Here is a 55459-nt window from a genome sequence, read left to right as displayed (position 1 = left end):
GGTGAGACGGCTGATGGTCGAACGTAGTGGGAGGGTCGGCGAGGGGGCAAGCCGTGTTGTACGCCTGGGTCGGGACGCCTACGCCTGGACGGCGGGTCCCGCGACCTTGCAGGAGGGCGGGTGACCGGTGTTGTGTGCCGGGTGGCGGCGGGGATGGCGAGAGTTCGCCGCTGCCCGAGGAGCGGCGACACTTGCCGCCACAGACAACTAAAGCGGACATAGGGGAGTTGGCCCCGAATGCGCTCAGTACGGGAGCAGCGGCCGGAACCGGTGAACGGCCCGATAGGTTGAGCGGATGTCTACGCCGTCTTCGATCCTGCTGCTGTCCGGAAGCCTGCGCACCGGTTCCTCCAACGAGGCCGTGCTCCGCACCGCGCACGCCCTGGCCTCGCCTCAGGTGCGCACGGTCATGTACGACGGGCTGGCTGCGCTTCCGCATTTCAACCCCGACGATGACGCCGATCCGTTGCCGGTCCCCGTGGTCGCGTTGCGCGCGGCGATCGCGGAGGCGACCGCGATCCTGATCTGTACGCCGGAGTACGCGGGCTCCGTGCCGGGTTCGTTCAAGAACCTGCTGGACTGGACGGTCGGCGGCACCGAGATCTGCGACAAGCCCGTGGCCTTCGTGAACGCCGCTGCCCCGGGCCGGGGCGAGGGCGCCGCGGCGACCCTGCGCACCGTACTCGGCTACACGGGCGCCGACATCGTGGAGTCTGCCTGCACGAGGATTCCGGTGGAGCGCCGGATGATCGGTACGGACGGAGTGATCACCGATCCGACGGCGCGGGAGCAGCTCGGCAAGGTCCTTGGCCTGCTTGCCGAGTTCCCCGCATCGGCCGTGAAACCCGACGAAGCGTAGTCCCGGCCACCGGCCTCCCACGTGGTCGGTCGCCTACTCCGGCTTCGTCGCGATCTGGATCAGGTTGCCGCACGTGTCGTCGAAGACGGCGGTGGTGACGGGGCCCATCTCCACGGGTTCCTGGGTGAAGACCACGCCGAGGGCGCGCAGGCGCTCGTACTCCGCCTTGACGTCGTCGACGGCGAACTGGGCGAGAGGGATGCCGTCCGCGACGAGAGTGTCGCGGTAGGGCTTGACGGCCGGGTGACCTGCCGGCTCCAGGAGGAGTTCGGTGCCGCCCGGCTCGTCGGGCGAGACGACGGTCAGCCAGCGGTTCTTCTCGCCGATCGGGACGTCGTGCTTCTTCACGAAGCCGAGGATCTCGGTGTAGAAGCGCTCGGCCTTGGCCTGGTCGTCGACGAAGACGCTGGTCAGGTGGATCTTCATGAGGTGCTCTCCTCCGGTCCGGATGTGTCGGGCACGGGCCATCGCTCGGCGATGCGGCGCAACGGCGCCGTGTTGAGGTCGTGGAATTTGTAGCGGCCCTCCCGCCTGGTCTCGACGAGCCCGGCGGCCTCCAGTACGGCGAGGTGCTGGGAGACGCCCTGGCGTGAGATACCGAGCTGATGCTTCATGCTCAGTCGCTTGCAGATCTCGAACAGTGTCTGTCCGGACTTCTCCGAGAGCTCGTCGAGGATGGTGCGGCGGGTGGGGTCGGCCAAGGCTTTGAAAAGATCGTCGGCCATGGCCAGATGATAGGCAACTCTTCACTTGCCTATCAAGTCGAGCCGCTCCGTGTGTCCTGAGTCGGCCCGCCGGGCGGCGGCGGCCCTGAGTCCCCTGGAGGCCGTCCGGATCGGAGGCGTGACCGGGGTGGCTTCTGAGGTCGTGCATGCCATGGGGGCATCAGTACGGTCGGCCAGTTCGGCCAGTTCGGCCAGTTCGGCCAGTTCGGCCAGTTCGGCCAGTTCGGCCAGTTCGGCCAGTTCGGCCAGTTCGGCCGGTTCGGCCAGCTCGGCTGGGAAGCAGACGCGTAGGTCCATTTATCGCAGCGCTGTTATATTAGCGCTGTGACATCTACTGATCCCACCGTGGTGCCCGATCCCTGGCAGTCGCTGCACCAGCTGCTGGCCGCCATGGACGCCGAGATCGAGCAGGTCTACGTCGAGCGTGGCATCAAAGGGGTGCGGCCGCGGTTCGCGTACCCGCTGATCCGGCTCGCCCACACCGGACCCCTGACCATCCGTGAACTCGCGGAGTCCCTGAACCGCTCGCACTCCGCGATCAGCCAGACCATCGCCGCCATGCGCAAGGAGGATCTGGTCACCTCCGAACCAGGGCCCGACGCCCGCACCCGGCGGATCAACCTCACCGAACGCGGCCGCTCGCTGGTGCCGTTCCTGGAGGCCGAGTGGCGCGCCACGCACGCGACGGTCGCCGAGCTGGACGGCGAGATCCCGTATGCGATGACGGCTGTCGCCGAGGAGGTGCGGCGGGCACTGGAGCACCGGTCGATGCGGGAGCGGATCCTCCGCCACCTCACGGAGCCACCCCAGTGAACAGACGTGTCCGGTTCCTCGACACCCGCCCGCTGCGTCGCAGCCGGCCGTTCCGTGACCTGTGGATCGGCACCTCGGCCTCCCAACTCGGCGGCCAGATAGCGACGGTGGCAGTGCTCGCCCAGGTCTGGGATCTGACCGGCAGCACGGTGGGCACCGGCGCCATCGGGCTCGCCACCGGCCTGTCGATGGTGCTGTTCGGGCTGCTCGGCGGCACGTTGGCCGACAGTGTCGACCGCCGGGCGCTGGTGCGGGCCACTACGGCAGGCCAACTGCTGGTCGCCGCAGGGCTGTCCGCTCAAGCCGTGGCGGGCAACCGGAACGTGGTCCTGCTCCTCGCCCTGGTCGCTGCCGGGACCGCTTGCGGCGCGCTGGGTGCCCCTGCCCGGCGAACCTTCCCCGTCCGGCTGCTTCCGGCCGACCAAGTCGCGGCCGGTCTCGCGCTGACCAACGTCTCGTTCCAGGCGGCGATGCTGGCCGGACCCGCGCTGGCCGGGCTGATCATCGCCCGCTGGGACCTCCCTGCAGCATACGGCGCCCAGGCCGTGACGACGGTGGTCTCGGTGCTCGCGGTGATCCGTCTCCCGGCCATGAAGCCTGAGGGCACCGACGCGAATCTCACCAGGCGCCGCCTGGAGCGCGGAGGTTGGCGGATCGTGCTGCGCCGCCCGACGCTGTGGGGCTCGATGGCCACCGACCTGTCCGCGACGCTGCTCGCCATGCCGATCGCGCTCTTCCCGCTGGTCAACGAGATCCGCTTCGGTGGCAACCCGCAGACCCTCGGTCTGTTCCTCTCGGCCGTCGCGGTCGGCGGGATCACGGCCGGACTTCTCTCCGGCACGGTGACGCGCTGGCGCCGCGGGGGCCTGGTCCAGCTGTGCGCGGCCGCCGTCTGGGGCGTCGCGCTGGCGGGCTTCGGCCTGTCCGGGCCGCTGTGGCCGGCGCTCGGATGCCTGGCCGTGGCCGGCGCCGCAGACACCGTCTCCGTCGTCACGCGCAGTGCGCTGGTCCAGCTGGAGACCCCGGACGCGTACCGGGGGAGGGTTTCCTCGCTGGAGCACGTCATCGGCGTCGCGGGCCCCGAACTCGGCAATTTCCGCGGCGGTTTGATGGCATCGGCCACCTCCGCTCCCTTCGCCCTGGTCACCGGCGGCCTCTCCGCCACGCTGGCAGTCGCCGCGGTGGCAGCGACGAACGCCTCCCTCCGTGCGTACCGCACGCCGCCCACCCCCGACAATCACCAGAACGAGGAGTCTCACGGAGACCGTCGTCCGAAACTGCAGACGATCGCGCTGAACAACGACGGCTCAGGAACGCCATGAGGCCAATGAGTGAACCCGAGTTGGACCGTTACCGAAGAAAGAATTGGCGCATTACCGATCCTCTTACTTGTAACCGCAGTTCATCGCCGTTTCCGTCACCATTGCCGAACCTGTGAGCCGTATTTCCCGCCAACTGGCGACGCAACCAAGCGAATACCGGGGGAGTCACCTCCAGTTGTTAGAGGCACATACTCCTCATGGAGGCAATGCAATGCACTCTCGTCCCTTAAGCCGCCGGACGCTGCGCGCCGCGTCGGCGGTGATGCTGGCTGTCGGTGCGGGGTTCACCGGGCCCGTCCTGCTCGCCGGTACGGCCGGTGCCGCGACGTCGTCGGCCACCGCCGCGCTCAACGGTCGTGCGGTCGCCTACACCGCCGCCCCGGGCCAGACCAACGACGTGACCGTCACAGCGTCGAAGAACGGAACGGACATCACGTACGTCATCGACGATGCGGTCACCATCGGCGCGGGCGACGGCTGTACGTACCCCAGCGGCACGGACCGGACAAAGGTCTCGTGCACGGTTGCCACGGTGGACAGTCAAGACCCCTACGCCACCCTTGAGTTGTCTCTCGGCGACGGCGACGACGCCCTGACCTACGACAACCGGACCGAGGAGACGTACTACTTCGCGTCGATCGACATGGGCGAAGGCAAGGACACCCTGACCGAAACAGGCGGCGTTCAGGGCAACGGCGTCGCCGGTGGCGCGGGCGACGACAACCTCTCCGTGGGGCCGGTCACTGTGGTGCTCGGCGGCGACGGCAACGACACGATCGATGCCGCCGAGGGCACCATCGCGCAGGGCGGCAACGGCAACGACACCATCCACTCCAGCGGCGAGGACAGCGCCGTCGACGGCGGTGCAGGCCGCGACATGATCTACGGCGGCGCGGAACGGCAGAGCCTGTCCGGCGGTGACGACAACGACACGATCCGCGGCGGCGACGGGAACGACTACCTGTACGGCGGCAAGGGCGACGACGTTCTGTACGGCGACGCCGGCGACGACACGATCTATGGGAACAGCGGCAACGACAAGCTGTACGGGGGAGCCGGCACGGACACTCTCTCCGGCGGACCCGGCACGAACGTCGTTCACCAGGACTGACATCCCGACCGCCGGTCCGGGTACCGCCGGTGCCCGGGCCGGCGTTGGCTGCCCTGATTGCCGGAGCAGCAGGCGGCGCGGCCGCGTGGTCGGGGGGAGCGGGGGTGGCTGTGCGTCTGTGATGCGATTCGCGGCTCTCACGCCGGCGGTGTCGGGGGCAGAATGGACAGGGTGAAGTACGTGCTGCTCATCTGCGACGACGAGAAGGTTTCGCCCAGCAACGAGGAACTCGAGGCGGACCCCGTACACCAGGCCTGGCTCGCCGACCTCGACCGGCGGGGTGGCATGCTCGTCGGTGCGCGGCTGCGTCCCGTGGTGGACGCGACCACGGTCCGGGTCCGGGACGGCGAAACCCTGGTGTCGGACGGCCCGTTCGCGGAGACCAAGGACTTCGTCGGCGGCTTCGTGATCGTCGAGTGCGCGGACCTGGACGAGGCGATCGCGATCGCCGAAGGCCATCCCTACGCGCGCTGGGGCGGCGTCGAGATCCGCCCGGTCTGGGAATGACCGCGCCGGACGACCAGGTCCGGACGGCCGTCGACGCGGCGTTCCGGGACGAGTGGGGTCAGGTGGTCGCGACCCTGATCGGGATGACGGGCGACTGGGACCTGGCGGAGGACTGCGCGCAGGACGCGTTCGCCGCCGCGCTGACGACCTGGGCGCGCGACGGCGTGCCGCGCCGCCCGGGCGCATGGCTCACCACCACTGCCCGCAAACGCGCGACCGACCGGCTGCGGCGCGACGCCGTCGGCGCGGCCAAGCTGCGCGGGCTCGCCGTGATCATCCGAGACCCGGATGAACCGCCGGTGGAGGACATCCCGGACGAGCGATTGCGGCTGATCTTCACCTGCTGCCATCCGGCGCTGCCCTTCCCGGCCCGGGTCGCGCTCACCCTGCGTACGCTGGCCGGGCTGAGCACCGCCGAGATCGCCCGGGCCTTCCTGACGGCCGAGCCGACGATGGCGCAGCGCCTGGTCCGCGCCAAGCGCAAGATCGCCGAGGCCGGCATCCCGTACCGCGTGCCGCCCGCCGACCTGCTCCCGCAGCGACTCGCCGCCGTCCTCACGGTGCTCTACCTGATCTTCAACGAGGGGTACGACGACGAGGGCGAGGACGCCCACCGGGCGCTGACCGCCGAAGCGATCCGGCTGGCCCGGGTCCTGATCCGGCTGATGCCCGGCGAACCCGAGCCGCGTGGACTGCTCGCCCTGATGCTGCTGCACGAGGCGCGCCGCACGACCCGCACATCCGACGGCGTGCTCGTCACGCTGGAGAAGCAGGACCGGCACAGGTGGGATCAGGGGCTGATCGCCGAGGGCGTGGACATCCTCGACAAGGCGCAGGCCGGAAGGCGAACCGGGCCGTACCAGGTCCAGGCCGCGATCGCCGCCTGCCACGCCACCGCGCCCGACGCGGCGAGCACGGACTGGCCGCAGATCGCGGTGCTGTACGCGGAGCTGGCCCGGTTGGCCCCGTCCCCGGTCGTCGAGCTGAACCGGGCGGTGGCGGTCGCGATGGCGGACGGCATCCCGGCCGGTCTGGCGCTGGTCGACGAGCTGACGGCATCCGGGCGCCTCGACGGCTACCACCTGCTGCCCGCGACCCGGGCCGACCTGCTCCGCCGCTCCGGCCGGAGGGCCGAGGCCAGGCAGTCGTACGAGGAAGCCCTGAAACTGGCGCCGACCGAGGCCGAGCGTCGCTACCTGTCCAGCCGGATCAGCGAGCTGACCTGTGGAAACGGCGAACTCTGACGAGCTTCGCACATTCCGCGAACTTTCTTCGCTGCCGATGTCGATCCGGCGGGGCCGCCTTCGTCGGTGGGGTGAAAGTCGCTCTGGAGATGAGCCGGAGATGAGCCGGAGAAAACCTCCGGACAGCCCCTCCGGACAGCACCCTCCAGACAGGACATGAAGGGATGAGTTCTCATGAGCACCGAAACGAGCGCTGCGGCACCCAAGGCCGTCGACCGAGCCGCCTACCAGGCAGAACTGGACGCGCTGCGGATCCGGGAGAAGGCGTACACCCGCGAAGGCGACGCGATCGCGGCGGCCCGCCGCCGGCTGCCCATGGTGGAAGTGGACGCCCGTACCCCGCTGACCGGCCCGTCCGGTCAGGTCACGCTGCTGGACGCATTCGAGGGCCGCACGCAGCTCATCGCGTACTTCCAGATGTGGCACGCCGACCACCCCGCCGCCGAGCAGTGCGAGGGCTGCACGTTCTTCAACAGTCAGGTCCGTGAGCTGTCCTACCTGCACTCCCGTGACGTCACCTACGCGACGCTGTGCCAGGGCCCGTACGAGGAGAGCGTCCGCTACCGCGACTTCATGGGCTGGGACGTGCCCTGGTACTCGGCCCGGGAGTCGATCGACACACTGATGGCGGGGCGTGGCCCGTTCATGCTGGCGTGCTATCTGCGCCAGGGAGACCGGGTGTTCGAGACGTACTGGACCACCGGCCGTGGCGTCGAGGCGATGGACCAGACGTACGGCCTGCTGGACCGGACGGCGTACGGGCGGCAGGAGCCGTGGGAGGACTCGCCCGCCGGCTGGCCGCAGATCAGCGGCAACTACATGAGCACCGACGGACGCCCCACCGCCCAGTGGCCCCGCGTCGAAGCCGGACGTTCCGACGACCTCGAAGCCCCCGGGCGCTAGTCGAGCGACCGGCTTGCGGGGTTTCATATCCACCCCCGGCGCGCCGCGATCACCCCCGCCTGGAAGCGGTTCGCGGCGCCCAGCTCCTCGTGCAGACGGCTGATCCGGCGCCGCATCGTCCGTACCGACCAGCCCAACTGGCGGGCTATCGCCTCGTCCTTGAGGCCGCTGACGAGGAGGGTCAGCATCTGGCGGTCCTCCTCGCCGAGAGGGTCGTCCTCGGCGGGGGCACCCAGCGGGGTCGCGGTGCGCCAGCACAGTTCCCAGTAGTCGATCAGGCCGTCGAGCAGGGTTGACGGGCGGATGACGGCGGCGCGCACCTCCGTCGTGAAGTCGAGGGTGAGTGGCATCAGGGCGAGGCGGCGGTCGGAGATCGCCAGTTTGATGCGCAGGCCCGGCAGTACGCGGGCCTGCTCGCCGTGCGCCACCAACTCCCGGATGTCGCCCAGGACTCCGGGCCACTCCAGCGCCTCGGGGGCGTAGACGGCGCGGTAGTGGACGCCCCGGGTGAGAGCCGTCGCCTCGACCGGGTTGGAGGTGGTCAGCGCGTACGGCGGGCGGTCCAGGGTGATGACCTCGTCGCGCGCCTCCTGCTGAAGCTGTACGAACCAGCGGCCCAACGCCTCGCCGCCGGTGATGACTTCGACCTGTTCGGAGCCGCCCTGCCGGGCCGCGGCGAACAGCCGTGAGAGCTCGCCGGCCGCCGCCCGGACGCCGTCGAGATCGGCGGTTCGGGAGCGGACCAGGGACTCCAGGGCCGCGCCCGGCTCAATGGCCGCGTACCGGCGGCGCGTTCCGGCCAGCCGCCCCACCAGGCCGTTTTCGCGCAGCCGGTCGAGGGCGCGGGCGACCCGCTCGGTGGAGCAGGACAAGTCATCCGCCAGCTCGGCGGGTGCGGCGGTGTGCCGGACGAGGATCGCGCGGTAGACGCTCTCGTCGAAGGCTTCGATTCCTGCGGCGCTCAGTTGGGACATGGCCGGATCTTGGCCCGTGTGTGCCAGCGGCAGCAATGGGCCAGGCCAAATCATTGTCTGGACCACTCGCTTCCGATTTATTCGTCTGGCATGACCCCTCGAAGAACATTCACCGCCGGGCTCACGGCCGCCGTCGTCGGCGGCCTGCTGTCCGCGGTGCCCCAGTCCGCCACAGCGGACCCACACCAGGACCCCGAGCAGCGTGTCATCGTCACGCTGGCCGGGGCCGCCGCCGCGACGGGAAAGGGCCGGCTGCGGTCCGCCGACGCCAAGGAGATCGGCGCCGACCGCGCCTCCCTCGCCGCACGGCAGAAGACGTTCCTCGGTGACGCGAAGGACGCCGGGCTGCGCACCGGCTCCCCGCGCCGCCTGAACCTGCTGCTCAACGCGGTAGCAGTGACTGTGAAGGCCTCCGAGGTCTCCGAGCTGAAGCAACTGCCCGAGGTGGCCTCCGTCGTCCCCGACACCAAGATGCACATCCTCACCGATGACAGCGTGCCGCTGATCAACGCGCCGCAGGTCTGGCAGCGCAAGGACCCGGCGGGCAACGGCGCCGACGGCAAGGGCGTCACCGTCGCCATCCTCGACAGCGGCGTCGACTACAGCCACCCGGACCTGGGCGGCGCCCTCGGCAAGGGCCACAAGGTCGTCGGCGGCTACGACTTCGTCAACGGCGACGCCGACCCGACGGACGACAACGGCCACGGCACCCACGTCGCCGGCATCATCGCGGGCAAGGCCGCCGAGAAGGGCGGCGTCACCGGTGTGGCCCCGGGCGCCAACCTCCTTGCGTACAAGGTCATGGACGATGCGGGCGAGGGTTACACCTCCGACATCGTCGCCGGTATCGAGGCCGCGATCGACCCGGCCAATCCGCACCGCGCCGATGTCATCAACATGAGCCTCGGCGGCTACGGAGACGGCCGCGATCCGCTCGGCCTGGCCGCAACCGCCGCCACCAAGGCCGGAGTTGTCGTGGTCGCCTCGGCCGGCAACGAGGGCCCGGGAAGCGGCACCGTCGGCACCCCGGCCGCAGCCGACGGCGTCGTCGCCGTCGGGGCCTCCGTCAGCGGCCTGCGCATACCGGGCGCCACCTACAAGGGCGGCAAGAAGATCCAGACGTACCGCGGCGTGATCTCCGCGAACCCGCCCGCGGCCCCCGTCACGACGGAGGTCGTCGACCTCGGCCAGGGCACCGCGGAGGACTGGGAGCGGGCCGGAGACGTCAAGGGCAAGGCCGTCCGCATCGACATGCTGGTCGCGGACACCCAGGAGCATCTGTCCGCCTGGGAGATCGAGATGGCTCGCGAGGCGGAGCGCCATGGGGTGCTCGCCGTCATCGGAGGGAAGAGCTCGGGCGGCGGTCCGGCGCTCGCCGGGCAGCCGCAGGACGCGGGCCGGCTGGACACCGCGGGTCAGCCGCCGGCGAAGGCGGACGGCACCGTGCCGCTCGCGCCGGCGACCTCGGTCATGGAGTCCGGCGACTCGATGCGCATGGACTCCATGGTCATGCTGGGCGTCGACTCGACCCAGTACGCCGAGCTCGGCCGCCGCCTGGCGGACGGCAAGGTCGAGGTGACGATCAGTGGCACGGACGTCACGGACAAGATCGCCTCGTTCTCCTCGCGGGGCCCCGACCTGAACTGGGACCTCAAGCCGGACCTGGTCGCCCCGGGTTACGACATCCGCTCGACCGTCCCCAAGTCCCTTTACGCGCCGGGCTATTACCGCATGTCGGGTACGTCGATGGCCGGACCGCACGTCGCCGGGTCCGCTGCCCTGCTGCGCCAGCTCCACCCCGCTGAGACCCCGGCAAAAGTCACCTCCGAACTCGTGGGCAGTGCGAGGCAGTTGAAGGACTACGGGGCGACGACCAAGGGTTCCGGCCGGCTCGACGTCGCCGCGGCCGCGGACCGGGCGGACACCGCCGTCACCACCACCCCGGCCACCCTCTCGTACGGGCTCGCCGACCTGGCGCGGCACACGGTGGGCGGCAGCAAGAAGCTCACCGTCAACAACTCCGGAACCCGGACCCGCTCCGTCCGCCTGAAGGTGAGCGGCGAGGCCCGGGTCAGCCCGAGCAACCTGCGTATCCCGGCGGGTGGCAGCGCCACCGCGACCGTCACCCTCAGCGCCGACCGCCCCGCGGGCGAGGCCGAGATCAGCGGCACGGTCACGGTCACGCCGGAGGGCGGCGCGGCCCTGCGCGTCCCGTATCTCCTGGTCGTACGGCAGCTGTTCGTGCAGGCTGGGCCCGACCCGAGCGACGGCGGGTCCACCGCGGTCGTCTTCACGCCGGCCCCGCTGGCGAAGCCGCCGGTCCTCACCGTGACCCCGCCGCACGGCAGGCGTTACTCGGTCACCACCAGACTCCGCTCCGGGTACGTCTACCAGGCGGAGATCACCGGCCGCGGCACCGGCGCCCATCTGGTCTCGGTGACCGGTCGGACCACCGACGGCAAGACCCTGACGAGCAACCGCGACGGCTTCGAGGTGACCCCCGAGGACAGCCGCGACTCCCGCTGGCAGCCGGTCGGACCCAACTCGGAGAGCGGCGACATCAGCACCGCGCAGAGCGACCCCGGGGCCGCCGTCCTCACCCAGTACAACAAGGCCGGCCCCTGGTCGACCGAGGACAAGGGCGCGACCTGGGAGCAGCACACCAGGCTGCCGCTCGGCAATGTGTCGGGCCAGGCCTTCACCGTCATTGACCCGACGAACGCCAAGCGCTGGTGGTACGCCGCGAACAGCGCCTCCGGCATCCCCCGCACCGGCTCGATCCTGCGCACGGAGGACGCCGGCCGCAGCTGGAAGACCCTGAACACCCCCGACACCCCCATCTACGACTTCCTCGCCGACGAGGCGACGAAGACCCTCGTCGCCCGCACCGCCACCGATCTGCTGATCAGCAGGAACGGTGGCGACACCTGGGCGTCCGAGCCGATAGGCCTTCCCGCCGACCACGTCTACGACCTGGCGATCGGCGGCGACAGCCTCTACCTCTCGGCGGGCACGTCGCTCTGGAAGCGCGACGGCCTCTCCACCGGCACGCTCGGCGCGGCCGTCAAGGTCCACGACTCGGTGGACGGCGGCGTCTCCGTCAATGTGGTCGCGGACAGCCAGGTCGTGGCGATCTACGAGATCGGCTCGGGCATTGTCGGTTCCTTCGACGGCGGCAGGACCTGGGCGCCGCTGGACGATCACGGATACGGCGCTTCCGGGATGACCCTCACCGGCGGTGACCTGTACGTCAGCTATGGCGGTGACACCCGGGTCGGCCGCAACCACGGCCGCGCCTGGAGCACCATTCCCGGCGTCAACCGTGCCTCGACCGTCTCCGACTTCGACCGCTGGGCCGATGGCTCGCTGACCGTCTCGGCGGACGCGGCCGGCGTGTACCGGGGCACGGCGGACGGCAAGGACTACCGGCGTCTGGGCGTCCAGGGCGGCACCGTCAACTCCCTGGCGGTGAGCGGCGACCAGCTGCTCGCGGCCGGCTGGCAGGGCACCCACCGCTCCCGGCTCCCGGTCTCCGGGGCCGAGTGGGGCACCACCGGTGGCGAGGGCAGGATAGGCGTCGAGACCCGGCTGCTGCAGACCTCTCCCAAGGACTCACGGATCGTCTGGCGGGTGCAGTACAACGCCTGGGGCGGCTTCCGCCTGGAGCGCAGCGGCGACTCGGGCGTCACCTGGAAGAAGAAGGGCGAGAGCGACGGCATGGTGTACGCGATGGCCGTGCACCCCGCCGACCCCGACCGTGTGTATGTCTCGTACGGCAACCTGCTGGGCGTGGGCCTGTTCTCCACCGAGGACGGGGGAGCCAACTGGAAGAACCTGCTCAACGACCGGACGTACTTCACCGCGGTCGCGGGTGACCCGAAGAATCCGGACCGGCTGTGGCTCGGCGCCCCCGACGGCCTGTACCGCTCGGACAACGGTGGCGACGACATCACGAAGGTCGCCGACGGCCGCGTCGACACCATCGAGTTCACCGGCTCGCGCATGCTGACCGGCGGCGACGCCATCAAGGTGTCGACGGACGGCGGAAAGACCTTCCGCACCGGCGACACCGGCAAGCTGCCGCTCCGGGTCAAGGACGTGTTGCAGGTGGGCAGCACGCTGTACGCGGCGACCAGCAGCTACTGGGAGTCGGCCCTGCCGCGCGGCGGGCGTGGTGTCCTGCGCTCCACGGACGGTGGCCGGAGCTGGCAGAACATCTCCACCGGCCTGCAGAACCTCAACGTGACCAGCCTCGCGGCCAACGGCGGCCGGCTGTACGTGGGTACGGTCCAGGGAGGTGTGCACCGCCTCAAGCTCTGACCCTCTCCCGAATACGTGCCGCACGTGGCCCTGGGGTGGGGTCGCGTGCGGTGCCTCGTGGTGGTCACGGTCGTTCGCCGGCCTCCGCAACAGCCCTTCCTTGTGGCGCCGGTTGACGCGGCGGGACGTTCCTGGCCGGGTGCCGAGGCAGCAGGCGGGCGGGAATCAGGCCGAGGAGAGCGAGGACCGCCAGGGGCAGCAGGCCGAGGCTCATCGTGGAAGCGGAGCCGGCGGTTGCGCCCGTCGCGCCGGCAGCGACGGCGATGCCGAGCGACGGGCCTATGTTCATAGCCGTCTGCTTGAGTCCTCCCACGACTCCGGCGCAGCCCGGCGGCGCATCGCCGACGACCGTCCCGGTGGCGGTGACCATCACGGTCGCGAACCCGGCACCGAGTGCGGCGAAGGCGACTGTCATGGACGGCCACGGGCTGGTCGGACCGAGCCGGGACAACTGCGCGATGCCGACCACGACGAGAGCCGTGCCCGCGCAGGCGGTGTGCCGTGGGCCGTACCGGCGCAGTGCTGCACCGGCAACCGGTGCGCCCAGGACCATCAGCGCCGTCAGCGGAAGGACGCGCAGACCCGTGGCGACCGGGGCGAGGTGAAGGGAGTCCTGAAGGTAGAACGTTGCCTTGAACAGGGCGCCGAACAGGCCCGCGCTGATGACCAGGAGGAGCGCCATGGCCGCGGTCACAGGGACGGACCGGGCCACGGCACGCGGCACGATCGGGTGTCCGGCGCGACGCTCGTGCAGGACCAGAGTCGTCAACAAGGCCAGGCCGCCCGTGAGTTCGAGCAGGGTTGACCCAGCGGTCCATCCGCGCCCCGGCACCTCGGTCAGGGCGTGGACCAGGACCGCGAGGGCTGCCGTGAGCATGGCCGTACCGGTGAGGTCCAACCGTTCGGAGCCGGTGCGTTCAGGGACCGGCGTACGGACGGCGAGGGTGAGTACGGCGATCACCAGCGCGACGGGCGCGTTGACCCAGAACACCGCACGCCATCCGAGATGTTGCACCAGAATCCCGCCGATGACCGGACCGATCCCGGCAGCCACCGCGATCGCGCTCGTGCGAAGGGCGATGGGCGTGCCGAGCCGGTCCGGCGGGTACGCCAGCCGCAGCAGCGCGAGTGTCGCGGGCTGGAGGAGCGCGCCGAAGACGCCTTGAACAGCGCGCAGCGCGATCACCCATCCGACGGTGGGCGCGAGCGCGATTCCGGTCGACGCGGCCCCGAATCCGAGTACTCCTACGAAGAGCAGCCGCGCGTGTCCGTACCGGTCGCCCAGGCGGCCGGCGACGACGAGAAGAGTGGCGACGGCGATCAAGTAGCTGGTGCTCGTCCATTGGACCTGGGCCACACTCGCGTCGAGATCACGCCGGAGGCTGGGCTGCGCCACCAGCAGGATGGTCCCGTCCAGTGCCACGATCATCGCCCCGGACACGGAGGCGAGGAGGGCGAAGGGCCGCCGTGCGGCAGTGCTCACGCCGTCACCGGACCGAGGTGAGCGTCCAGGACCGCTGTGACGAGCCGGTCGCGTTCCTCATCGCCCGGCGGGGGAGTGGCGAGGGCCAGCTGCAGGCTTCCCCAGGTCCACAGTTGGGCGATGCCGTGCAGCCCGGACCACAGGGCGGCGGCGGTCACCGCGGGCGATACGGCCGACCGGCCGGGCGGGCCGGTCCGGTGCGAGGCGCCCGGATCCTCCCCGCACCGGCCGACCAGCGTGGCCATCCGTTCGAACAGGGGAAGTGTGGAGGTGCGCAACTGAGGCCGGTCGTCGTGCTGTTGCGCACCGTCGAGCAGGTCGTGGCGGAACATCAGCTCGAACATGCCGCGGCACTCCAGCGCGTACCCGACGTAGGTCTTGGCAAGCCGCTCCAGTTGGGCGCGTGGTGGCGCCTCGGGGTCGACGGCGCTCTCGAAGCGGGCCGCGAGGTCCTCGAAGCCCCGCCGCGCGACGGCCGAGAGCAGGGCGTGGTGCGTGGCGAAGTACCGGCGTGGGGCCCCGTGCGACACCCCGGCCCGCCGGGCGATCTCCCGCAGCCCCACGGACGCGGAGCCTTCGGTGAGGACCAGGTCCACACCGACGTCGATCAGCCGCTCGCGCAGAGAGTTCTCATCAGGCATAGACACTGTCTACCAGCGATTCGTAGACAGTGTCTATATGCGAGGGGAGGGAGGCGGGTCTCGGGCGTCAACGGATCTGGGGCACCCGGAATCTGCGGCGGTACTCCGTCGGTGTCGTGTTCAGGCGTCGTCGGAACGCCCGCACCAGGGTGTCCGCCGTGCCGAACCCGCAGCTGGACGCGATGCGTTCGAGGGTGGCGTCGGAGGATTCGAGGTCGTGGCGCGCCTTCTCGACCCGGACGGATTCGATGTAGGCGTGAGGAGTCATGCCCAGTTCGGTCTTGAAGAGCCGGGTGAGGTGCCGGTCGCTGACATGCGCGTACTCGGCCAGGTCCACGACGGTCAGCGGCCGGCTGATGTTGCGCATGATGTGGTGGCGCAGATCCTCGATGCGCCGCGTCGTGGAGAGCTGTTCCAGGGGAACGCTGAACTGGCTCTGTCCGCTCGGCCGTTTGAGATACATGACGAGCTGCCGTGCGACACGCAGGGCGATGGCCTCACCCAGGTCATCGGCGATCAGCGCGAGGGACAGATCGAGACAGGCGCTGATCCCGGCGCCGGTCCAGACGTTGCCTTCGCGGATGAAGATCGGATCGGCGTCGACCTTCACCGCCGGGTGGTCCGCGGCCAGTTGGGGCGCGGTCGACCAATGCGTGGTCGCCCGCTTGCCGTCGAGGAGGCCGGCCGCGGCGAGGAGGTGTGCTCCGACGCATACGGACGTGACCCGGTGCGTCCGGTCGGCGAGGGTCTTCACCCAGCTGACCAGGTCGGGGTCGACGAGGGCGCGTACGCGGCGCTCGCTGTCGACCTCCACCGAGCCGGGCACGATGAGGGTGTCGATGCTTCCCTCGGCGGCCTCCCGGAAGGTGATGTCAGGGAGGATGCGGACTCCGGCGGAGGTGGTGACCGGGTCCATGCTCTCGGCGGCGAGCGCGACGTGATAGCCCGCCGCGTCCTCGGTCTCGCGCCGGGCCAGGGAGAACACTTCCGGTGGCCCGGTGACGTCGAGCAGGTCGACGCCTTCGAAGAGGACGATGACGATGAGTCGTCTGGCGATGTCCTGCATGAGTCCCCCCGGTTGGCGATTGGCCACTGGCGGTCGGCAGTTGGCGATCAGTGATGCGTGAGCGGCATGTCGGTATCTGCATGTTAGACGTCATTGTCGACACGCCTGCTGGGTCATAGCGTTCCAGTCGCAGCCCACCGCATCGCTCGGGCTGCCCACCTCACGCGAAGACCGAAGGCGGTACACCCATGTCCAGAACCACGCTGCGCGAGCTCAACGGCTTCGACGACACGCCCGCGAAGCTGGCCGACTCGACGCTGATCCTGATCGACTTCCAGAACACCTACACCCAGGGCGTGATGGAACTCGACGGGTGGGAGGCCTCGCTCGACGCCGCCGCGCAGCTGCTGGCACGGGCTCGCCAGGAGGGCACGAAGGTCGTGCACGTCATCAACGACGGCGGCGAGGGCACCCCGTACGACATCCGTGCCGAGATCGGTCGGATCCACCCCCGAGTCGCACCGGTCGAGGGTGAGGCCGTCGTCGTCAAGCAGGTCCCCAACGCGTTCGTCGACACCGACCTGGGCACGCACGTCCCGGACGGACAGGACGTCATCCTCGCCGGCTGGATGACGCACATGTGCGTGACGTTCACCGCGCAGGGCGCGTTCCTGCGCGGCAACCGTCCCACGGTCGTCGCCGATGCCACCGCCACCCGCTCGCTGCCGGTGGCCGGTACCGACCTCGACGCCTGCCAGGTGCACTACAGCGCCCTCGCCACCATCGCCGACCTGTACGGCGTCGTCGTACCGACCCAGAAGGAGATCGTCTGATGAGGCAGCTGCGTTCTGATTGTTGACTTGCTACGGCTGGGACCGGCCTTGATCGGTGAACGCCGGTCCCAGCCCGGCAGTCGGACGGTCAGTGGTCACAGCGCCCCGACGCGGTCCCCGTCCGCGGCCGTCTCCCTCGTCCTCCGCTCGTCCGCGGTCGACAGCCAGAAGAAGAGCGGGGGAAGGGCGAGTTCGAGGGCGCTGAGCGGCACTTGGAACCAGTGCGGCCAGCCGTGGACGGCGACGGACAGCACGCGCCCGATGCCTCCGAGCAGGAAGATGCCGGCGAGCCACCGCACTGCTGTGGAGGGGATCGGCGACTGGCGCGCGGCCCAGATCCACGCGAGCCCGAATCCGAAGAAGATCGCGTTGTAGAACCGCTCCCGGCTGTCGACCGTCGCTCCCGTCGAGCCCTCGCCGGGTACGGAGGCGATGCCGAGGACGAGGTGGTAGAGGCCGATCGCCGCGCAGGTGATGCCCATCGCCATCGCGAGCCACTTGAGAAGTCTGGCCATGAGGGAACCGCCTCCACTCACTAGTAGACCCATGTCTACTAGCGTGACGCTAGAACTGCTAGTAGACATGTGTCAAGTAAGGTGGGCGCATGACCGCGCGCCGAAGACTCGATCCCGCCGAGCGCCGCAGTGAACTGCTCGACGTCGGAGCGCGACTGTTCGCGGCGAAGCCGTACGACGAGGTGTTCATGGAGGACGTCGCCGAACGGGCGGGCGTCTCGCGCGCGTTGCTCTACCGCTACTTCCCTAGCAAGCACGCCCTGTTCGCCGCGGTCTACCAACAGGCCGCGGACCGACTGCTGGCCGCGACCAGGCTCGACCAGTCGGCGCCCCTCATGGAGCAGCTCTCGGCAGGGCTCGATGCGCACTTCGACTACTTCGCCGCCAACCGGCACACCGTGCTCGCCGCGAACCGGGTGCTCGCCGGCGACCCGGTCATCCAGGCGATCATCACGGGCGAACTGGCCGAGCTGCGGCGGCGGTTGCTGGAGGCGACGGTGCTCGGCGACGGGCCGACGCACCTCGTGTCGGCCGCGCTCACGAGCTGGCTGGTCTTCGTCCGCGTGCTCTGCGTGGACTGGCTGACCAATGAGTCGTTCACCCGCGCCGAACTGCACGGGATGTGCGTCGGTGCGCTGAAGGGGGCGTTGGGCGCTGTGCTCGATCTCGATGCGCTGACCGGAGTGGAGGGGAGCCGGTGACCTGGCACGGACCGCACGGTGTGGTCGGCCGTTGCGTACGATTCGGCGCGTCGAGGTAGGCGGATCCGAGTGTCGAAGTACGCGGGGGAGGCCCAATGGACGGTGGGCACCGGCACGCCGACAGGGGCGCCATGCTGGCCCAATTCGCGGCCCGCATCCTCGTGGTGTGCCCCCGTTGCTCCGGGCGCGCCGTGGTCGTACCTCGGCCCGGAGGGCCCGAACTCCGTTACTCCGTAGACCTGTTGTTCCTGCCCAGGCGGCTGGCCTGCGCGCACTGCGGGGCCACGGCCGAGTGGGAGCCGGAGCGGCGCGGCGGCGCCCGTATCGGCGCGACGCTCGGCGGTCCGGCCGAGCCGTTCTTCGACCGGCCGTTGTGGTTGCAGACGCGCTGCGCGGGCCGGCTGCTGTGGGCGTACGGCATCGAGCATGTGGACGCGCTCGCGGCGTACATCGGCGCGCGTCTGAGGGAGCGGGGGAGTCCGTCGTCGTCCCTGGCGATGATCCCGAGGCTGCCCGACTGGATGACCTCGGCCGCCAATCGCGGTGAGGTCGTCGCGGGGCTCGCCGCCCTGCGTGCGCAGGCCCAGCGCTCGGCGCCGGAGGACCGGCCCGGCACCGCCGACGGGAGCGCGGCCCGGCCGCAGCGGCGACGCGCGACGTACTAGCCCGGATCGCCACTCGACCCCAACTCCCCATTGGTCCATACCCATTGACGAAAGGTCTGGACCTCTCTACCGTGCGTCGTGCTCACGCCAACCCCCACTCGCCCGGCGATCCTGCGGAGGCCCCCCATGTCCCGTCGCAGCCGTACGTCCCGTCTCCTCGGCGCCGCCCTCGCGGCGGCCGCGTCCCTCTCCACCGTCCTCGTCGCGGCGCCCGTCGCCCCCGCAGCGGACACCTGCGCGACCAAACCGCGACCGGCCGGCAAGGTCCTTCAGGGCTACTGGGAGAACTGGGACGGTGCGTCCAACGGCGTGCACCCGCCGTTCGGCTGGACCCCCATCACCAACCCCGAGATGGCACAGCACGGCTACAACGTCATCAACGCGGCCTTCCCGGTGATCCGTTCCGACGGCACCGCGCTGTGGGAGGACGGCATGGACACGAACGTGAAGGTCGCGACCCCCGCCGAGATCTGTCAGGCCAAGGACTCGGGCCAGACCGTCCTGATGTCCATCGGCGGCGCGGCAGCGGGCATCGACCTCAACTCGGCCACCGTCGCGGACCACTTCGTCGAGACGATCGTCCCGATCCTGAAGAAGTACAACTTCGACGGCATCGACATCGACATCGAGACGGGCCTCACCGGCAGCGGCAACATCAGCCAACTCTCCACGTCCCAAGCCAACTTGATTCGCATCATCGACGGCATCCTTGCCCAGATGCCCGCCGGGTTCGGCCTGACGATGGCCCCCGAGACGGCGTACGTCACCGGCGGCAGCGTCACGTACGGTTCGATCTGGGGCGCGTACCTCCCCGTCATCAAGAAGTACGCCGACAACGGCCGCCTGTGGTGGCTCAACATGCAGTACTACAACGGCAGCATGTACGGCTGCTCAGGCGACTCCTACGAGGCCGGCACCGTCCAGGGCTTCACCGCCCAGACCGACTGCCTGAACAAGGGCCTCGTGGTCCAGGGCACCACCATCAAAGTCCCTTACGACAAGCAGGTACCCGGCCTGCCCGCCCAGTCCGGCGCGGGCGGAGGCTATATGTCGCCGAGCCTGGTTTCGCAGGCATGGAACACGTACGGCGACGGCCTCAAGGGGCTGATGACCTGGTCGATCAACTGGGACGGGTCGAAGGGGTGGACGTTCGGGGACAACGTGAAGGGCCTGGAACAGTAGCCGCACCGAGTCGCGGGCACGCCCCCTTCACTCCACTGGGGTGAGATCCGGCCCGGCCGGTCAGGATTGGAGAAGCGCGGTCCGCCGGGCCGCTACTAACGTGGTGCCATGGACATCACCATTCACACCACCTCGCTCCCGCACGATGATCCGGACGCTTCCCTGGCCTTCTATCGCGACGTCCTCGGTTTCGAGGTCCGCAGTGACGTGGGCCAGGGGAAGATGCGCTGGATCACGGTCGGCCCCGTCGGCCAGCCCGGCACGTCCATCCTCCTCGCGCCGCCGGCTGCGGACCCCAGCATCAGCGAGGACGAGCGCCGCACCATCGCCGAGATGATGGCCAAGGGCACCTACGGCTGGATCCTGCTGGCCACCCGGGACCTGGACGGCACGTTCGAGAAGGTGCAGGCAGCCGACGTGGACGTCGTCCAGGAGCCGACCGAGCAGCCGTACGGCGTCCGCGACTGCGCCTTCCGCGACCCCGCGGGCAACATGGTCCGCATCCAGGAGCTTCGCTGAGCCCTGCCGCGCCAGGTGGCCCCGGGGCCCCCTGGCGCGCGCGGATACCCATGAAGGTAGGTGTGTCGTATGTGCCATCCCGCCTGGGGGCGCGCGCTCGCCCAGGATCAGCGGCTGAAGGACCTGGTGCGACTGCGTCGTGTCCGTGACCGGATCGACCGGGCGTACGCGCAGCCGCTGAACATGGAGGCGCTCGCCCGCGGCGTGAACTGGCCGGCCGGGCATCTCAGCCGGCAGTTCCGTCTCGCGTACGGCCAGTCGCCGTACGCTTTTTTGATGACGCGTCGTGTCGAGCGGGCGAAGGCGTTGTTGTGCGGTGGTGACCTCACGGTCACCGAGGTCGGCTTCCTGGTCGGATACGCGTCGTACGGCGTCTTCCGTGCCCGCTTCACCGAGCTGGCCGGCATGACGCCCGGCGCATACCGGTGCGGGGTGGCGGCAGCCACGACAAGGACGCCGCCGATACCGGTCAGGAATGGAGAAGCATTCCTCACCGAGCCAGAACTAGCGTGATGTCCATGACCTCCATCGAGACCATCACCCTCGAGGTGGCCGACCCCACGGCCGCCCAGCGCTTCTACACCGCCGCGTTCGGCCTGGACACTCAGGTCGGACTGAGCGCCTCTCAGGCGCCGACGACCGGCTTCCGCGGTTTCTCGCTGTCGCTCACGGTGTCCCAGCCGGCCGACGTCAAGGCACTCATCGGCACGGCCCTCGACGCCGGCGCCACGCCTCTCAAGCCCGTCACGAAGTCCCTGTGGGGATACGGCGGCGTCGTACGGGCACCGGACGGGACGATCTGGAAGGTCGCCACGTCCGCGCGGAAGGACAAAGGTCCGGAGACCCGGCAGATCGACAGCATCGTGCTCCTGCTGGGCGTGGCGGACGTCGCCGCGAGCAGGCAGTTCTACGTCGACCGCGGTCTCACCGTGGCGAAGAGCTTCGGCCGCAAGTACGTCGAGTTCGCCACATCGTCGAGCCCGGTCAAGCTGGCTCTCTACGGGCGCCGCGCGCTGGCCAAGGATGTCGGCGTCCCTGTCGACGGGAGCGGATCGCACCGGCTCGTACTCGGCGGTGACGCCGGGACCTTCACCGACCCGGACGACTTCGCCTGGCAGGCCGCCACGGTCGCCTCCGCGGCCTGACCCGAAGCCACCCCCGTCCCGTTCGCCCCGCCCCTGCGCTGCCCGAGAGGAACCTGCCATGATGAACACGCAGAGGACCACGAAGAGCGCGAAGAGCACCACCGGTACCGTCACGGCCGACAAGACGTACGACGGGTTCACCGAGGAGGAGCGAGGCGCGATGAAGGAGCGCGCCAAGGAGCTCAAGGCATCCCCTCGACGCGGATCGCGCACGGCCAAGGCGGACGGCGACAGCGAGGTGCGCGCCAAGATCGCCGAGATGCCGGACGCGGACCGAGCCATCGCCGAGCGCATCCACGACATCGTCAGGACCAGCGCCCCGGACCTGGCCCCGAAGCTCTGGTACGGCATGCCCGCGTACGCCAGGGACGGCAAGGTCGTCTGCTTCTTCCAGAGCGCACAGAAGTTCAAGACGAGGTACGCCACGCTCGGCTTCAGCGATCTGGCGAAGCTCGACGACGGCACCATGTGGCCGTCCGCGTACGCCCTGACCGAGTTGAACGCCGACGACGAGACGCGGATGGCCGAGCTCGTCAAGCGGGCGGTCAGCTGAGACCGACCCACCTCAAGGGCGGCGCCCGCCCGATGCCCTTCATCTCGGCATCCCTCAATCTCCGTACACTGCACGGGAGTTGATGCCTTGGAGGCCGCTCCTGCCGTCGCCCAGAGTATCTGGTTGAGGGGCGAGATGCGCGCCCCACGAGCCCTACCCACGTGGGCAGTTGGTAGTTCATGGGCGGCCCGCGCGGGTCAGTGCTTCCTCCGTCTGAGCGGCCAGGGTGGGGACGAGGTCGGTGGCGGATGGGAGGTCGGTGATGAGGTCGACGGCTTCGCCGGCCCAGACCGGCAGCGGGGGCACCGCGCCGCGTGCCACGTCGTCCTGGTAGTTCTGACGGGCCTGGGGGTCGGCGGCGAGTTCCGTCTCGCGGCCGCGCCAGCGGTCGAGGTACCGGTGGCCGAGGGTCCGGGCGGAGTACTTCGCCGGCCATCGGGAGCCGCGGGCAATGTCCAGTACCGTGCTGCGCTCGGTGTCCCTGCCGCGTCCTTCGAGGATCGCCTTGGTGATCGAGGGGGCGACCAGGGCCTCCGTGGTGGCCTGGAAGCGGGTGCCGATGAGCGCCCCCGCAGCGCCCAGCACGAGTGCGGCCGCCACGCCACGGCCGTCGGCGATCCCGCCGGCTGCCAGTACGGGCACGGCGTCCACGAGATCCACGACCGCCGGCACGAACGGCAAGGTGGAGCGCCCGTTCCGGGCTCCGTGCCCACCGCTCTCGGTTCCCTGGGCCACGATCACGTCGGCGCCCAGGTCCACGGCCTGCTCGGCCTCCTCCAGATCCGTGACCTGAAGGATCAACAGCGCCCCCGCTCGGCGGACACGCTCCGCGTAGGGGCTCGGGTCGCCGAACGACAGCATCACGGCCCTCGGTCCGTACTCCAGAGCCCGCTCCACCACGGCGACGTCGATTCCCCAGGTCAGGAATCCGACGCCCCACGGACTGCCGGTGCCCGCGACGATCGGCACCTCGCGCGCCAGCCACTCCGGGTCCCCGAACGCGCCGCCCAGCAAGCCGAGACCGCCGCCGCGCGAGACGGCGGCGGCCAGCGCGCCGCCGGCCGATCCGCCCATCGGCGCCAGCGCGATCGGGTACCGCACGCCGAACATCTCAGTGAACGCCGTCGACAATGCCATGGCCAAATCATCGCTCCCCGCCCAGCTTCTTCCGAGCCTCAGGCCCGCGCGATTCCCGGTTCGCCGCTGGGAGGTCCATGCGGCCCGAGTGCCCGCACAACGACTGGTTGTGTTCTCATGGCGGGTCGGTTGTTTGATCTCGTCGTCTGCTCCTCGCTTTGATGTCGGTGGTCAGCGTGTGGTTGTTCGGGGCGGCGAGAGGTGCGGTGGGCGTGAAGGGCAGGCGGGCGCTGGGTCGGCGGTTCGGGTGGTTGTGGGCGGCGTTCGCGGTCAGCTCGTACGGCACGGGGTTCGGGTTCGGCGCATTCCCCTTGATCGCGATCCTCGTGCTGCACTCCGGGCCGACGCAGGTGGCGGCGCTGGCTGCCGCGGGGCGGGCCGTGGGGGCCGTGGTCGCGGTGCCGCTCGGGCCGTGGATGGAGTTCAGGCGTAAGCGGCCCGTCATGATCGCGATGGACCTGATCCGGTTCGCGGCGCTGACGAGCGTCCCCGCCGCGTTCGCGTTCGGCGGGCTCGGCTTCGCCCAGCTCCTCGCCGTCTCCGTCGTCGTCGCCGCGGCCGACATCGCCTTCAAGGCGGCCGGCGGCGCGTATCTGAAGTCGCTCGTGCCGCCGGAGGACCTGCTCGTCGCGAACGGCCGGTTCGAGTCCACGACGTGGACCTCGATCGTGGTCGGGCCGCCGCTCGGCGGGGCCGCGATCGGGATGTTCGGCCCCGTGACGACGGTGATCGCCGACGCGGTGAGCTACCTGCTCTCGGCGCTCGGCATCCGTGCCATCGGAGGGACGGAAGCGCGCCCCGCGCGGGCCGCCGCACCACGGATGCGCGCCGGTGATCTGCTCGAAGGGTGGCGCTACATCCTCAGCCACCGCACGCTGCGCCCGCTGTTCCTCAACTCGATCGTCGTCAACGGCCTCATCATGGCCTCCGAGCCGCTGATCGCCGTGCTCATGTTGAGCCGGCTCGGCTTCGCACCCTGGCAGTACGGTCTCGCGTTCGCGGCCCCCTGCATCGGTGGACTCATCGGCTCACGCATGGCGCACCCGCTCGTGGCACGGTTCGGACAGCGCAAAGTGATGCTCACCGTTGGAGCCCTGCGTGCGTGCTGGCCGATCGGACTGGCGTTCGTCCAGCCCGGAGTTCCCGGGATCGTGCTCGTCATCGCCGTCCAGCTCGGCCTGGTGACCTGCTGCGGTCTGTTCAACCCGGTGCTCGCCACCTACCGGCTCGAACACAGCGACCCCGACCGGGTCGCCCGCACACTGTCCGCGTGGTCGGTGAGCAGCAGCCTGTCCATCGCGGCCCTGACCGCGGTGTGGGGTGTGATCGCCGCCGTCACGGGCCCTCGCACCGCGATCGCGATCGCCGGAGTCGTCCTCCTGGTCACCCCGCTGCTGCTCCCGCGCCGCGAGAAGGCGACCCGGAACGCAGGGGAGCAGGCCGCCGCCGGCATCACCTGACAGGCTCGTCCGTGACGTCCGTGACGTCCGTGACATCCGTGACGTCCTCGGTCCTCAGCACGGTCGCGCGGAACGACGTGACGACCGGGCGCAGATCGATCTGGTGCCAGGCGGCCCAGAGGCGTACGGACCTTTGGAACCAGGGGAGTTCATGGACCGTGACCCCTGGGGTGTCGCCCCGCAGCATGCTCTCCTGGACCAGCGCCATGCCGAGGCCGGATGCGGCCAGGCCGAGCGCGGTCAGGGGTTCGGGGGCTTCGAGCCGGATGTCAGGGGTGAACCCGGCCGCCGAGCAGGCGGCGACGAAGTCGTCGCGCCAGGCCGGCTGTTGGCTGTTCTCGATGGCGATCCACGGCTGACCGTCGAGGTCTTCGGGCAGGATCTCCGCCCTCCCGGCAAGCGGGTGGCTGCTCGGCATGGTCAGGAGCAGGGGGTCTTCCAGGAGGAGGGCGCTGCGCAGGTCGGGGTCCGCCTCGGGGGGTGCTTCGGGCACGAGGGCGATGTCCAGGCTGCGCTGGCGCAGGCCCTCGAACTGCTGGGCCGCGGTCAGGTCGTAGAGGGCGACGTGGATGCCGGGCCGCTCGTCGTGCAGGGCGCGCAGGGCCTGCGGCAGGATCCCGGTGTGCATGGCATCGCCGACGTATCCCACGCACAGGCCGCCTTCCTCGCCGCGGCCGAGGCGCCGGCCGAGGTTCTCGAGCCGGTCCGCATGCCGCAGGAGGGCCGTGGCCTCGGTGAGGAAGACGCGGCCGTCGGAGGTGAGGCGCAGGCGCTGCTGGCTGCGCTCGAACAGGGTCAGGCCCAGGTTCTTCTCCAGCTGGGCGATCTGCCGGCTCAGCGGCGACTGGGAGATGTGCAGGCGATCGGCGGCCCGGCCGACGTGTTCCTCCTCGGCCACGGCCACGAAATAGCGAAGTTGTCGCAGGTCAAGCATGTAAGACCTCTAGGGACTCAAGTGTGTCCAAGCAAGTCTTGGACAGTCTGACCCATCGATCCTAACCTCGACAGAGCAAGAGCCGCGGAGCAGGAGAAATCATCCTGAGCTTCGCATCACGTGACAGACAGAAAGATTCCACTCATGGGTATCAAGTCCCTCCTGCCGGGATCCCTCGGTTTCGGTACCGCCCCGCTCGGCAACATGTTCCGCAGCATCCCGGACGAGGAGGCCACCGCCACCGTCGAGGCCGCCTGGGACCAGGGCATCCGCTACTTCGACACCGCACCCTTTTACGGTGCGGGCCTGTCCGAGCTGCGCCTCGGCGAAGTGCTGGCCGACCGGCCGCGTGACGAGTACGTACTCAGCACCAAGGTCGGCCGCGTCATCCTGGACGAGCTGGAGGACCCCGCCGACCGCGACCTGGGCGAGAAGGGCGGTCTCTTCGAGCACGGCCGCGCGAACAAGATGGTCGACCTCTACACCGCGGACGCCACCCTGCGCTCCATCGAGGACAGCCTCAAGCGCCTGCAGACGGACCGGCTCGACATCGTCTGGGTGCACGACGTCGCCCAGGACTTCCACGGTGACGACTGGCTCGCCGTCTACGAGACGGCGCGCACCGGCGCCTTCCGCGTCCTGCAGAACCTCCGCGACGAGGGCGTCATCAAGGCCTGGGGTCTCGGCGTCAACCGCGTGGAGCCGATCGAGCTCACCCTTGACCTGGACGAGCCCAAGCCCGACGCGTTCCTCCTGGCCGGCCGCTACACCCTGCTCGACCACAACCGGTCCCTGCAGCGCCTGCTGCCCGCCGCCACCGCGCAGGACGTCGACATGGTCGTCGGCGGTCCCTACAGCTCCGGCATCCTCGCCGGCGGTCAGCGCTTCGAGTACCAGAAGGCGCCGGCGGACGTCATCGCCAAGGTCGAGAGGATCAAGGCACTCGCCGCCGGGCACGGTGTCAGCATCAAGGCCGCCGCCCTGCAGTTCGCCCTGGCGCACCCGGCCACGGCCGCCGTCGTCCCCGGCGCCACCCGGCCCAGCCGCATCGCCGAAGACGTCGCCGCCCTCAAGGAGAACGTCCCGGCCGCCTTCTGGACCGCGCTCCGCGACGAACAGCTCATCGCCGCCGACGCACCCACGCCCACTGCCTGACCACCGGCTTCACGGCACGCGAAAGGAACAGCACATGGCCACCACCGCCACCGCCACCATCGACCTCCCCCGGTCCGCCGACGACGTCTGGCAGCTCATCGGCGGCTTCGACTCCCTGCCCGACTGGCTCCCGTACATCCCCGAGAGTGAGCTGAGCGAGGGCGGCCGCGTACGCCGCCTGACCAATCAGGACGGCGGCGTCATCGTCGAACGCCTCAAGGCCTTCGACCACGACCAGCGCACCTACTCCTACGCCATCGAGCAGGCACCGTTCCCCGTCACCGGCTACCTCTCCACGCTGACGGTGCGCGACATACCCGGCGCGCCCGGAACGTCGCGGGTGGAATGGACGGGCTCGTTCACACCCGTCGGCGTCAGCGAGGCCCACGCCGAGGAGCTCTTCCACGGCATCTACGCGGACGGCCTCGCGGCACTGCTCAAGACCCTCAACTCCTCAGCCTGACGCCGGTGTTGGACCGGTGAGGCGATGCGTCGGGTGCCGACTTGTGACGCTGTCGGCACCCCGGTTGCTCTACGGTCGGGGACTGATGGGTTCGTGGTGTGGAGCAGTCAGGGACTGCAGGCCTTTCCCGGGAGCGGAGACAGGTGAAGGACGACGAAGTACGTGCGCGCTTCGACGGCCGTGGCCGCGTCGATCTGATCCCCGAACGTGCCACAGCCGCGAGGCTGGGCCGGATCGAAGAGATCGCGCACGCCCTCGGCTACCAGCGGCACGCCATCGAGAACCTCGGCCGCGTGGGCACCAGGCTCGTCTACGGACGCGACGACGGCCCCCAGGCGCGCCGCCGCGCCGAGCTGACCATCGCCCGACTGCGTGAGGGCGGCCCACTGCTGCCGGCGATCGAGCCGCCTCCGCCCCCGCCGCCATCTGTGCCGCCCCCGGCCCCCGCGCAGGCCCCGCCCCGGCAGCGCAGTCGTCCTCTCGCGGCGCCCCCGCCACCTCCACCGCTGTTCCCGCCTCGACCATCCCAACCACCGGGCCCACCGTCCGCGCCCTCCAACGCTCCTACCTCGTAAGGGCGTCGCCCGCTGTCGCGACGCTCAACCCGGAAGTCCCCGGCAGTCCCGTCAGGTGCCGATGATTTTCCCGGGCGGGATCGGTCATGAAAGGTGGACCAGCCACCCGTTCGGAAGGAGGCGCGGCATGCGCACTCTGGCGATCACCTTGAACATCACCGTCGACGGCTGCGTCGAGATGCTCACCGATTGGTTCGAACCGCAGGCCCAGGGCAACGCGGACATGGCCGATGTACTGGAGGAGAGTCGTCGCCAGGACAGCCGGTCGGACGCGCTGCTCCTGGGCCGGCGCACCTTCGAGGACTTCCGCGGCTACTGGCCCGGGCTGACCGACGACACCACAGGCATCTCCGACTACCTCGACCAGGTGCGGAAGTACGTGGTGTCCAGTTCGATCGAGGACCCGCGGTGGGAGAACTCGACCGTGCTGTCCGGCGACCCGGTCAAGGAGGTCACCACGCTGAAGGCGCTGGAGGGCGGCAAGGACATCGTGCTCACCGGCAGCATCACCTTGGCCCACACGCTGATCGAGGCGGGCCTCGTCGACGAGTACCGCCTCTTCGTGTACCCGGTCGTCCAGGGCCGTGGCAGGCGACTCTTCCCCGATGGTTACGAGGTCCCCCGGTTGCGCCTCGTGGACTCGAAGGCGTTCCGGAGCGGGATCGTGCTGCTGCGCTACGTCCCGGCCTGAGGGCGGGGAAGGGCCTACCGGCTGGGAGCCGGCCGGCCGGTCGGTCGTTGACGGGGCTCGGTCGTTGACGGGTCAGCCGGCGACGCTGACCAGCGCGATCGTGACGTTGTCGGGACCGCCTGCGCTCATGGCCGCTTTCCACAGCTCGAAGACGGCCCGGCCCCCGTCGTGCGCCCGAAGGATGTCGTCGATCTCGTTGTCGAGTACGGGGTCGGTCAGGCCGTCGCTGCACACCAGCATGCGTGTACCCGGGGTGAGCGGTGACGTGCTGACGTGCGGCGTGATCGCGCTGAACGTCGGTGCTCCACCGAGCGCCTGCGTGACGATCGAAGTGGTGCGCCGGCCCCGTGGGAGGGCCGGGCTGTCGTCCACGCTCAGCTGGTGCAGCGTGTCGTCCGAGGCGGCCCGGCCGCCGTCGCCGTTACCGGCCGGGCCCACCTCGATCACCCTGCTGTCGCCGACGTTGAACACGAGCAGTTCCTGTTCGAGGATCACGACACCCGCGACGGTCGTCCCCATCGTGGACAGCTCCGGGGCGCGATCGGCCGCCGCGTACACGGCGTGATTGCACATCCCCAGCGCGTCACGCACCGCTTCCTCGCCGTCCAGCGCAGGCCCGAACAGGCCGAGCCGACGGACGACGAGGCTGCTGGCAACCTCACCGGCGGGCTGCCCGCCGATGCCGTCGGCGACAGCGACCACGAGTGGACGCCCGAGCGGGAACGCCATCGTCTGCGGATTCTCCGTCACCGTTCCGCACAGCGTCCACGGGCCGACGACCAGGCTGTCCTCGTTGTGCTCGCGCCTGAGTCCGGGGTGGCTCAGCGCAGTGACCGATATGTACGGCATAGCCGGTGCCGCCTCTCCGCGAAGGAGCGCATCATCCGCACCACCATTGTCGCGCCGAAGAGCGGCTCGCGTCCCGAGTTGCGCGGCGCCGCGAACTGGGTTAGCCCGGAGGTAAGGGCAGACGCCATGCCTGCCGTCACCTGCGAGAGGCTCCGAGAGGGGCGAGCGCTGTGCGGTTCACGGATCGTACTGATGCCGGGCGGCGGCTTGCCGCAGCGGTGCAGCATCTGCGTGATGAGGAGCCGGTCGTCCTCGGGCTGCCCCGTGGCGGTGTTCCGGTGGCCTTCGAGGTGGCGCGTGCGCTGGGCGCCCCGCTCGATGTGATCGTGGTCCGCAAACTCGGCGTCCCGTACCAGCCGGAACTGGCCTTCGGCGCGATCGGCGAGGGCGGCGTGCGGGTCCTCAACGACGACGTCGTGCGCCACTGCGGGATCGGCCCGGACCGCGTCGCGGCCGTCGAGCGCACGGAGCGACAGGAGCTGGAGCGACGGGCACGGCGGTACCGCGGCGGGCGGCCTGCGCCCACCGGCGAGCACGGAACGGTGGTGGGTGGTGAGGCTCCCACGGTGATCGGTGAGGCCCGTACGGTGATCGTGGTGGACGACGGGATCGCGACCGGCGCCACGGCGGCGGCCGCATGCCAGGTCGTACGGGCCCAGGGCGCTGCCCGCGTGGTCCTTGCCGTGCCGGTGGCGCCGCCCGACGCGATGCGCCGACTGAGCGCGGTGGCCGACGACGTGGTGTGCCTCTCCGTACCGCCCCTGTTCGGTTCCGTCGGTGAGTGGTACAGCGACTTCTCGCAGACCACGGACGAGGAAGTGGCCGCGTGTCTGGCGCGGGCCGTGGCGGATCCCGCACGTGTCCGGCCCGCGCCGGTCACGACCGACGTCGAGGTGGAGGCCGCCGGAGTCCGGCTCGCCGGAGACCTCGCACGGCCGGAAGGTGCCGCGGGCCTGGTGATGTTCGCCCACGGCTCCGGCAGCAGCCGGCACAGTCCACGCAATCGGGCGGTGGCGGAGGCGTTGCAGGAAGCGGGCCTCGGCACGCTGCTGTTCGACCTGCTCACGCCCGCCGAGGAGGCCGACCGGAACAACGTCTTCGACATCGGCACGCTCGCCGGCAGGCTGGCGGGAGCCACCCGTTGGCTGCGCGACCGCGAGTCGGCGCCGATCGGATACTTCGGTGCCAGCACCGGGGCCGCGGCGGCGCTCCGGGCGGCCGCCGACGACCCGGACATCGGCGCCGTGGTGTCCCGTGGCGGACGGCCCGACCTCGCCGGGCCGCGCCTCGACGACGTACGAGCGCCGACCCTGCTCATCGTCGGCGGGGCCGACGTGATGGTGCTCGACCTCAACCGTGCCGCCCAGGCTCAACTCCGTTGCGAGAACAGGCTGGAGATCGTGCCAGGAGCCACGCACCTCTTCGAGGAACCCGGAGCGCTCGACCGGGTCGCCGACCTCGCGAGGCAGTGGTTCACCACGCACCTGACGGCAGGCAGCGACCCTCCGACGTCGGCGCGCCGGGTGCCACATCACTGAGCGGTCCCTCATCGGAGGACAGAGAAGCGGAGCCGGGCACGTACACGACGCGCCCGGCTTCCTACTTGTTGATCCCCGTCTACCGGTTGCTCACGGCGAAACGCATCAGCGCCCGCTCGTCACCCTGCTTGATCTTCCCGGTCTCGTTCAGCACCTCGAGCTTCCAACTGCCGTCGACCCGGATCGCCTTGGCGACACGGCAGCCGTTGTCGTTGGTGAGCAGGCTCGGCCAGATGTCGGCGACCTGCTGAGAGGTGCCACCGGTCGCGTCGTACACCTTGAAGCTGATGTTCCGCGCCTTCTGGAAGGAGCTCGACTTCTTGTACGCGGCGGCCACGAACACGATCGACGTGATGTTCGTCGGGATGCGGCCGAACTCGACGGTCACGGTCTCGTCGTCCCCGTCACCGCGCCCCGTCTGGTTGTCGCCGCTGTGCACCAAGGAGCCGTTGCCCAGCGGGTCCAGGGAGTCGAGGCCTGCCAGCCGTACCGGGTCGGCGCCCTGCAGCGCGATGGCGATGAGGTCGAGGTCCGTGCCGACGTTGCGGCGGAGCTTGCCCATCAGCCCGCCGCTGCTGCCGGCGGTGGGGTCCCAGGACACCCCGATCGACAGGTGGGTCACACCGTCGAGATCGGCCGGTCCGTCTTCCTTGGTGAGCGTGATCATGTGAATTCCTCGTGATGGTGGAGTGCAATGCATGAAGTCTGCCGATATCACTCGTCGCTTGATACACCAGGTCCGAAATTGGCGGCGGCAAGGGCACTTCAACAGACGCGGCCCCCGCCCGACCGGGCAGGGGCCACATCGCGATTCCGGCGCCTGTGGGCCGGATCTCCACGTGTCAGAGGTACTTCTTCAGCTCGCGCCGGGCCAGCGAGCGCTGGTGGACCTCGTCGGGGCCGTCCGCGAGACGCAGGGTGCGCGCGGCGGCCCAGAGTTCGGCGAGCGGGAAGTCCTGGCTGACGCCGCCCGCTCCGTGCAGCTGCACGGCCTGGTCGATGATGTCGACGACCGTGCGCGGGGTGGCGATCTTGATGGACTGGATCTCCGTGTGGGCGCCCTTGTTGCCGACGGTGTCCATCAGCCAGGCCGTCTTGAGGACGAGCAGGCGCAGCTGCTCCACCGCGACCCGCGCGTCCGCGATCCATTCCTGTACGACGCCCTGCTGGGCCAGCGGCTTGCCGAACGCGCTACGCGCCACGGCCCGCTTGCACATCAGCTCGATGGCCCGCTCGGCCATGCCGATCAGCCGCATGCAGTGGTGGATACGGCCCGGGCCGAGCCGCGCCTGGGCGATGGCGAAGCCGCCGCCCTCCTCGCCGATCAGGTTGCTCGCCGGGACGCGGACGCGGTCGAAGACGACCTCGGCGTGACCGCCGTGGTAATGGTCCTCGTAGCCGTACACCTGCATGGCGCGCCGGATCTCGAGGCCGGGGGTGTCGCGGGGGACGAGCACCATGGACTGCTGGCGGCGGATGTCCGAGCCCTCGGGGTCCGTCTTGCCCATCACGATGAAGATCTTGCAGTCCGGGTTCATCGCCCCGGAGATGTACCACTTGCGGCCGGTGATGACGTACTCGTCGCCGTCGCGCTCGATGAGCGTGGTGATGTTCGTGGCGTCGGAGGAGGCCACCTCGGGCTCGGTCATCGCGAACGCGGAGCGGATCTCACCGGCGAGCAGCGGCTCGAGCCACTGCTTCTTCTGGTGCTCGTCGCCGAACTGGGAGAGCACCTCCATGTTGCCGGTGTCGGGGGCCGCGCAGTTGAGGGCCGTGGGCGCCAACTGCGGGCTGCGGCCGGTGATCTCGGCCAGCGGCGCGTACTGGAGGTTGGTCAGCCCGGCGCCGTACTGCGCGTCGGGCATGAACAGGTTCCACAGGCCCTGCCGCCTGGCCTCGGCCTTCAGCTCCTCGACGACGGGCGGGGTGTCCCACGGGGAGGGGAGCTGCGCGCGCTGCTCGTCCGCGACGGCCTCGGCCGGGTGCACGTGCTCGTCCATGAAGGCGAGGAGTTTCGCCCGCAGTTCCTCCGTGCGCGCGTCGAATGCGAAGTCCATTGCGGGTCAGCCTTTCTGAAGGGTCGTCAGGCCGTGGTCGATGAAGACGGGCACGAGCTCACCGATACGGTCGAAGCCGGCGCCGACGGTCTGGCCGAGGGTGTAGCGGTAGTGGATGCCTTCAAGGATCACGGCGAGCTTGAACCACGCGAAGGCCGTGTACCAGGAGACGGCGGACACGTCACGCCCCGAGCGCGCGGCGTACCGCTCGATGATCTCGGCCGGGTCGGGGTGCCCGGCGGCCGCGGCGGTCGTGGAGACGGGGGAGTCGGGCACTTCCAGCTTCGCGCTGTACATCACCAGCAGGCCCAGGTCGGTGAGCGGGTCACCGAGCGTGGACATCTCCCAGTCGAGGACGGCCTTGATCCGGTCGACGCCGTCGGCGTCCTCGTTGATCAGGACGTTGTCGAGGCGGTAGTCGCCGTGCACGACCGTGGGGGCGGGCGAGGTCGGCAGCGCGCGGCCGAGCGCCGCGTGCAGCTCGTCGACGCCGGCCAGCTCGCGGTTCCTGGACGCGTCGAGCTGCTTGCCCCAGCGCCGCAGCTGCCGGTCGAGGAACCCCTCGGGCCGCCCGAAGTCCGCGAGGCCCACCTCGGCGGGGTCCACGGCGTGCAGGTCGACGAGGGTGTCCACGAGGCTCAGCACGGCGGCGCGGGTGCGTTCCGGGCCCAGCTGCGCGAGCTGGTCGGCCGTGCGGTACGGCGTGCCCGCCACGTACTCCATCACGTAGAACGGCGCGCCGAGCACGCTGTCGTCCTCGCACATGAGCAGGGCCCCGGGCACCGGCACGGACGTCGGGTTCAGGGCGCTGATCACCCGGTACTCGCGCTTCATGTCGTGCGCGGTGGCAAGCACATGACCCAGCGGCGGACGCCGGACCACCCAGGTCGACGAGCCGTCGCCGACGATGTAGGTCAGGTTCGACCGGCCGCCCTCGACGACCCGCCCGGACAGCGGACCGGCCACGAGCCCCGGGCGCTCCCGGTCGAGGTGGCCGCGCAACTGGTCGAGATCGAGACCTGGAGGGTGGCCGGCACTCATCTTTGCTCCTACGGGACGTCTGAACTGGACGGACTCATCATCCTGACTAGTCGGTATGTCGTCCAGTGGGCGCCGCCAAAGTGATCGGGGTCTCAGCCTTCAGCCCGTGCGGGCGGAGACAGCTCCGGGCTGCGGCACGAACGTGCACCGCAGCCCGGACGGCAATGGATCAGACCGCGCTGTTCCGCATCTCCGCCAGGCTGTCCTTGGTCAGGTGCCGGGGTGTGCTGTCGGGGTCGACGAGGACGACCGTGCACGTGGCGGAGTGGGTGAGAGCAGTAGTGAGACTGCCGTCGGCGAATTGGGTGACGGGGCCGCGCGGCGAGCGTCCGATGGCCACCGTACGGGCGTGCACCTCCGCCGCGTGGTGGGCGAGGGCGCGGCCCGCGGCGGCGTGGTCGCCCACGCTCGTCAGGACCTGCCCGGTGGCGGCGACGCCGTCGGCGCTTAGGCGATCGAGGTGGGCGGTCACGGCGGCACGGGCCTGTTCGTCCGTCTCGGTGTCGACGGCCTGTTCCTCGACCACCGCCGTCTGCTGGACGTGGACGACCTCCAGCGGACTGCCGGTGTCGCGAGCGAGCCGGGCCGCGGCGTCGACGATGGCGGCGGCCCTGTCGTGGGCGCCTACCGCGACGATGACGCGCGGCGCGTCCGTCGCAACGGCCGGACTGCCGACAGGGGTGAGCGAAGGGGTGACGGGCTCACCCTCGCCCAGCCTCGCCTCCGCCTTGCGCAGCAGACTGTGGCCGCTGGCCAGCACGGGGATGGCCAGGAGGAAGGTGGCAGCGCCCAGGTAGAAGGGAACGCTCAGGTCCGTGGCGTCGGCGAGCTTGCCCGCGACGAAGGGGGCCAGACCGCCGCCGATGAAGCGCAGGAACCCATAGGCGGACGAGGCCACGGGGCGCTCGACCGGGGAGACGAGCATGACGGCCTGTGTGGTCAGGGTGTTGTTGATGCCGATGAAGGCGCCGCTGACGATGACGGCCACGATGACGACCGTGGGGTTGCTGACGCCGGCGGCGATGAGCGCCATCACGATGCCGAGGCCGAGCAGGTTGGCGTACAGGACGGGGGCCGTGCCGAAGCGGGCCTGCAGGCGCGGGGCGAAGAAGACGCTGAAGGCGGCCACCAGCAGGCCCCAGCCGGTGAAGACCAGACCGAGCTCGTGCGCGTTCAGCTTCATCGGGTACGGGGCGTAGCCGAGCATCGTGAAGAAGCCCCAGTTGTACAGCAGGGCCATGATGCCCATGGTCAGCAGGCCGCGGTGGCGCAGCGCCTTGAGCGGCGCGACCGGTGAGGTGGGCCGCTTCGGCTTGGGCAGCGAGGGCACGAAGGCGAGGGTCGCGACCAGCGCGATGGCCATCAGCACGGCGACGCCGAAGAACGGGCCGCGCCAGCTGATGCCGCCCAGCTCCCCGCCCAGCAGCGGGCCGACGGCGATTCCGAGGCCGAGCGCGGTCTCGTACAGGATGATCGCGCCGCCGAAGCCGCCGCTCGCGGAGGCGACGATGACGGCGAGGGAGGTGGCGATGAACATCGCGTTGCCCAGGCCCCAGCCGGCCCGCATGCCGACGATGCCGTTGACCGAGCCGGCCATCCCGGCCAGGGCGGCGAATACGACGATGACGAGCAGGCCCACGACCAGGGTGCGCTTGGCGCCGATGCGGCTGGATATCCAGCCGACGAAGAGCATGGCGACCGCGGTCACGATCAGATAGCTGCTGAAGAGCAGGGAGACCTGGCTGGGTGAGGCGTGCAGGTTCTCGGCCAGGGCGGGGAGGATCGGGTCGACCAGCCCGATGCCCATGAACGAGATCACGCAGGCGAACGCCACGGCCCAGACGGCCTTGGGCTGCTTGAAGGGACTGGCGGCCTTTCCATGCGATGCACTCATGTGCGGTTCTCTCCAAAGTGTCGAGAAGCGGTGGTGAGGGAGGCGCAGATTTGCGGGGTGGTGGATGGCTGGTGGCGGGGTGGGTCAGCCGTGGGCCTGGCGGTCCTGGATGGCGCGGGCCAGGGCGGGCAGCGCGGTCCGCACGGCCTGCTGCTCCGGCTCGGTCAGCTCCCCGATGAGCAGGTCGAGAGCCTGGGCCCGCTCGGCGCGCCGCTGCCGGAAGACCTCGAGGCCGCTTTCGGTGGCCTCCACGAGGACGGCCCGGCCGTCGTTGTGGTCAGCCACACGGCGTACCAGGCCCGTGCGTTCCATGCGGGTGACGAGCTGGGTCATGTTCGGCTGGGAGACGCCTTCGGCCCTGGCCAGTTCGCTCAGTCGGTGCGGGCCTTCGCGGCCGAGCCGGCCGATCGCGGACGAGGCCGCGGTGCTCAGGCCGCCGGCGACGGCGCTGTGCCGCACGTAGCGAACCATCTGCTCCACGGCGATCATCAGGCCTTCGGCCCGGGCGTCGACTTCCATGACCCGCTTATCCATAACGGCATTATGCATCTATGTGTAGTGTGAATCAATACCGTGTGTGGGCAGGATGGTCGCGCCCCCGTGCAGAACTCTTCCTGGGGCGTCCGTCGCCCGGGACGGACCTCTCGCGGCCTCTTTCGGGACGGAAGTCGCCCATTTGCGGCGTGCGGCGTGTGCCGGTGTCGTGCGAGTGTCGGGGGTGTGGTCGATCAGGGCGGGTCGGTCACCGACCACTCCGCGAGCACCTGACCGCCTGACCAGAGGAGAAGAAGCACATGTCCCACTCCTTCGATCCCTACAGCGTCCTGCCCTCAGTGCCCGAGTTCGGTTTGCACAGCACGGACATCGCGGACGGAAAGTCCCTCGACGTCGCGCAGTGCAGCAGCCTCTTCGGCGGCCCTGGCGAGGACCGCTCCCCACAGCTGTCCTGGGAGGGGTTCCCGGCGGACACGCAGAGCTTCGCGGTGACCTGCTTCGACCCGGACGCACCTACGGTGAGCGGATTCTGGCACTGGGCCGTGTACGACATCCCCGCGTCGGTACACGAACTGGAGGCCGGTGCCGGGGCGCCGGGCGGGAAGTACCTTCCCGTCGGAGCGAAGATGCTGGCCAACGACGCGGGCGGGCACAGCTTCCTCGGCGCCTCGCCCCCTCCCGGGCACGGTCCTCACCGTTACATCTACGCCGTCCACGCGCTGGACACGCCCGAGCTGGATGTGCCGGCGGCGGCTTCCCCGGCGTGGCTGGGCATCCAGCTCTTCACCCATGCGGTGGCGCGGGCCACGATCGTCCCGGTCTACGAGACTCCGGAGTGAGCGCGTAGGAGCGAGAGCCCGACAGCCCAGAAGAACATCCTCCTGGGCTGCCGGCTTCGGCTCGCGGGCCGGTGGGCGGCGACGCTCACCGTGAGCTCAGGACGCGGGCCCGATCCCGGTTCACAGGCGGTATCAGTCCTTGATCTCGCAGATGGTGGCGCCGGAGGTGATGGAGGCGCCGATTTCGGCGTTGAGGCCCTTGATGATGCCGGTGCGGTGGGCGTTGAGGGGCTGTTCCATCTTCATGGCTTCGAGGACGACGACGAGGTCGCCTTCCTTGACTTCCTGGCCTTCCTCGACGGCGACCTTGACGATGGTGCCCTGCATGGGGGAGGCGAGGGTGTCGCCGGAGGCGGCCGGTCCGGACTTCTTGGCGGCGCGTCGTTTGGGCTTGGCGCCGGCGGCGAGGCCGGTGCGGGCCAGGGACATGCCGAGTGAGACGGGGAGGGACACCTCGAGGCGTTTGCCGCCGACCTCGACGACGACGGTCTCGCGGCCGGCTTCCTCGTCGGTGTCGGTGTCGGGGGTGGCGGCGAAGGGTTTGATCTCGTTGACGAACTCGGTCTCGATCCAGCGGGTGTGGATGGTGAACGGGTCGCTGGTGAAGGCGGGGTCGACGACGACGGCGCGGTGGAAGGGGATGGCGGTGGCCATGCCTTCGACCTCGAACTCGGCCAGGGCGCGGGCGGCGCGTTGCAGGGCCTGTTCGCGGGTGGCGCCGGTGACGATCAGTTTGGCGAGCAGGGAGTCCCAGGCGGGGCCGATGACGCTGCCGGTCTCGACGCCGGCGTCCAGGCGCACGCCGGGGCCGGTGGGCGGGGCGAAGCGGGTGACGGTGCCGGGGGCGGGCAGGAAGCCGCGGCCGGGGTCCTCGCCGTTGATGCGGAACTCGAAGGAGTGGCCGCGCAGGGTGGGGTCGTCGTAGCCGAGTGCTTCGCCGTCGGCGATGCGGAACATCTCGCGTACGAGGTCGATGCCGGCGACCTCTTCGGTGACGGGGTGTTCGACCTGGAGGCGGGTGTTGACCTCGAGGAAGGAGATGGTGCCGTCGAGGCCGACGAGGAACTCGACGGTGCCGGCGCCGACGTAGCCGGCTTCCTTGAGGATGGCCTTGGAGGCGGTGTAGAGCTGCTCGTTCTGCGCCGGTGTCAGGAAGGGGGCGGGGGCCTCTTCCACGAGCTTTTGGTGGCGGCGCTGCAGGGAGCAGTCGCGGGTGGAGACGACGACCACGTTGCCGTGGGTGTCGGCCAGGCACTGGGTCTCCACGTGGCGGGGCTTGTCGAGGTAGCGCTCGACGAAGCATTCGCCGCGGCCGAACGCTGCGACGGCTTCGCGCACGGCGGAGTCGTAGAGCTCGGGGACCTCTTCGAGGGTGCGGGCGACCTTGAGGCCGCGGCCGCCGCCGCCGAAGGCGGCCTTGATGGCGATGGGCAGGCCGTGTTCGCGGGCGAACGCGACGACCTCGTCGGACCCGGACACGGGGTCCGGGGTGCCGGCGACCAGCGGGGCGCCGGCGCGCTGGGCGATGTGCCGGGCGGCGACCTTGTCACCCAGGTCGCGGATGGCCTGCGGGGGCGGGCCGATCCAGATCAGACCGGCGTCCAGGACGGCCTGGGCGAACTCCGCGTTCTCCGACAGGAATCCGTAGCCGGGGTGGATGGCGTCCGCGCCCGAGTCCTTGGCGGCCTGCAGCACCTTCGCCATGTCGAGATAGCTGGTGGCCGGGGTGTCACCGCCCAACGCGAACGCCTCGTCCGCCGCCCGGACATGCGAAGCGTCCCGGTCCGGTTCCGCGTAAACGGCAACGCTCGCGATACCGGCATCCCGGCACGCCCGGGCCACGCGGACAGCGATTTCGCCACGGTTGGCGATGAGGACTTTCTTCAGCATGCCGGCTCCAGCGCGGGGTCCGTGGTCTCAGTGATGGCGGTCGTGTCAGTTGTGGTGAGCAGGCGGTCGACGGTCCCGCCGATGCCCGCGCCGGGGGTGAACACGGCGTGGACGCCCAGTGCTTCGAGCGCGGCGATGTCGGCGTCGGGGATGATGCCGCCGACCAGGATGCGGACGTCGCCGGCATCCTCTTCGGCCAGCAGCTGGAGCACTCTCTCGACGATCGTGAGGTGGGCGCCCGAGAGGACGGAGAGCCCGAGGAGCGGCGCGTCCTCGGCGATGACGGTCGCGACGATCTGCTCCGGGGTCTGGTGCAGGCCGGTGTAGATCACCTCGTAGCCCGCGTCGCGCAGCGCCCGGGCGATGACCTTGGCGCCACGGTCGTGGCCGTCGAGGCCGGGCTTGGCGATCACCACGCGAGCGCGCGGGGCCGGTGCGTGACCGGCGCGATGCGCCCTCTGTTGCACGGTGTTCATGAACTCTCCGATCGGGTGGTTGTTCAGCGCGGCCAATAGGTGCGCGCCCAGGCCGCGGGCCCGTGCTGAGGCAGGGAGTTGATGCGTGAGGGGTCGGCCCATGCGTCGCGGGTGCCTGCCGCGCCGGGCGGGGTGGTGGCCACCGCCGCGGCGCGGGCCTGGACCACCGCCAGTGCGGCGGCCAGCTCCTCGGGGGTGGGGTTGCCTCGTACGACCTTGATCATCATGACGGCTCCAGTGGGCTCTGCAACGGTCTTTACAGCGGGATGTTGCCGTGCTTCTTGGGCGGGAGGCTTTCGCGCTTGGTGCGGAGCTGGCGCAGGCCGCGGATGATGTGGGCGCGTGTGTCGGAGGGCATGATCACGGCGTCGATGTAGCCGCGTTCGGCCGCGGTGTAGGGGTTGAGGAGGGTGTCCTCGTACTCCTGGATGAGGCGGGTGCGGGTGGTTTCCTGCTCGGTTTCGGGGGCGGCGGCGATGGTGCGGCGGTGCAGGATGTTGACGGCTCCCTGGGCGCCCATGACGGCGATCTGGGAGGTGGGCCAGGCGAGGTTGAGGTCGGCGCCCAGGTGCTTGGAGCCCATCACGTCGTAGGCGCCGCCGAACGCCTTGCGGGTGATGACCGTGATCAGGGGGACCGTCGCTTCGGCGTAGGCGTAGATCAGTTTCGCGCCGCGGCGGATGATGCCGGTGTGTTCCTGGTCCACGCCGGGCAGGAAGCCGGGCACGTCGACGAAGGTGAGGACGGGGACGTTGAACGCGTCGCAGGTCCGCACGAAGCGGGCGGCCTTCTCGGAGGCGTCGATGTCGAGGCAGCCGGCGAACTGCATGGGCTGGTTGGCGACGATGCCGACGGGGTGGCCCTCGACGCGGCCGAAGCCGGTGAGGATGTTCGGCGCGAACAGCGGCTGTGTCTCGAAGAACTCCGTGTCGTCCAGGACGTGCTCGATCACGGTGTGCATGTCGTAGGGCTGGTTCGCGCTGTCCGGGACGAGGGTGTCGAGCTCGTCGTCCTCCGGGGTGCGGGCCAGGTCCGCGTCCTCGGGGAAGGCGGGGGGCTCGGACAGGTTGTTCGAGGGGAGGTAGGACAGGAGTGTCTTGACGTATTCGATGGCGTCTTTTTCGTCGCCGGCCATGTGGTGCGCGGCGCCGGAGGTGGTGTTGTGGGTGCGGGCGCCGCCGAGTTCTTCGAAGCCGACGTCCTCGCCGGTGACGGTCTTGATGACGTCGGGGCCGGTGATGAACATGTGGGAGGTCTGGTCGACCATGATCGTGAAGTCGGTGATGGCGGGGGAGTAGACCGCGCCGCCCGCGCAGGGGCCGACCACGAGGCTGATCTGGGGGATGACGCCGGAGGCGTGGGTGTTGCGGCGGAAGATCTCGCCGTACATGCCGAGCGCCATGACGCCTTCCTGGATGCGGGCGCCGCCGGAGTCGTTGATGCCGATGACGGGGCACCCGGTTTTGAGGGCGAAGTCCATCACCTTGATGATTTTCTGGCCGTAGACCTCGCCGAGGGCTCCGCCGAAGACGGTGAAGTCCTGGGAGAAGACGGCTACCGGGCGTCCTTCGACGGTGCCGTAGCCGGTGACCACGCCGTCGCCGTAGGGCTTGTTGTCCTGCAGGCCGAACGCGGTGGAGCGGTGGCGGGCGAACTCGTCGAGTTCTACGAACGAGCCGTCGTCCAGGAGCAGTTCGATGCGTTCACGGGCCGTCAGTTTGCCCTTCGCGTGCTGCTTCTCCACCGCGCGTGCGGAGCCGGCGTGCGTGGCCTCGTCGATCCGGCGCTGCAGATCCGCGAGCTTTCCCGCGGTCGTGTGGATGTCGATGTCGTTCACTGGATGCTCCACCGGGGCTCACTGGTCGGAAGGATCGGAAGGATCGGACGGGTCCGAATGATCAGGGGGATCAGAACGTGTCGTGGGGGACGTGAACGCCCCACACGTCGCGCAGAGCGTGGGAGACCTCGCCGACCGTGGCGCGCAGGCGCAGGGCCTCGCGCATCGGGGGCAGGACGTTGTCGGTGCCGCGCGCCGCGTCGCGCAGCGCTTCGAGGGCTCGCTCGACGGCGTCGTTGTCACGGTCCTTGCGCAGGGCCGCGAGGCGTTCGCACTGGTCGATCTCGATCTGGGGGTCGACCCGCAGCGGCTCGTACGGCTCCTCCTCGTCGAGGGCGTACTTGTTGACGCCGACCACGGTGCGTTCCTGGTGGTCGATCTCCAGCGCGATCCGGTACGCGGATTTCTCGATCTCGGACTTCTGGAAGCCCTGCTCGATCGCCGCCACCGCGCCGCCACGGTCCTCCACGGCTTGGATCAGCTCGAGCGCAGCCGCCTCGACGTCGTCCGTCATCGACTCCATGACGTAGGACCCGGCGAACGGGTCGACGGTCTTGGTCACGTCGGTCTCGTAGGCGATGACCTGTTGTGTGCGCAGGGCGAGCCGCGCCGCCTTTTGCGTGGGCAGGGCGATGGCCTCGTCGTAGGAGTTGGTGTGCAGGGACTGCGTTCCGCCGAGGACCGCGCCGAGGCCCTGAAGGGCGACCCGTACGAGGTTGACCTCGGGCTGCTGCGCGGTCAGCTGCACGCCGGCGGTCTGGGTGTGGAAGCGCAGCATCTGCGACTTGGGGTTCTTGGCCTTGAACTCGTCGCGCATGATGCGCGCCCAGATGCGACGGGCGGCGCGGAACTTCGCGATCTCCTCGAGGAGCGTGGTCCGGGCGACGAAGAAGAACGACAGGCGCGGTGCGAAGTCGTCGACGTCGAGGCCGGCGGCGATCGCGGCGCGCACGTACTCCTTCGCGTTGGCGAGGGTGAAGGCGATCTCCTGTGCGGGCGTGGCACCCGCCTCGGCCATGTGGTAGCCCGAGATGGAGATCGTGTTCCAGCGGGGCAGCTCCTTGTGGCAGTACGCGAAGATGTCGCTGATCAGCCGCAGTGACTGCTTCGGCGGGAAGATGTACGTGCCGCGGGCGATGTACTCCTTGAGCACGTCGTTCTGGATGGTGCCGGTCAGCTGGTCACCGGAGATGCCCTGCTCGGCCGCGACGAGTTGGTAGAGCAGGAGCAGCGTCGAGGCGGGGGCGTTGATCGTCATCGACGTGGACACCTTGTCCAGGGGCAGGCCCTGGAACAGCGTGCGCATGTCCTCGATCGAGTCGATGGCCACGCCGACCTTGCCCACCTCGCCGCGGGCGATCGACTCGTCGGAGTCGTAGCCCATCTGCGTCGGCAGGTCGAAGGCGACGCTCAGGCCGCCCGTGCCGGCGCCGACGAGCTCGTGGTAGCGCTCGTTGGACTCCTTCGCCGTGCCGAATCCGGCGTACTGCCGCATCGTCCACGGCCGGCCTGTGTACATCGACGGATACACGCCACGCGTGTACGGGAACTTTCCCGGGGCGCCCAGCTTGGCGTCCGCGTCGAAATCCGTCAGCGACCAGCCGTCGTAGAGCGGCTGGATGGGCAGGCCGGACTCGCTCTGTGCCGCGGAACCCATGCCGGACCTCCTTCGGTACTCGATGTCATATAGACGGTACTCAGTACCATTGACTTGGGCAAGTGGCTTCCTGGCACCGAGACAGGGAAGGATGGGCGGTCATGAGTGAGGATGGATGGTCATGAGTAAGCCAGCCGCGCGGATCCGACTCGCGGACGCCGCCTTCGCGCTCTTCGACGAGCGCGGATACGAGCAGACCACCGTCGACGAGATCGCTGAGCGTGCCGGAGTGGGACGTACGACGTTCTTCCGGCACTACCGGTCGAAGGAAGACGTGATCTTCCCCGACCACGACCGGCTGCTCGCGCTGATCAAGGACAGGCTGGCCACCTCCAGCCACAGCACCGGCCTGATCGCCGTGTCCGACGCGGTCCGCCTGGTGCTGCTGCACTACATCGAGGAGGGTGACCTCGCGCGGCGGCGGTACAGGCTGACCAGCAAGGTGGCGGTCCTGCGGGACCGGGAGATCGCCAGCGTGGCCAGGTACCAGCGACTGTTCCGCGAATTCATCGCGGAATGGATGGGGGACCCCACGGAGTCGGCGTCGCTGAGGGCCGAACTGATGGCGGCGTCCGTGGTCGCGGCCCACAACCACGTTCTGCGCCGCTGGCTCCGGGGTGAGACCTCCGACCCGGTGGCGGAGATGGACGAGGCGATGCGCGAAGTGCTCGCGCTCTTCCCCGCGCCCTCCGGTGCCGGGGACCCAGGTGACGCCGGCACCACCCTTGTGGCCTTCCGGACCGGACAGGATCTCGATGCGCTGCTCCCCTCGCTGAGGCGACTCGTCGAGGGAGGCGCGGAGCGCTGAGCGGTCGCGGCGTGTGGGGGATTTCCCCCAACTGGATGGTCTGGCCTGTCGGATGGTGACGTGGGCGTGCCTCCCGAGAAGCTTGCGGCATGGAAACCAACGACACCGACGGCGACACCAAGACCAACCTGACGAGCAGGCGCCGCGTGCTGGCCGCGTCCGCGCTCGGCCTCGCCTGGGCGGCATCGGGCGTACCCGGCGCGAGGGCGACCGCGATGGCAGCGGACGACACGGCGCCCACGCCACGTGTGTCACATGCGTCACGTATGGCGCGTATGAAGCTGCCCGCGCCGAGCGGGCCGTACGGCGTGGGGACGGTGTCGCTGCGGCTGGTGGACCGGAGGCGTGCGGATCCGTGGGTGGCCGGTCGCCGGCGTGAGCTGATGGTGGATGTGCGGTACCCGGCCCGCTCCGTCGCCTCGCGCCCGCGCGTGCCGCAGATGACGCAGGGGGAGGCGGCCGGCTTCGACCGTGTGAACAACTTCGGCGCCCTGCCGAAGGGGCGCATCGACTGGAGCGCGACGCAGACCTTCGCCCACCTCGGTGCGCCGCTGGACCCGCGCGGCCCGCGGCCGGTGGTGCTGTACTCGCCGGGCGTGGGGGACCCGCGCACCCTGGGTACGACGCTGACGGACGAGCTGGCGTCGCACGGGTTCGTAGTAGTGGCGATCGACCACACCTACGACGCGTCGGCGGTGGAGTTCCCCGGTGGGCGGGTGGAGACGACTCTGCTCCCGCAGGAGTTCGAACGGGCGCAGAAAGAGGGGCCCGCAGCGGTCGTCGCCCTGATGCAGAAGACCTGTGCGGTACGGGCGGCCGATACGCGGTTCGTACTGGACGAGGTGGAGCGGGCGTTCGCCACGGGCCGCCTGGAGCGCGCGCCGATCGGCATGTTCGGGCAGTCGGCGGGCGGCTTCGCGGCGCTGCAGACGATGCATGACGACGGGCGGATCACGGCGGCGGCGAATCTGGACGGGGTGCTCGCCTACGTATCGGAAGACCACGACGAGGGGGAGCTGTCCTCGGTGGCCCGCGACGGGGTGGACGGACCGTTCCTCCTCATGGGCATGGACGGCGACGACCGTACGAACGTGCCGTCCTGGCGCGCGCTGTGGGAGCACAGCGACGGCTGGCACCGGGACCTGGTGTTGCGGGGCGCCCAGCATGCGACGTATACCGATGCGACGTCGCTGATCCCGCAGATCGCCCGGCAGTTGGGGCTGCCGAAGGAGACGGTGACAGGCCTCGTGGGTACGGTGCCGGCGGCGCGGGCGATTGCCGCGCAGCGGGCGTATGTGACGGCGTTCTTCGACCGCTGGCTCCGCGGGCGCGCAGGCGGTCACTTCCTGGACGGACCGTCGTCGAATTATCCGGAGGTGCGGTTCGTGTAGGACACGGGGGTGCAAGCGCGGGGGTGTTCTGTGGTGTTCTGTGGTGTTCTGTGGTGTTCGTGGCAAACATCTGGGCGCGGGCATCCGACTGTCTCGCGGTGGGGCGTTCCTGCCGTCGGCAGTGAACGCCCCACCGCACCAAGTGAGTTACGGGGGATTCGTCTGCGTAAGAGGACACGACGGAAGCCGCGCTCCAGCAGCTCCGGGGCGGCGAGTACGCCGGTCCGCGTGTACACCTCGCAACCCGCGGCGAAGCCGGGCAGTACCTCGCGCAGCCGGAGGTCTGTTCCCTCACTTCGGTGAAGGGGTGCCCGACGATGGCCGGAAGGGGTTCCGCGGGCCGCGAGGTGCTCCCGGAAGAACGGGGTGGCTTCCTCGACGGTGCGGTCGACGTGGTCGAGGGACTGGACGTCGTTCTTGACGAGGACGGTGTAGTCGCTCTGGGCGGCGCGGTCGGCGGCGCGCAGGGGCCGGCTGCCGCAGAGCTGAGAGGCGTGGCCGGGGTCCACGTGGCGGTTCTCGAAGAGGCCGAGACGGAACTTCTCGCGCAGCAGGCGGCGTGCGGAGACGTCGACGCGTTCCTCGGACACCTGGCCGCTGCGGACGAGTTCGACGATGTGCTCGGTGCAGTCGTCGCCGCCGAACTGGTCCAGGCCCGCATCGAGCGCGGCGGCCAGTCCAGACCAGCTCAGGCCGGTACTCGAGGCCGGCCGCGCGGAGTGCGTCCAGGTAGCCCTCGAAGCGGGACTGGGCGAAGGCGGCGTCCGCGCTGCCGGTGACGAAGGCGATCCGGGTCCGGCCGGGGGCGGTGAGGTGTCGCCCATGGCGCGCATGCCTTCGCGGTTCGTCGTCTCCACGAACGGGATGCCCGGCCGGTAGCCGCGGTCGTCGATCACCGCGACCGGGGTGCCGGAGCGGGCCAGGTCCCCGATGTGACGGAGCATGCCGTACGGCATCAGCGGGATGAGCCCGTCCACCGGGAGCCCCGGCAGAGTCCGCTTGGCGAACTCCTCCTCGGCCTCCGGGGTCTCGGGCAGCGGCGGCTGGTTTCGGGCCGCCTCACGGGCAATGCCGTACTGCACTTCGCCGAAGCCCCACCAGTAGTCCGGCGGCATCAGCAGACCGATGGCGCCGTGGCGGCCGGTGCGCAGGGCCCGGGCGTCGGCGCTGGGTGTGTAACCCATCTCCGCGGCCACGTCCTGCACACGCCGGCGGGTGGCCTCGGCGACGTCGCGGTGCCCGTTGAGCACCCTCGAGACCGTCGGCTTGCTCACGCCGGCCGCTGTCGCGATGTCGGCGACACCTCGACGGACCCGGGCGCGGTGCGTCCCGGGGGCGTGCGTGAACTTGCCGGCCCGACGGGGTCCGTGCAGGCTCGGCAGAGGGTGCGCCCTGCCGCGATGAGTTCCGGCCGGGCCGCGAGTCTGTTCTGGTGACCGTCGTAGAACGCCGTATGACGCTGCCCGGCAAGAGACACCACGGAGGACACCATGACGATCACGCCGAGCGACCCGGCCGCCGAGCTGCCCGGCCGTCCGCCCATCGTCGACCTGGCCACCTGGCAGGCCGCCCGTGACGAGCTGCTGGTCCGCGAGAAGGCCCACACCCGTGAGGGCGACGCCATCGCCGCGGCCCGCCGCCGGCTGCCGATGGTGGAGTTCGACGGCAAGGCCGAGGTCGTAGGACCCGACGGCCCGGTCCCGTTCCTGGACCTGTTCCAGGGCCGCGACGAGCTCGTGGTCTACAAGCACATGTGGTACGACGGCACACCGCACCAGGGGCAGTGTGAAGGCTGCACCACCACGGCCTGGTCCCTGAAGGACGCCGTCTACCTCAACGCCCGCGGCGTCTCGTTCGCCATCCTGACGACGGGCCCGTGGGACGAGGTGGCCTCCTTCGTCGAGTTCATGGGCTACAGCCAGCCCTGGTACTCGGTGCGTGACGTGGAGGGGCCGGCCGGCGGAGAAATGGGTTACGTCACCTGCTTCCTGCGCGACGGCGACCGCGTGTTCCTCACCTACTCCACGACGGGCCGTGGCAACGAGCGGGTCAACGGGTCCCTCGGCCTGCTCGACATGACGCCCTACGGCCGCCGCGAGGGGTGGGAGGACAACCCCGAGGGCTGGCCCGATGCCGCTGAGGCCGGCTCGCCGGTGGGCGGGCATGGTGCGCCGATCTGCTGGTACTGGCGCTCGGACGCGGACGGGAACGCCACCTGGGGCCCGACCAGCCGCCCTGTGCCGCAGTGGACCCGCCGTGACGCGACCCCCGTGGAGACGCTCGGGCGTCACGGCCGGCACCACTGACGCGCCTTCGCCGACGGGGTGGTCGACCCGCAGGGCCACCACCCCGTGGACCGCCTCATCGCTCACGCCGGGCCGCGTCGGCCCCGACCGCCAGGAAGGTCACCCCACATCGGGCAGTGGGTCGCCTCCGGGAGGCGGCGCCGGTTCCTGGCGCCGCGCCATCCGCTTGTTCTCATCCCGCAGTGTCGTCAGCCACGGCCACAGATCGGGCCGTCTCTGCCCGGCGCAGGCCAGCCGATGCTCGATCCGGCACCGCTGCGTCTCGTCCACGGGACACACGCCGTACATCGCCACCCGGCCGTCGGACAGCTCGATCCACCGATGTTCCGCCGGCACCAGATGCGCCGGCACACGCATCCCGGGCTCCAGGAGCACCCAGTCGTGCTCGAGCGTGGCCACCCGATCCTGTGGCAGCCCACACTGCGGACACCGGAACTGCCCGCCGCCGATCCTCGCGACCCCCCTGCCAGAACCCCTCATACTGCGAGCCTGCGGTCCACGGCGCCCCAACACACGTACGACTTAGGACGGGACGCCTGCGCCCAGTGAGGCATCACATGCCACACGAGGCGACACCCGCCACGTCAGGCAGCTCGCGCCCCAGGGAGCGAGGCCGGACAGGCGCCGTAGACAGGCAGCGTCAGAAGCACACGTCTCCGTTGGAACCGAACGCAACCGAGATGACTCGACGTATGGGGAGGATCAGTCGGACCAGACAGCGCGTCGTCGCGATGACGCGTAGGGCACGAGACGGGGAGATCGTGATGTACCGAAGCAGGTTGCTGTGCCTGACCGTGCTGGCGGGCTTGGGCCTGCCGGCAGGGTGCGGTGAGGAGAAGGCACCACCCCCGGTCACGTTCGGGGCCGCCGAGCCCGCCGGAGACAAGCTCGGTCTTCAGCCGGATCCGGGCGCCGCGCTCGCGCTCTCGAAATGGCCGGAGAGCGGCTACCCTGCGCCGCTGCGGTGACTACGTCACCACGCTGCCCCTCTGGAAGAGCAACAAGAGCAACAAGAGCAACAAGAGCAACAAGAGCAACAACAAGTAGGGCCAAGGTGCTCAGCGGGAGTCCGAGGCCGGCCGTTCGAGGAGGTCGGGGAGTGCGGCGAAGGAGTCGAGCACATGGTCCGGTGTGCCACCGGCCGAACGGTGGTCCTCCGGAAGGTACTTCCCGGTCCTGACGAGGACGCCGGTGATGCCGCTGCGCTGCGCGGCGAGCACGTCGGACTCGATGTCGTCGCCCACCATGAGCGTTGTGGACGCATCGGCGCCCAGGTGGGCGAGCGCGGCGGCGAAGAAGGCCTCGGACGGTTTGCCGGTGATGCTCGCCTCGACCCGGGCGGCCCGTTCGAGCCCGAGGAGGAAGGCTCCCGTGTCGAGGTCGAGCCCGTCGGCCGTGCGCCAGTAGAGGTTCCGGTGCATGGCTACGAGGTGCGCTCCGCGCTGCAGGTGGTGGAAGACGCGGTTGAGGGCCGCGTAGCCGAACTCGTCCCCTGCGCCACCGACCACTACGACGTCCACGTCTGCGCGTGCCTCCGGCTCGACAAGCGTCACGCCCGTCAGATCTTCCTGGATGTCACCGGCGTTGAGCAGCAGGCAGCGTGCGCCCGGGTGGTGCTCCCGAAGGTAGGCGGCGGTGACGGCAGGGGCGGTGAGGATGTCGTCGACGGTGACGGGGAACCCCGCCTCCGCAAGGCGTGCGCAGATGGAGGCACGTGTACGCGAGGTCGTGTTGGTGACCAGCGCGAGCGGGAGCCCCGCGGCGCGCAGCCGCTCCATGGCCTCGACGGCACCGGGGAGAGGTTCCCAGGACACGGTGAGTACTCCGTCGATGTCGATGAGGACTGCGCGGATCGCGCCGGCGCGCTCTTGCTCCATAGGGCGACGGTAGTCGGGGCCGAGCCGAATCCGCGGAGCAAGCCGTCCGAGTCGCGGTCCACTCCGTCGAGCGGGCAGGTTCACGCTCTCCGCACCCCCCTGGAAGGCAGCCGCCCTGGCCCGGCGAACGCCTGGCTCTTTGGGTGAGGCCTCCGGTGTGACCTGTCTTCTGCGGGTTTGCACAAGGGCGCTGCAGGGCCGGGGATTCACCTGTCCACCTGCGCCGACATAATGTCGCCGTGAACCCTCTTCAGCATCCCAATACTCCTGTTCCACAACGTGTTTCGGCAGTCGTGGTAGGTGCCGGTCCCGCCGGGCTGACTGTCGCGAACATCCTCAGACAGGCCGGGGTCGACTGCGTGGTCCTCGAGACCGAGACGCGGGAGTTCATCGAGCAGCGGCCGCGCGCCGGGGTCATCGAAGAGTGGGCGGTTCGCGCCCTGGAGCAACGGGGTCTCGCCGGGAACCTGCTGCGGAAGGCGCAGCGGCACACCGCGTGTGAGTTCCGGTTCGACGGCCGCCGACACCGCTTCTCCTACGGTCGATTGACGGGGCAGAACCATTACATCTACCCCCAACCGTTGCTCGTCGCGGATCTGGTGCGTGAGTACGCCGATGTGCGGGACGGCGACATCAGGTTCGGCGTCCGGGATGTGCAGGTACACGACGTCGACACCGATCAGCCATCGGTTTCGTACACCTGCCCCCAGTCCGGTCAACGCCGGGTGATTCATTGCGACTTCGTCGCAGGGTGTGACGGTGCGCGTGGGGTGACGCGGCGCGCGCTGCCCGCCGATCGATTCCCGGTCGCGCGCCACGACTACGGCATAGGTTGGCTGTCCCTGCTGGCCGAAGCGCCGCCCTCCTCCGACTGTGTGCTCTTCGGAATCCATCAGGACGGATTCGCCGGACAGATGCCTCGCAGTCCCGAGGTGACCCGTTACTACCTCCAGTGCCCGCCCGGCGACGACCCGGAGGACTGGTCGCACGAGCGCGTATGGGCCGAGCTGCGCCGACGGCTCGCTGCGGAGGGTGCCCCCGAGCTGGTGGAGGGGCGGTTGACCGAGAAGCGGATGCTCGACATGCACGACTATGTCGTCGAGCCGATGGCTTCCGGGCGCCTGTTCCTGGCCGGCGACGCCGCCCACCTCGTGGCACCGATCGCGGCGAAGGGCATGAACCTCGCTCTCCACGACGCTTTCCTGCTCGGCGACGCACTGGTCGACCACCTCACGCAGGAAGCCGACGGCAACAGCAGCGGCCTGGAGAGCTATTCGGAGGCCTGCCTGCGTCGCGTGTGGGATTACCAGGAGTTCTCGCAGTGGCTGTCCGAGGTCTACCACGGGCCCGCCACGGGGGAGCCCTTCCGGACAGGTACCACGCTCGCCCGGCTGCGACGCCTGTTCACCTCGCCGGTCGCGGCCGCCGCCTTCGCCGAGCAGTACCTCGGCACGGCCGAGCGCTACTGACCGGCACGCGGGATCCGGCTGCGTCTGAGTACGCGTACTGAGCTGCGTGTCGCTACTCCGGAAAGTCTTCAGTGGATCCACGACTGCGTCATCTCAGCAGCCGGAGGGTGTTGACCGTGCGGCCGGAGGTCGCACGCGGAATCTGAGGTGGGGCCGGAGGCCGTGGCCTGGGTCGCTCTCCGGCGCCCGTGCGCAATCCCTTGACCACCTACCGACTGGACGGTATGCCTAGGGCCGCAAGGGACCGACCGGGAAGATCCTCAAGAAGGAGCCGCGCTGATGGCCATGGTGGAGACCGTCCGGGGGCCGGTGGATTCGGCCGCGCTGGAGCGCACCTACATGCATGAGCACATCTTCGTCCTGACCCCGGACGTGCAGCAGAACTACCCCGGGGAGTGGGGCGACGAGGACGCCCGGATCGCCGACGCGGTGGACAAGCTCGGTGCGCTCAGCGCCCAGGGCGTCCGCACCATCGTCGACCCGACGGTGATCGGCCTCGGCCGGTACATTCCACGGATCCAGCGCGTCGCCGAGCGGCTTCCCGACCTCAACATCGTCGTGGCGACGGGTTGTTATACGTACGAGGAGGTGCCGTTCTTCTTCCATCACCGCGGTCCGGCGTTGAACGAGGCCGCGGGAACGGAGGTGCCGGACCCGATGGTGGACATGTTCGTCGGCGACATCGAGGACGGCATCGCCGGCACCGGCGTCAAGGCAGGCCTGCTCAAGTGCGCCATCGACCAGCAGGGCCTCACACCGGGTGTGGAGCGGGTGATGCGTGCGGTGGCCGAGGCGCATCTGCGGACCGGCACCCCGATCACCGTGCACACCCACCCAGGGGCGCACACGGGGTCGGACGTCAAGCGTGTGCTGTGCGACGAGGAGGGCGTGGACCCGGGCCGGGTGGTGCTCGGGCACAGTGGTGACACCACCGACGTGGACCACCTCAGCGAACTGGCCGAAGCCGGGTTCGTACTCGGGATGGACCGGTTCGGGATCAACCTCGAGACCACCTTCGAGGCCCGGGCCGAGACGGTGGTGGAGATGTGCCGACGGGGGTACGCCGACCGGATGGTGCTCTCGCAGGACGCATCCTGCTACATCGACTGGATCGACCCGGGCGTCATGCCGCTGCTGCCGCAGTGGCACTACCTGCACATCGCGGACGAGGTGCTGCCCTACCTCGAACGGCGCGGGGTCACCGAGGAGCAGATCGACACGATGCTCGTCGACGTACCCCGCCGCTATTTCGAGGCCGACGCGAAGGGCTAGAAGCCCAGCGGCCCAGCCGGTCAGCCCATCGTCTTGGCCCCGTCGAGGGACTCCCGGATGATGTCGGCGTGGCCGGCGTGCTGGGCGGTCTCGGCGACGATGTGCATCAGCACCCGGCGGGTCGACCACTGAGCGCCCGGCTCGAACCACGGGGCCTTCGGCAGTGGCCACGTGGCATCCAGGTCGGGCAGAGCGGCGACCACCTCGTCGGTCCGGCGGGCCACCTCGGCGTAAGCGGCCAGCACACCGGCCAGCGTCTCATCGGGCAGCAGCCGGAATCCGTCCTCGCGACGGGCCCAGTCGGCCTCCGTCATGGCCGCGAAGTCGGCCGTGGGGGATGGGCCGTTGAGGATGAAGTCGACCCAGCTCCGCTCGACCTCGGTGACGTGCTTGATGAGACCGCCAAGGCAGAGGGCACTCGCGGTGGTCCGCTTCCGGGCCTGCTCGTCGGTGAGTTCACGAGTGGTGAAGCGCAGGAAGTCCCGGTGTTTGCCCAGTACCTCCAGCCACTCGGCACGCTCGCCGCTGACGGCCGGTGCCCCTGCCAGGTCATGGGTGTCCAGCTTGTTGACAGCCATGGTTCCGCCTCCACGTGGTTCTGCTCCGTTGGACAAGAAGCAGGTTATGGGGCATTGGGGTCAGCTGCTGTCCTACATACGCCGGTGAGGGGCAAAGACCACGCCGAAACCGCCCGACCCAGTGACGCGGAAGCCCCGGGCAGCCGCAGTGCGACTGCCCGGGGCGTCAGGCGTCAGGCGTCAGGCGTCAGGCGAGTTCGACCAGCAGGTCGCCGCCCTCCACCTGCTGGATCGCGTTGATGGCGAGCCGGGACACCGTGCCACCCTTCGGGGCCGTGATGGAAGCTTCCATCTTCATCGCCTCGATCGTGGCCACGGTCGCGCCGGCCTCCACCGTGTCGCCCTCGGTCACCGCCAGCGTGACGACACCCGCGAACGGCGCCGCGACATGGTTCGAGTTGGCCTTGTCGGCCTTCTCGGTCACCGGGATGTCGGACGCCACGGAGTGGTCCCGAACCTGGATCGGCCGCAGTTGACCGTTCAGCGTGGCCATCACGGTGCGCACACCGCGCTCGTCCGCCTCGCCGATGGCCTCCAGCTCGATGAGCAGCCGGACGCCGGGTTCCAGGTCCACGGAGTACTCGCGCCCGGGGCTGATGCCGTAGAAGAAGTCCTTGCTCGCCAGCACGCTGGTGTCGCCGTAAGCCTGCCGGTGGTTCTCGAAGGCCTTGGTCGGGCCGGGGAACAGCAGCTGGTTCAGCGTCGCCCGCCGGTCCTTCGCAAGACCGGCGCGCTCCTCGGCGGACAGCTCGCGCATCGGCTCGGGGCCTGCGCGTCCCTGCAGCGCCTTGGTGCGGAACGGCTCCGGCCACCCGCCGGGCGGCAGACCCAGCTCGCCGTGCAGGAATCCGATGACCGACGAGGGGAGGTCGAACGAGTTCGGCTCGGCCTCGAAGTCCTCGGGCGACACCCCGGCCCCCACGAGGTGCAGTGCGAGGTCGCCGACCACCTTGGACGAAGGGGTGACCTTCACGAGATGGCCGAGGATCCGGTCGGCGGCGGCGTACATCGCCTCGATGTCCTCGAACCGGTCGCCGAGCCCGAGCGCGATGGCCTGCGTCCGGAGATTGGAGAGCTGGCCGCCCGGGATCTCGTGGTGGTAGACGCGGCCGGTCGGTGAGGACAGGCCCGCCTCGAACGGCGCGTAGATCTTGCGCACGCTCTCCCAGTACGGCTCCAGATCGCAGACCGCCTGAAGATCGAGGCCGGTCGGCCGCTCCGAGTGATTGGTGGCGGCGACGATCGCCGAGAGCGACGGCTGCGAGGTGGTGCCCGCCATCGACGCCACCGCTCCGTCCACCGCGTCCGCGCCCGCCTGGATCGCCGCGAGATAGGTGGCCAGCTGGCCACCCGCGGTGTCGTGCGTATGGATGTGCACGGGCAGATCGAACTCCCTGCGCAGCGCGGAGACGAGCTTCGCCGCCGCGGGAGCCCGCAGCAGCCCCGCCATGTCCTTGACCGCGAGCACATGGGCGCCCGCGTCCACGATCTGCTCCGCGAGACGCAGGTAGTAGTCGAGCGTGTAGAGCTTCTCCGACGGGTCGGACAGGTCGGAGGTGTAGCACAGGGCGACCTCCGCGACCGCCGAGCCGGTCTCACGCACCGCGTCGATGGCGGGCCGCATCTGACCCACGTCGTTCAGGGCGTCGAAGATCCGGAAGATGTCGATTCCGGTCGCGGCCGCCTCTTCCACGAAGGCGTTGGTCACCTCGGTGGGGTACGGCGTGTAGCCGACGGTGTTACGGCCGCGCAGCAGCATCTGCAGGCAGATGTTGGGCACGGCCGCGCGCAGTTCGGCGAGCCGGTCCCACGGGTCCTCGGCGAGGAAGCGCAGCGCGACGTCGTACGTCGCGCCGCCCCAGCACTCCAGCGAAAGCAGCTGCGGCACCGTCTGGGCCACGGCCGGTGCCGCGGCGAGCAGGTCCTTGGTACGGACCCGGGTGGCGAGCAGCGACTGATGCGCGTCCCGGAACGTGGTGTCGGTGACGCCGATGGTGGGCGAGGCGCGCAGCCACCGGGCGAAGCCCTCGGGGCCGAGCTCGGTCAGCTTCTGCTTGGAGCCGGCGGGCGGTGCGCCTTCGGGCAGCCGCGGCAGCTTGGTCGCCGCGTCGATCAGCGGGGGCCGCTCGCCGTGCGGCTTGTTGACCGTGACGTCGGCGAGGTAGGTGAGCAGCTTCGAGCCACGGTCCGCCGAGTGACGGGCGGTCAGCAGATGGGGCCGCTTCTCGATGAACGAGGTGGTGACGCGTCCGGCGGCGAAGTCGGGATCGTCGAGCACGGCCTGGAGGAAGGGGATGTTCGTCGACACACCACGGATGCGGAACTCGGCGACGGCACGCCGGGCCCGGCCGACCGCCGTCTCGAAGTCCCGTCCCCGGCACGTGAGTTTGACCAGCATCGAGTCGAAGTGGGCGCTGATCTCCGTACCGGCATGGGTGGTGCCGCCGTCCAGCCGGATGCCGGAGCCGCCCGGGGAACGGTAGGCGCTGATCTTGCCGGTGTCGGGGCGGAAACCGTTGGCCGGGTCCTCGGTGGTGATCCTGCACTGCAGCGCGGCGCCGCGGAGGCGGACGGTGTCCTGGGACAGGCCGAGGTCGTCCAGCGTCTCGCCGGCGGCGATCCGCAGCTGGGCCTGGACGAGGTCCACATCGGTGACTTCCTCGGTCACCGTGTGCTCGACCTGGATCCGCGGATTCATCTCGATGAACACATGCTGTCCGGCGGGGTCGAGGAGGAATTCCACGGTGCC

Annotated in this window: 55 protein-coding genes and 1 pseudogene (1 of these 56 running past the window's edge); 29 read left to right on the top strand and 27 right to left on the bottom strand. The window is 69.9% G+C overall.

Going from position 1 to position 55459, the window contains the following annotated elements; translation table 11 throughout:
• The first annotated feature begins 295 nt into the window (after window positions 1–295).
• On the top strand, window positions 296–859 hold the full coding sequence (locus OG456_RS49595; protein ID WP_266571682.1) for an NADPH-dependent FMN reductase: 564 nt from the start codon (window positions 296–298) through the stop codon (window positions 857–859).
• Window positions 860–892: 33 nt separating this feature from the next.
• Here the strand turns inward: OG456_RS49595 and OG456_RS49590 are convergent, their stop codons facing one another.
• Genes OG456_RS49590 through OG456_RS49580 form a run of 3 tightly spaced genes read right to left on the bottom strand, consistent with a single transcriptional unit; the run spans window position 893 to window position 1881 of the window.
• Window positions 893–1285: a VOC family protein gene (locus tag OG456_RS49590; RefSeq protein WP_266571681.1), complete on the bottom strand. Its 393-nt coding sequence runs from the start codon at window positions 1283–1285 to the stop codon at window positions 893–895.
• Window positions 1282–1584, bottom strand: a complete 303-nt coding sequence (locus OG456_RS49585) for a helix-turn-helix transcriptional regulator (protein WP_266571680.1) — start codon at window positions 1582–1584, stop codon at window positions 1282–1284. The genes OG456_RS49590 and OG456_RS49585 overlap by 4 nt, the downstream gene beginning before the upstream one ends.
• 21 nt (window positions 1585–1605) lie before the next feature.
• A complete protein-coding gene (locus OG456_RS49580) occupies window positions 1606–1881 on the bottom strand; it encodes a hypothetical protein (RefSeq protein WP_266571679.1) in 276 nt (91 codons plus the stop codon).
• A gap of 27 nt (window positions 1882–1908) precedes the next feature.
• Between OG456_RS49580 and OG456_RS49575 the strand changes: the two genes are divergently transcribed.
• The 6 genes from OG456_RS49575 to OG456_RS49550 all read left to right on the top strand — a co-directional run bounded on the left by OG456_RS49575 (window position 1909) and on the right by OG456_RS49550 (window position 7484).
• Window positions 1909–2397, top strand: a complete 489-nt coding sequence (locus OG456_RS49575; protein WP_266571678.1) for a MarR family winged helix-turn-helix transcriptional regulator — start codon at window positions 1909–1911, stop codon at window positions 2395–2397.
• Window positions 2394–3719, top strand: a complete 1326-nt coding sequence (locus tag OG456_RS49570) for an MFS transporter (RefSeq protein ID WP_266571677.1) — start codon at window positions 2394–2396, stop codon at window positions 3717–3719. The genes OG456_RS49575 and OG456_RS49570 overlap by 4 nt, the downstream gene beginning before the upstream one ends.
• Window positions 3720–3930: 211 nt before the next feature.
• Entirely contained in the window at window positions 3931–4830 is a 900-nt protein-coding gene (locus tag OG456_RS49565) for a calcium-binding protein (RefSeq protein WP_266571676.1), read from the top strand.
• A 171-nt stretch (window positions 4831–5001) separates the two neighbouring features.
• On the top strand, window positions 5002–5337 hold the full coding sequence (locus tag OG456_RS49560; protein WP_266571675.1) for a YciI family protein: 336 nt from the start codon (window positions 5002–5004) through the stop codon (window positions 5335–5337).
• Window positions 5334–6581, top strand: a complete 1248-nt coding sequence (locus tag OG456_RS49555; protein ID WP_266571674.1) for an RNA polymerase sigma factor — start codon at window positions 5334–5336, stop codon at window positions 6579–6581. The genes OG456_RS49560 and OG456_RS49555 overlap by 4 nt, the downstream gene beginning before the upstream one ends.
• A 174-nt stretch (window positions 6582–6755) precedes the next feature.
• Window positions 6756–7484, top strand: a complete 729-nt coding sequence (locus OG456_RS49550) for a DUF899 family protein (protein WP_266571673.1) — start codon at window positions 6756–6758, stop codon at window positions 7482–7484.
• Between the two features lie 23 nt (window positions 7485–7507).
• Here the strand turns inward: OG456_RS49550 and OG456_RS49545 are convergent, their stop codons facing one another.
• The gene (locus tag OG456_RS49545) at window positions 7508–8458 is read right to left on the bottom strand and encodes a helix-turn-helix domain-containing protein (protein ID WP_266571672.1); all 951 of its coding nucleotides are present in this window, start codon (window positions 8456–8458) and stop codon (window positions 7508–7510) included.
• Between the two features lie 90 nt (window positions 8459–8548).
• On the opposite strand from OG456_RS49545, the gene OG456_RS49540 reads away from it, so the two are divergent.
• Window positions 8549–12778, top strand: a complete 4230-nt coding sequence (locus OG456_RS49540; RefSeq protein ID WP_323136485.1) for a S8 family serine peptidase — start codon at window positions 8549–8551, stop codon at window positions 12776–12778.
• 64 nt (window positions 12779–12842) lie between these two features.
• On the opposite strand, the gene OG456_RS49535 is transcribed toward OG456_RS49540, so the two are convergent.
• From OG456_RS49535 to OG456_RS49525, 3 genes are all read right to left on the bottom strand, one after another.
• Complete coding sequence (locus OG456_RS49535) at window positions 12843–14261, bottom strand: MFS transporter (RefSeq protein WP_266571671.1); 1419 nt, start codon at window positions 14259–14261, stop codon at window positions 12843–12845.
• On the bottom strand, window positions 14258–14902 hold the full coding sequence (locus OG456_RS49530) for a TetR/AcrR family transcriptional regulator (RefSeq protein ID WP_266571669.1): 645 nt from the start codon (window positions 14900–14902) through the stop codon (window positions 14258–14260). The genes OG456_RS49535 and OG456_RS49530 overlap by 4 nt, the downstream gene beginning before the upstream one ends.
• 67 nt (window positions 14903–14969) lie before the next feature.
• The gene (locus OG456_RS49525) at window positions 14970–15968 is read right to left on the bottom strand and encodes a GlxA family transcriptional regulator (protein ID WP_266571668.1); all 999 of its coding nucleotides are present in this window, start codon (window positions 15966–15968) and stop codon (window positions 14970–14972) included.
• Window positions 15969–16156: 188 nt separating this feature from the next.
• Here OG456_RS49525 and OG456_RS49520 point away from each other — a divergent pair, with 188 nt between their 5' ends.
• Window positions 16157–16741: an isochorismatase family protein gene (locus OG456_RS49520; RefSeq protein ID WP_266571667.1), complete on the top strand. Its 585-nt coding sequence runs from the start codon at window positions 16157–16159 to the stop codon at window positions 16739–16741.
• 95 nt (window positions 16742–16836) lie between these two features.
• Here OG456_RS49520 and OG456_RS49515 read toward each other — a convergent pair whose 3' ends face one another.
• Complete coding sequence (locus OG456_RS49515; protein ID WP_266571666.1) at window positions 16837–17256, bottom strand: DUF4345 domain-containing protein; 420 nt, start codon at window positions 17254–17256, stop codon at window positions 16837–16839.
• Window positions 17257–17345: 89 nt separating this feature from the next.
• On the opposite strand from OG456_RS49515, the gene OG456_RS49510 reads away from it, so the two are divergent.
• The 7 genes from OG456_RS49510 to OG456_RS49480 all read left to right on the top strand — a co-directional run bounded on the left by OG456_RS49510 (window position 17346) and on the right by OG456_RS49480 (window position 22021).
• Complete coding sequence (locus OG456_RS49510) at window positions 17346–17957, top strand: TetR/AcrR family transcriptional regulator (protein ID WP_266571665.1); 612 nt, start codon at window positions 17346–17348, stop codon at window positions 17955–17957.
• A gap of 95 nt (window positions 17958–18052) precedes the next feature.
• Window positions 18053–18622, top strand: coding sequence for a hypothetical protein (locus tag OG456_RS49505; protein ID WP_266571664.1), 570 nt, complete (start codon window positions 18053–18055; stop codon window positions 18620–18622).
• A 126-nt stretch (window positions 18623–18748) separates the two neighbouring features.
• Window positions 18749–19804, top strand: a complete 1056-nt coding sequence (locus OG456_RS49500; protein WP_266571663.1) for a chitinase — start codon at window positions 18749–18751, stop codon at window positions 19802–19804.
• Between the two features lie 108 nt (window positions 19805–19912).
• Window positions 19913–20323, top strand: a complete 411-nt coding sequence (locus OG456_RS49495) for a VOC family protein (RefSeq protein WP_266571662.1) — start codon at window positions 19913–19915, stop codon at window positions 20321–20323.
• A gap of 69 nt (window positions 20324–20392) precedes the next feature.
• Window positions 20393–20836 (top strand): helix-turn-helix transcriptional regulator, encoded by a 444-nt coding sequence (locus OG456_RS49490; RefSeq protein ID WP_266571661.1) that lies wholly within the window; start codon window positions 20393–20395, stop codon window positions 20834–20836.
• A 5-nt stretch (window positions 20837–20841) separates the two neighbouring features.
• The gene (locus OG456_RS49485; protein WP_266571660.1) at window positions 20842–21468 is read left to right on the top strand and encodes a glyoxalase; all 627 of its coding nucleotides are present in this window, start codon (window positions 20842–20844) and stop codon (window positions 21466–21468) included.
• 58 nt (window positions 21469–21526) lie between these two features.
• The gene (locus OG456_RS49480; protein WP_266571659.1) at window positions 21527–22021 is read left to right on the top strand and encodes an iron chaperone; all 495 of its coding nucleotides are present in this window, start codon (window positions 21527–21529) and stop codon (window positions 22019–22021) included.
• 177 nt (window positions 22022–22198) lie between these two features.
• Here the strand turns inward: OG456_RS49480 and OG456_RS49475 are convergent, their stop codons facing one another.
• Window positions 22199–23158: a nitronate monooxygenase family protein gene (locus tag OG456_RS49475; protein ID WP_266571658.1), complete on the bottom strand. Its 960-nt coding sequence runs from the start codon at window positions 23156–23158 to the stop codon at window positions 22199–22201.
• A gap of 212 nt (window positions 23159–23370) precedes the next feature.
• On the opposite strand from OG456_RS49475, the gene OG456_RS49470 reads away from it, so the two are divergent.
• Window positions 23371–24618 (top strand): MFS transporter, encoded by a 1248-nt coding sequence (locus tag OG456_RS49470; protein ID WP_266571657.1) that lies wholly within the window; start codon window positions 23371–23373, stop codon window positions 24616–24618.
• On the opposite strand, the gene OG456_RS49465 is transcribed toward OG456_RS49470, so the two are convergent.
• Window positions 24611–25552, bottom strand: coding sequence for a LysR substrate-binding domain-containing protein (locus OG456_RS49465; RefSeq protein ID WP_266571656.1), 942 nt, complete (start codon window positions 25550–25552; stop codon window positions 24611–24613). The two genes, OG456_RS49470 and OG456_RS49465, sit on opposite strands and share 8 nt — an antisense overlap.
• A 144-nt stretch (window positions 25553–25696) precedes the next feature.
• Between OG456_RS49465 and OG456_RS49460 the strand changes: the two genes are divergently transcribed.
• The 4 genes from OG456_RS49460 (at window position 25697) to OG456_RS49445 (ending at window position 28436) form a co-directional block, all read left to right on the top strand.
• Window positions 25697–26707 carry an aldo/keto reductase gene (locus OG456_RS49460; RefSeq protein ID WP_266571655.1) on the top strand — a complete coding sequence of 337 codons (1011 nt, stop codon included), beginning with the start codon at window positions 25697–25699 and terminating at the stop codon, window positions 26705–26707.
• 34 nt (window positions 26708–26741) lie between these two features.
• Entirely contained in the window at window positions 26742–27170 is a 429-nt protein-coding gene (locus tag OG456_RS49455; protein WP_266571654.1) for an SRPBCC family protein, read from the top strand.
• A gap of 143 nt (window positions 27171–27313) precedes the next feature.
• Entirely contained in the window at window positions 27314–27745 is a 432-nt protein-coding gene (locus OG456_RS49450; RefSeq protein WP_266571653.1) for a hypothetical protein, read from the top strand.
• 127 nt (window positions 27746–27872) lie between these two features.
• Window positions 27873–28436 (top strand): dihydrofolate reductase family protein, encoded by a 564-nt coding sequence (locus OG456_RS49445; RefSeq protein WP_266571652.1) that lies wholly within the window; start codon window positions 27873–27875, stop codon window positions 28434–28436.
• Between the two features lie 72 nt (window positions 28437–28508).
• Here the strand turns inward: OG456_RS49445 and OG456_RS49440 are convergent, their stop codons facing one another.
• Window positions 28509–29285: a PP2C family serine/threonine-protein phosphatase gene (locus OG456_RS49440; protein WP_266571651.1), complete on the bottom strand. Its 777-nt coding sequence runs from the start codon at window positions 29283–29285 to the stop codon at window positions 28509–28511.
• Window positions 29286–29455: 170 nt separating this feature from the next.
• On the opposite strand from OG456_RS49440, the gene OG456_RS49435 reads away from it, so the two are divergent.
• Complete coding sequence (locus tag OG456_RS49435) at window positions 29456–30823, top strand: phosphoribosyltransferase family protein (protein ID WP_266571650.1); 1368 nt, start codon at window positions 29456–29458, stop codon at window positions 30821–30823.
• 79 nt (window positions 30824–30902) lie between these two features.
• Here the strand turns inward: OG456_RS49435 and OG456_RS49430 are convergent, their stop codons facing one another.
• From OG456_RS49430 to OG456_RS49410, 5 genes are all read right to left on the bottom strand, one after another.
• Window positions 30903–31490 carry a TerD family protein gene (locus OG456_RS49430; RefSeq protein WP_116501250.1) on the bottom strand — a complete coding sequence of 196 codons (588 nt, stop codon included), beginning with the start codon at window positions 31488–31490 and terminating at the stop codon, window positions 30903–30905.
• A gap of 175 nt (window positions 31491–31665) precedes the next feature.
• Window positions 31666–32880 (bottom strand): acyl-CoA dehydrogenase family protein, encoded by a 1215-nt coding sequence (locus OG456_RS49425; RefSeq protein WP_266571649.1) that lies wholly within the window; start codon window positions 32878–32880, stop codon window positions 31666–31668.
• Window positions 32881–32886: 6 nt separating this feature from the next.
• The gene (locus OG456_RS49420) at window positions 32887–33921 is read right to left on the bottom strand and encodes a phosphotransferase family protein (RefSeq protein ID WP_266571648.1); all 1035 of its coding nucleotides are present in this window, start codon (window positions 33919–33921) and stop codon (window positions 32887–32889) included.
• A 169-nt stretch (window positions 33922–34090) separates the two neighbouring features.
• Window positions 34091–35815, bottom strand: a complete 1725-nt coding sequence (locus OG456_RS49415) for an MFS transporter (RefSeq protein WP_266571647.1) — start codon at window positions 35813–35815, stop codon at window positions 34091–34093.
• Window positions 35816–35899: 84 nt separating this feature from the next.
• Window positions 35900–36349 (bottom strand): MarR family winged helix-turn-helix transcriptional regulator, encoded by a 450-nt coding sequence (locus OG456_RS49410; protein WP_266571646.1) that lies wholly within the window; start codon window positions 36347–36349, stop codon window positions 35900–35902.
• Between the two features lie 260 nt (window positions 36350–36609).
• Between OG456_RS49410 and OG456_RS49405 the strand changes: the two genes are divergently transcribed.
• Entirely contained in the window at window positions 36610–37149 is a 540-nt protein-coding gene (locus OG456_RS49405) for a YbhB/YbcL family Raf kinase inhibitor-like protein (protein WP_266571645.1), read from the top strand.
• A gap of 132 nt (window positions 37150–37281) precedes the next feature.
• On the opposite strand, the gene OG456_RS49400 is transcribed toward OG456_RS49405, so the two are convergent.
• From OG456_RS49400 to OG456_RS49380, 5 genes are all read right to left on the bottom strand, one after another.
• Entirely contained in the window at window positions 37282–39036 is a 1755-nt protein-coding gene (locus tag OG456_RS49400) for a biotin carboxylase N-terminal domain-containing protein (RefSeq protein WP_266571808.1), read from the bottom strand.
• Window positions 39033–39515: a cobalamin B12-binding domain-containing protein gene (locus OG456_RS49395; protein ID WP_266571644.1), complete on the bottom strand. Its 483-nt coding sequence runs from the start codon at window positions 39513–39515 to the stop codon at window positions 39033–39035. Before OG456_RS49395 ends, OG456_RS49400 begins: the two co-directional genes overlap by 4 nt.
• A gap of 23 nt (window positions 39516–39538) precedes the next feature.
• Window positions 39539–39742, bottom strand: a complete 204-nt coding sequence (locus OG456_RS49390; protein ID WP_116501257.1) for an acyl-CoA carboxylase epsilon subunit — start codon at window positions 39740–39742, stop codon at window positions 39539–39541.
• Between the two features lie 29 nt (window positions 39743–39771).
• Window positions 39772–41352, bottom strand: coding sequence for an acyl-CoA carboxylase subunit beta (locus OG456_RS49385; RefSeq protein WP_266571643.1), 1581 nt, complete (start codon window positions 41350–41352; stop codon window positions 39772–39774).
• Between the two features lie 70 nt (window positions 41353–41422).
• Window positions 41423–43009 carry a methylmalonyl-CoA mutase gene (locus OG456_RS49380; protein ID WP_116501259.1) on the bottom strand — a complete coding sequence of 529 codons (1587 nt, stop codon included), beginning with the start codon at window positions 43007–43009 and terminating at the stop codon, window positions 41423–41425.
• A 121-nt stretch (window positions 43010–43130) separates the two neighbouring features.
• On the opposite strand from OG456_RS49380, the gene OG456_RS49375 reads away from it, so the two are divergent.
• Together OG456_RS49375 and OG456_RS49370 are read left to right on the top strand one after the other, a co-directional pair.
• The gene (locus OG456_RS49375; protein WP_266571642.1) at window positions 43131–43817 is read left to right on the top strand and encodes a TetR/AcrR family transcriptional regulator; all 687 of its coding nucleotides are present in this window, start codon (window positions 43131–43133) and stop codon (window positions 43815–43817) included.
• A gap of 89 nt (window positions 43818–43906) precedes the next feature.
• The gene (locus tag OG456_RS49370; protein WP_266571641.1) at window positions 43907–45208 is read left to right on the top strand and encodes a hydrolase; all 1302 of its coding nucleotides are present in this window, start codon (window positions 43907–43909) and stop codon (window positions 45206–45208) included.
• 291 nt (window positions 45209–45499) lie between these two features.
• On the opposite strand, the gene OG456_RS51030 is transcribed toward OG456_RS49370, so the two are convergent.
• Both OG456_RS51030 and OG456_RS51025 read right to left on the bottom strand, forming a co-directional pair.
• Complete coding sequence (locus OG456_RS51030; RefSeq protein WP_353963590.1) at window positions 45500–45997, bottom strand: hypothetical protein; 498 nt, start codon at window positions 45995–45997, stop codon at window positions 45500–45502.
• A gap of 389 nt (window positions 45998–46386) precedes the next feature.
• Window positions 46387–46812, bottom strand: a pseudogene (locus OG456_RS51025) (helix-turn-helix domain-containing protein); the annotation flags it as partial.
• On the opposite strand from OG456_RS51025, the gene OG456_RS49360 reads away from it, so the two are divergent.
• Entirely contained in the window at window positions 46699–47514 is an 816-nt protein-coding gene (locus tag OG456_RS49360; RefSeq protein ID WP_266571639.1) for a DUF899 domain-containing protein, read from the top strand. The pseudogene OG456_RS51025 and the gene OG456_RS49360 overlap by 114 nt on opposite strands.
• A 99-nt stretch (window positions 47515–47613) precedes the next feature.
• Here OG456_RS49360 and OG456_RS49355 read toward each other — a convergent pair whose 3' ends face one another.
• Window positions 47614–47994 (bottom strand): DUF6083 domain-containing protein, encoded by a 381-nt coding sequence (locus OG456_RS49355; RefSeq protein ID WP_266571637.1) that lies wholly within the window; start codon window positions 47992–47994, stop codon window positions 47614–47616.
• Window positions 47995–48278: 284 nt separating this feature from the next.
• Between OG456_RS49355 and OG456_RS49350 the strand changes: the two genes are divergently transcribed.
• Complete coding sequence (locus OG456_RS49350; RefSeq protein ID WP_266571636.1) at window positions 48279–48482, top strand: hypothetical protein; 204 nt, start codon at window positions 48279–48281, stop codon at window positions 48480–48482.
• Between the two features lie 90 nt (window positions 48483–48572).
• On the opposite strand, the gene OG456_RS49345 is transcribed toward OG456_RS49350, so the two are convergent.
• Complete coding sequence (locus OG456_RS49345; RefSeq protein WP_323136496.1) at window positions 48573–49421, bottom strand: HAD-IIA family hydrolase; 849 nt, start codon at window positions 49419–49421, stop codon at window positions 48573–48575.
• A 209-nt stretch (window positions 49422–49630) separates the two neighbouring features.
• On the opposite strand from OG456_RS49345, the gene OG456_RS49340 reads away from it, so the two are divergent.
• Both OG456_RS49340 and OG456_RS49335 read left to right on the top strand, forming a co-directional pair.
• A complete protein-coding gene (locus OG456_RS49340; RefSeq protein WP_266571634.1) occupies window positions 49631–50860 on the top strand; it encodes a 4-hydroxybenzoate 3-monooxygenase in 1230 nt (409 codons plus the stop codon).
• Between the two features lie 279 nt (window positions 50861–51139).
• The gene (locus OG456_RS49335) at window positions 51140–52132 is read left to right on the top strand and encodes a phosphotriesterase (protein WP_266571633.1); all 993 of its coding nucleotides are present in this window, start codon (window positions 51140–51142) and stop codon (window positions 52130–52132) included.
• Window positions 52133–52152: 20 nt separating this feature from the next.
• On the opposite strand, the gene OG456_RS49330 is transcribed toward OG456_RS49335, so the two are convergent.
• Together OG456_RS49330 and OG456_RS49325 are read right to left on the bottom strand one after the other, a co-directional pair.
• A complete protein-coding gene (locus tag OG456_RS49330) occupies window positions 52153–52710 on the bottom strand; it encodes a DinB family protein (protein WP_266571632.1) in 558 nt (185 codons plus the stop codon).
• Between the two features lie 187 nt (window positions 52711–52897).
• Window positions 52898–55459: the 3' portion of a pyruvate carboxylase gene (locus tag OG456_RS49325; protein ID WP_266571631.1), read on the bottom strand. It continues 813 nt past the right edge of the window; the window shows 2562 of its 3375 coding nt (coding positions 814–3375); its start codon lies off the right edge, out of view; its stop codon occupies window positions 52898–52900.

Source organism: Streptomyces sp. NBC_01446, assembly GCF_026340095.1.
In the GTDB taxonomy this organism is placed as follows: domain Bacteria; phylum Actinomycetota; class Actinomycetes; order Streptomycetales; family Streptomycetaceae; genus Streptomyces; species Streptomyces aureus.
The sequence above is the reverse complement of the archived record's forward strand: the minus strand, read 5'-3'. Positions and strand labels throughout refer to the sequence as shown.

What these genes read in the sequence shown, in the direction of transcription:
- OG456_RS49585 (WP_266571680.1), bottom strand. Translation starts at nt 1,584, where the DNA reads ATGGCCGACGATCTTTTCAAAGCCTTGGCCGACCCCACCCGCCGCACC.
- OG456_RS49505 (WP_266571664.1), top strand. Translation starts at nt 18,053, where the DNA reads ATGGACGGTGGGCACCGGCACGCCGACAGGGGCGCCATGCTGGCCCAA.
- OG456_RS49550 (WP_266571673.1), top strand. Translation starts at nt 6,756, where the DNA reads ATGAGCACCGAAACGAGCGCTGCGGCACCCAAGGCCGTCGACCGAGCC.
- OG456_RS49360 (WP_266571639.1), top strand. Translation starts at nt 46,699, where the DNA reads ATGACGATCACGCCGAGCGACCCGGCCGCCGAGCTGCCCGGCCGTCCG.
- OG456_RS49410 (WP_266571646.1), bottom strand. Translation starts at nt 36,349, where the DNA reads ATGGATAAGCGGGTCATGGAAGTCGACGCCCGGGCCGAAGGCCTGATG.
- OG456_RS49565 (WP_266571676.1), top strand. Translation starts at nt 3,931, where the DNA reads ATGCACTCTCGTCCCTTAAGCCGCCGGACGCTGCGCGCCGCGTCGGCG.
- OG456_RS49525 (WP_266571668.1), bottom strand. Translation starts at nt 15,968, where the DNA reads ATGCAGGACATCGCCAGACGACTCATCGTCATCGTCCTCTTCGAAGGC.
- OG456_RS49420 (WP_266571648.1), bottom strand. Translation starts at nt 33,921, where the DNA reads ATGAGTGCCGGCCACCCTCCAGGTCTCGATCTCGACCAGTTGCGCGGC.
- OG456_RS49485 (WP_266571660.1), top strand. Translation starts at nt 20,842, where the DNA reads ATGACCTCCATCGAGACCATCACCCTCGAGGTGGCCGACCCCACGGCC.
- OG456_RS49515 (WP_266571666.1), bottom strand. Translation starts at nt 17,256, where the DNA reads ATGGCCAGACTTCTCAAGTGGCTCGCGATGGCGATGGGCATCACCTGC.
- OG456_RS49465 (WP_266571656.1), bottom strand. Translation starts at nt 25,552, where the DNA reads ATGCTTGACCTGCGACAACTTCGCTATTTCGTGGCCGTGGCCGAGGAG.
- OG456_RS49500 (WP_266571663.1), top strand. Translation starts at nt 18,749, where the DNA reads ATGTCCCGTCGCAGCCGTACGTCCCGTCTCCTCGGCGCCGCCCTCGCG.
- OG456_RS49480 (WP_266571659.1), top strand. Translation starts at nt 21,527, where the DNA reads ATGATGAACACGCAGAGGACCACGAAGAGCGCGAAGAGCACCACCGGT.
- OG456_RS49530 (WP_266571669.1), bottom strand. Translation starts at nt 14,902, where the DNA reads ATGCCTGATGAGAACTCTCTGCGCGAGCGGCTGATCGACGTCGGTGTG.
- OG456_RS49520 (WP_266571667.1), top strand. Translation starts at nt 16,157, where the DNA reads ATGTCCAGAACCACGCTGCGCGAGCTCAACGGCTTCGACGACACGCCC.
- OG456_RS49455 (WP_266571654.1), top strand. Translation starts at nt 26,742, where the DNA reads ATGGCCACCACCGCCACCGCCACCATCGACCTCCCCCGGTCCGCCGAC.
- OG456_RS49355 (WP_266571637.1), bottom strand. Translation starts at nt 47,994, where the DNA reads ATGAGGGGTTCTGGCAGGGGGGTCGCGAGGATCGGCGGCGGGCAGTTC.
- OG456_RS49440 (WP_266571651.1), bottom strand. Translation starts at nt 29,285, where the DNA reads ATGCCGTACATATCGGTCACTGCGCTGAGCCACCCCGGACTCAGGCGC.
- OG456_RS49510 (WP_266571665.1), top strand. Translation starts at nt 17,346, where the DNA reads ATGACCGCGCGCCGAAGACTCGATCCCGCCGAGCGCCGCAGTGAACTG.
- OG456_RS49375 (WP_266571642.1), top strand. Translation starts at nt 43,131, where the DNA reads ATGAGTAAGCCAGCCGCGCGGATCCGACTCGCGGACGCCGCCTTCGCG.
- OG456_RS49425 (WP_266571649.1), bottom strand. Translation starts at nt 32,880, where the DNA reads ATGGACTTCGCATTCGACGCGCGCACGGAGGAACTGCGGGCGAAACTC.
- OG456_RS49475 (WP_266571658.1), bottom strand. Translation starts at nt 23,158, where the DNA reads ATGGCATTGTCGACGGCGTTCACTGAGATGTTCGGCGTGCGGTACCCG.
- OG456_RS49350 (WP_266571636.1), top strand. Translation starts at nt 48,279, where the DNA reads ATGTACCGAAGCAGGTTGCTGTGCCTGACCGTGCTGGCGGGCTTGGGC.
- OG456_RS49395 (WP_266571644.1), bottom strand. Translation starts at nt 39,515, where the DNA reads ATGAACACCGTGCAACAGAGGGCGCATCGCGCCGGTCACGCACCGGCC.
- OG456_RS49370 (WP_266571641.1), top strand. Translation starts at nt 43,907, where the DNA reads ATGGAAACCAACGACACCGACGGCGACACCAAGACCAACCTGACGAGC.
- OG456_RS49335 (WP_266571633.1), top strand. Translation starts at nt 51,140, where the DNA reads ATGGCCATGGTGGAGACCGTCCGGGGGCCGGTGGATTCGGCCGCGCTG.
- OG456_RS49330 (WP_266571632.1), bottom strand. Translation starts at nt 52,710, where the DNA reads ATGGCTGTCAACAAGCTGGACACCCATGACCTGGCAGGGGCACCGGCC.
- OG456_RS49545 (WP_266571672.1), bottom strand. Translation starts at nt 8,458, where the DNA reads ATGTCCCAACTGAGCGCCGCAGGAATCGAAGCCTTCGACGAGAGCGTC.
- OG456_RS49495 (WP_266571662.1), top strand. Translation starts at nt 19,913, where the DNA reads ATGGACATCACCATTCACACCACCTCGCTCCCGCACGATGATCCGGAC.
- OG456_RS49590 (WP_266571681.1), bottom strand. Translation starts at nt 1,285, where the DNA reads ATGAAGATCCACCTGACCAGCGTCTTCGTCGACGACCAGGCCAAGGCC.
- OG456_RS49380 (WP_116501259.1), bottom strand. Translation starts at nt 43,009, where the DNA reads ATGGGTTCCGCGGCACAGAGCGAGTCCGGCCTGCCCATCCAGCCGCTC.
- OG456_RS49580 (WP_266571679.1), bottom strand. Translation starts at nt 1,881, where the DNA reads ATGGACCTACGCGTCTGCTTCCCAGCCGAGCTGGCCGAACCGGCCGAA.
- OG456_RS49445 (WP_266571652.1), top strand. Translation starts at nt 27,873, where the DNA reads ATGCGCACTCTGGCGATCACCTTGAACATCACCGTCGACGGCTGCGTC.
- OG456_RS49555 (WP_266571674.1), top strand. Translation starts at nt 5,334, where the DNA reads ATGACCGCGCCGGACGACCAGGTCCGGACGGCCGTCGACGCGGCGTTC.
- OG456_RS49415 (WP_266571647.1), bottom strand. Translation starts at nt 35,815, where the DNA reads ATGAGTGCATCGCATGGAAAGGCCGCCAGTCCCTTCAAGCAGCCCAAG.
- OG456_RS49460 (WP_266571655.1), top strand. Translation starts at nt 25,697, where the DNA reads ATGGGTATCAAGTCCCTCCTGCCGGGATCCCTCGGTTTCGGTACCGCC.
- OG456_RS49405 (WP_266571645.1), top strand. Translation starts at nt 36,610, where the DNA reads ATGTCCCACTCCTTCGATCCCTACAGCGTCCTGCCCTCAGTGCCCGAG.
- OG456_RS49490 (WP_266571661.1), top strand. Translation starts at nt 20,393, where the DNA reads ATGTGCCATCCCGCCTGGGGGCGCGCGCTCGCCCAGGATCAGCGGCTG.
- OG456_RS49595 (WP_266571682.1), top strand. Translation starts at nt 296, where the DNA reads ATGTCTACGCCGTCTTCGATCCTGCTGCTGTCCGGAAGCCTGCGCACC.
- OG456_RS49430 (WP_116501250.1), bottom strand. Translation starts at nt 31,490, where the DNA reads ATGATCACGCTCACCAAGGAAGACGGACCGGCCGATCTCGACGGTGTG.
- OG456_RS49390 (WP_116501257.1), bottom strand. Translation starts at nt 39,742, where the DNA reads ATGATGATCAAGGTCGTACGAGGCAACCCCACCCCCGAGGAGCTGGCC.
- OG456_RS49540 (WP_323136485.1), top strand. Translation starts at nt 8,549, where the DNA reads ATGACCCCTCGAAGAACATTCACCGCCGGGCTCACGGCCGCCGTCGTC.